This is a genomic window from Serratia sp. EC4 (assembly GCF_059652115.1).
On the sequence record NZ_JBNIDE010000006.1, the window covers coordinates 1 to 57,671 of the forward strand.

Genomic DNA, 57,671 nt, shown 5'->3' on the forward strand with positions numbered 1-57,671 from the left:
CAAGTAATGCCAAGGGCGCCGCAAGGCGCCCTTATTATTTAAAGGTTATTTCAGAGGAACATCTTGCGCAGGTAGTGCGGCACCGCGTTATCGACGTTGGAGCCGATCACTTCCAGCTCCGGCAGCATGTCCTTCAGGCGCTGATGCGCGTCGCGCATGATGCAGCCCTTGCCGGCCATCGACAACATCTCCAGATCGTTCATGCCGTCGCCAAAAGCGATGCACTCTTGCAGCGTATAGCCGATGATCTTGGCCACTTCTTCCAGCGCATGCCCTTTCGACACGCCGCCCGCCATCACTTCCAGGCAGGTCGGGAACGAGAAGCTGACGTTGACCCGATCGCCCCAGCGCGCGTTGATGGCGTCTTCCACCTGCAGCAACCGCTCGTGATCTTCACAGGTGAAGTAAACCTTGCAGACGCCGTCGGTTTCCAGCAGGCCCGGCTCAAACAGCTGATATTTGAACACCGACTCCTGGAAGAACTCTTCCTGCTCCGGGCTTTCGCGGTTGGTAAACCAATCGTCGTTACGGTAGACGTTGGTGGTGATATCCGGATCGTCGTGCAGCATGCCGTACAGATCGCGGGCGATATCTTCGTCCAGGTTGTGGCTGAAAATCAGTTCGCCGGCGGTGTTGTGCACCCGTGCGCCGTTGGAAGTGATCATAAAGGCGCTGATCTCCAGGCTGTCGCGGATCTGCGCCACGTCGATATGGTGGCGGCCGGTAGCGAACACGAAATGCACGCCGCGCTGAGTCAGCAACTTCAGCGTTTCTTTAGCGTACGGCGACAGGGTATGGTCGGGAGACAGCAGCGTGCCATCTAAATCGGAAGCGACGACGTGATACATAGCGTTATGTTCTAACCTCTGATGGAGTTGTCGGCGGCAGCGCGCCGCCTAAGTGTTGAGCAAAGAAGCGCAGAATTGCGTTCAGTGCTTCGGCGCGCAGCGCGTCCCGCTCGAACAGGATCTCATGGCGTGCGCCGTTGATAACCCACGGGAGCCCCCCTTCGCAAGGGCGCCCCGCGTCTGACAGAGCCTGACAAAAAGCCTGGTGCGAACGGTTGTCGACTACCCGTTCTTCACCGGCCTGCAAAAGCAACAGCGGCGTGGTGATCTCCCCGGCCTGCGCGATAATCTGCCGGCCGGCGCGGATGCTCTCCCGCACCCAATGGTAGGTCGGCCCGCCCACCTGCAGCTCGGGGTAATCGGCATAATAGCGCAGGCTGCGACGGTAACGCTCGCGGCTATGGGTCAACACGTTGACCACATAGGGCAACGGACGCCACTGGCCGGTGCCCACCGCGTAATAATCGCGGATCGCCGGGCGGGTCTCCGCCCAGTCGAGAATGCGATCGGCCAGCCAACCCGGCATCGGCAACCGGATGCCGAACATCGGCGCGCAAAACGCCGCCGCGTCGAACGCCTGCGGCCGGCGCTGCAGGAACTGCGCCAGGATCGCGCCGCCCATCGAATGCGCCAGCGCGAAGCGCTGCCGATAACCGCGCGATTCGACCTCGCGCAGCCACAGCTGCTCGAAATCGTCCACGTAGTCGGCGAAGTTTACCACATGACCGCGGTGCGTATCCGCCAGTAAACGCCCGGAACGCCCCTGGCCGCGATGATCGACGATCACCACGTCGTAGCCGCAGTGGAACAGATCGTAGGCCACCTCGGGGTATTTCACATAGCTTTCGATGCGGCCGGGGCTGACCACCACCACGCGCTGATGCCGCGCGGAACTGAAGCGCACAAAGCGGATCGGCACGCCGTCCACGCCGCTGAATTCGCCTTCTTCGCGCTGCCGCCAGAAATCCAGCAGCGGCCCGGTGGCGAAGGCAGCGAACTGCGTTTCACGCGTTAACCAGTCATCGGAGCTGAGAGTGAACGAGGTCATCGAGAGCGTTTTCCCTGTGGGGCCGGCGGAAAATGTGACCGCTGGCACAAGAAATCATACTAGCGTATTGTGATTCAATTCTTACAAAAACGGCGCCGCCTCGGCGCATTGTGGCACAAAACGACACTTTCAGGGAGCCGAAGCACCATGACCTTGGACTGGTGGTTAACCTATCTGCTGACCACGCTTATCCTGAGCCTCTCCCCCGGTTCAGGCGCCATCAATACCATGAGCACCGGCATCAGCCACGGCTATCGCGGCGCCGCCGCGTCGATCGCCGGGCTGCAGGTCGGGTTGAGCGCGCACATCGTGCTGGTGGGCATCGGCCTCGGCGCGCTGATATCGCAATCGCTGCTGGCGTTCGAGCTGCTGAAATGGCTGGGCGCCGCCTACCTGGTGTGGCTCGGCATCCAGCAATGGCGCGCCGCCGGGGCGCTGGATCTGCATGCGCTGGCGGGCAGCATGCCGCGCCGCCGTCTGTTCCGCCGCGCGGTGCTGGTCAACCTGACCAACCCGAAAAGCATCGTGTTCCTCGCCGCGCTGTTCCCGCAGTTCATCTTGCCCAATCAGCCCCAGGCCGAGCAGTATCTGGTGCTCGGCGTCACCACCGTGGTGGTGGATATTCTGGTGATGATCGGTTACGCCACCCTGGCGACGCGCATCGCCGGCTGGCTGAGAACGCCGCGCCAGATGCAGCTGCTCAACCGACTGTTCGGTTCGCTGTTCATTCTGGTGGCGGGGCTGCTGGCGACCGCCCGCAAAGCCTGACAAAAAAGGCCGGGCATCGCTGCTCGGCCTTGGGCATTTCACTGCGGTTAGCGGGTAAATATCAGATGTAACCCGAAGCCGGTAAACAGCACACCCGCCACCCCGTCTATCCACTTGGCCAACCGCTGATAGCCGCGGCGCATCGCCGGCAGCGCAAACACCACCGCCACCAGGCTGAACCAGACGAAGGTCTCGGCGACGATCAGCAAGAACAGCCCCCAGCGCGCTCCGGCGCCGACGCTGTCGCCGACGAACAGCGAGAACACGCTGCCGAAATAGATCACCGCTTTCGGGTTGGACAAATTGGTCAGGAAGCCGCGAATAAAGCTGCGCCCGGCCTTCGGCAACGCCACCTGGGCCTCCGCCGCCGACTGCGCTTGCTGCGCCCGCGCGGAACGCAGCAGTTGCCACCCCATCCAGCACAGGTAAATGCCGCCGCCAACCATGATGATCTGATGCAACCAGGCCATCTTCTGCAGGATCAGATGCAGCCCCATCAACGCCACGCCGGCCCATACCACGATGCCGAGCGAAATGCCGACCACGCCCATCATCGCCTCGCGGCGCGAGCGGCTGGCGGCGGTTTGCGACACGAAAAAGAAGTCCGGCCCCGGGCTCATCAGCGCAATCAGATGCACCAGCGCCACGGTGAGAAACAGCATCAGCATGATATATCGCCCTCAGTCTTCGTCATTATCGAGATGGTCGCGGATCATCGCCATAAAGGGCGCGCCGAAACGCTCCAGTTTGCGCTGGCCGACGCCGTTGACGCTCAGCAGATCGCCGGCCTTGATCGGCATCTGTTCGGCCATTTCCAGCAGCGTGGCGTCGTTGAACACCACGTAAGGCGGAATGTTTTCTTCGTCGGCGATCGATTTGCGCAGTTTGCGCAGCTTGGCGAACAGCTTGCGATCGTAATTGCCGCCGTAGGATTTCTGGTTGGCGCTGCTGCGCGACTTCAGGCTCTGAATACGCGGCACCGCCAGCTGCAGCGCCACCTCGCCGCGCAACACCGGACGCGCCGCCTCGGTCAATTGCAGCGCTGAGTGCATGGCGATGTTCTGGGTGATAAAGCCCAGGTGGATCAGCTGACGCAGCACGCTGGTCCAGTGTTCGGTGGTCTGATCGCGGCCGATGCCGTACACCGGCAGCTTGTCGTGACCGTATTCGCGAATGCGCTGGTTGTTGGAGCCGCGCAGCACTTCCACGATGTACCCGAGGCCAAAGCGCTGGCCGACGCGGTACACGCAGGACAGCGCCTTGCGTGCGTCCTCCAGCCCGTCATAGCGCTTGGGCGGATCGAGGCAGATATCGCAGTTGCCGCAGTTCTCGTGTTTGCCTTCGCCGAAGTAGTTGAGCAACACCAGGCGGCGGCAGGTTTGCGCCTCGGCGAACGCCCCCATGGCGTTCAGCTTGTGGCGCTCGATGTCCAGCTGTTGCCCGGCGGGTTTTTCCTCCAGACAGCGGCGCAGCCAGGCCATGTCGGCCGGATCGTACAGCAGGATGGCTTCGGCCGGCAGGCCGTCGCGCCCGGCGCGGCCGGTCTCCTGATAATAGGATTCGATATTGCGCGGGATGTCGAAATGCACCACGAAGCGCACGTTGGGTTTGTTGATGCCCATGCCGAAGGCGACGGTGGCCACCACCACCTGCAGATCGTCACGCTGGAACGCTTCCTGCACCTGGGCGCGGCGCTCGTTGTCCAGCCCGGCGTGGTAGGCGCCGACGCTCAGCCCGCGGCTTTGCAGGCGCGCGGCGGTGTCTTCCACCTTGGCGCGGCTGTTGCAATAGATAATGCCGCTCTTGCCGCGCTGATCCTGCACGAAGCGCCACAGCTGATCGAGCGGTTTGAATTTTTCCACCAGCGTGTAGCGGATGTTCGGCCGGTCGAAGCTGCTGACCTGCACCAGCGGATCCTGCAGCGACAGCAGGCGCACGATATCGCCGCGCGTGGCTTCGTCGGCGGTGGCGGTCAACGCGATCACCGGCATCGCCGGGAAGCGCTGTTTCAGCTGGCCCAGCGCGCGATATTCCGGCCGGAAGTCATGGCCCCACTGCGAGATGCAGTGCGCCTCATCCACCGCCAGCATCGCCGGCGGGCAGTGATCGAGCAGGTTGAGGAAGCTTTCCATCATCAGCCGTTCCGGCGCGATGTACAGCATCTTGATGGTGCCGTTGCGGCAGCCGGCCATGACGTCCAACTGCTCCTCGCGGGTTTGCGTCGAGTTGTAGCAGGCGGCGGAAACGCCGTAGGCCAACAGTTGGTCGACCTGGTCCTTCATCAGCGAGATAAGCGGGGAAACCACCAGGGTCAGGCCGTCCATCACCAGCGCCGGGATTTGATAGCACAACGACTTGCCGCCGCCGGTCGGCATCACCACCAGGCAATCCTGCCCGCCGATCGCGGCATTGATAATCGTTTGTTGGCCCGGACGGAATTGCTGGTAGCCAAAGGTATCGCGCAATACCTGCTCGGCCAGCAACTCTCTGTTAATCACTGCTGCGGTTGACACACACTTCCCCATTTTTTCATCGGTACACACCCACCGGGTATGATTACATAATATCGTTCAGCATGACACCAACGCCCACCCGTGTCTGCCGGAAGTTGTAGTCGATCAGCGATTCGCCGTAGCCGCTGAACACCTGGGTATAGAATCGCACGTTGCGGGTGATCGGGTAGCTCCAGCCCAGTTCCGCGCCGCCGTAGCCGCTGTTCCAGTTGTAGTGGCTGTCGACGCTGAACACGCTGTCGCCCCAGGCGTAACCGACCTTCAACCGGTAGTATCCCATGTATTTGGTGATGTCCGGGTTGTCGTCGTTGCTCGAGCTCTCCGAGAAACGGAACCAGGGCTTGAGATCCACCTGCCAATTGCCGTTTTGCGCCATCAGCCGCGCATAACCGCGATTCCAGCTGCGCGACGTCGGGTCCGAGCGGCCGTTAGACTGATGGTTAACGCCGATTTCAACATCGCGCAGCGTCCAACCGGCAAAGCGGTAATCGGTCGCCCACCCCACGAACAGTTGCGGCTCGTAGTTGGTCTCGCGGAACGGCGAAGACTCGCCGCGGTTGGACAATTGCCACCAGGAGCGCTGAGTATAAGACGCGCCGAGCACCGAATTGTCGCCGGCAATGCCCCGCCACAGCGGAAACGCCAGGCTAAGCTGGTATTTCACCTCGTCCTTGCGCGCCTTGTCGGCCCAGTTGTACGTCTTGATGGCTTCTTTGTTGATATCGCTGGTGTCGGTGTACAACAGGTAATTGGGATCGTAAGGATACAGCGTGAACGGATTATCGTGCTCCTGCAGCAGGTTGGCGATAATGCTGCCGCGCACCGCCGGCCTATCGTGAATCTGCTGCTCTTTGGCTTCCTCAGCCAATGCCAGCGCCGGCATCAGCAGCGTGGCGGAAACGATCCCTGACAAAATGCGCATAACCTCTCCTCACTCCAACGAAAAAGGGCAAGCCCGGAAAAAATCAGGCCATTTTACACACAAAGGAGGCTTTACCGCAGCGCAGTCCGGTTTTATTGGAATAGTCTGGAAAGCAACAAAGGTTAAGCATAAAATCAACATTTCATTAACCTGGACTGACCAGTTAGCTCCCTTAAAACGCAAAAGAAAAACGGAAACCCGCTATGTCGACCACACCACTGACCCTGGAAGCCGCCCGCCGCAAGATCGGCGAAATTTTTGTCTACCACATGCCGTTCAACCGCGAGCTTGGTCTGGAGCTGCGCCGCTTCGACGATGACTACGTCGAACTGAGCTTCACCAACCAGCGCAAGCTGGTGGGCAACGCCGCACAGGAAATTCTGCACGGCGGCGTGATCGCCGCGGTGCTGGACGTCGCCGCCGGGCTGGCTTGCGCCGGCGGCGTGCTGACGCGCCTGGAACCGCTGATCGAAGAAGAGATCGCCGCCAAACTGTCGCGCATGGGCACCATCGATCTGCGCGTCGACTATCTGCGCCCCGGCCGCGGCGAACACTTCGTCGCCTCCGCCAGCGTGCTGCGCAGCGGCAACAAGGTCGCCGTCGCGCGCGTAGAACTGCATAACCACGACGGCCTGCATATCGCGACCGCCACCGCCACCTATCTGGTCGGCTGATGATTGTGTGCGGTGAGCGACTTCAGTACACTCACCGCATCTTACGTTCCCCACCAGAGTGACGTCATGGACGCAAAGCAAACGCGTCAGGGCATTTTCTTCGCCCTGGCCGCCTATTTTATGTGGGGCATCGCCCCGGCCTATTTCAAACTGATCCAGCAAGTGTCCGCGGACGAGATCCTCACCCACCGGATCATCTGGTCGTTTTTCTTCATGCTGGCGCTGATCACGCTGGGCCGCAACTGGCCGAAAGTGCGCGCCGCCTGCCAAAACCGCAAACGGCTGCTGTTGCTGGCGGTCACCGCGCTGTTGATCGGCGGCAACTGGCTGCTGTTCATCTGGGCGGTGAACAATCACCATATGCTGGAAGCCAGCCTGGGCTACTTCATCAACCCGCTGGTTAACGTGCTGCTGGGGATGCTGTTTCTCGGCGAACGTTTCCGCCGCATGCAGTGGGTGGCGGTGGCGCTGGCGTTCACCGGGGTGCTGGTGCAGCTCTGGCAGTTCGGTTCGTTGCCGATCATCGGTCTGGGATTGGCGTTCAGCTTCGCCTTCTACGGCCTGCTGCGCAAAAAAATCGCCATCGACGCGCAGACCGGCATGCTGATTGAAACGCTGTGGCTGCTGCCAGTGGCGGCGGGCTACCTGTTCCTGTTCGCCGACAGCCCCACCAGCCACCTGAGCGCCAACCCGTGGTCGCTGAATCTGCTACTGGTCGCCGCCGGCATCGTCACCACCGTGCCGCTGCTGTGCTTCACCGCGGCGGCTACCCGGCTGCGCCTGTCGACGCTCGGTTTCTTCCAGTATCTCGGCCCGACGCTGATGTTCCTGCTGGCGGTCACCTTCTACGGCGAGACCATCGGCCAGGACAAACTGGTGACCTTCGGCTTTATCTGGGCGGCGCTGATCCTGTTCACCCTCGACGCGCTCTATACCCAGCGCAAGCTGCGCTGAGCCCGGCGCCGCCGGGTTACAGCCAGTTCTTGCGCTTGAAGTACAGGTAAGGGGCTAGGCCCGCCAGGATCATCAAGGTGATGGCGCCCGGGTAGCCGAACGACCATTTCAGTTCCGGCATGAATTCAAAGTTCATGCCGTAGCTGGAGGCCACCAGCGTAGGCGGCAGGAACACCACCGACACCACCGAGAAGATCTTGATGATGCGGTTCTGTTCGATATTGATGAAGCCCATCGCCGCCTGCATCAGGAAGTTCACCTTCTGGAACAGCGATTCGTTGTGCGGCAGCAGGGATTCGATGTCGCGCAGCACTTCACGCGCCTGCTCCAGTTGGCCGGTCGGCAAACGCGCCTTGCGCACCAGGAAGTTGAGCGCGCGCTGGGTATCCATCAGACACAAACGCACCTTCCAGCCGATATCTTCCAGCTCCGCCAGCGTCGACAGCGCGGCGTCGTATTCGTCGCCCTGATGCCCTTCCATGATCACCCGGCTGAGCTGTTCCAGATCGCTGTAGATGTTCTCTATCTCGTCCGCCAGCTGTTCAATCTTGGTTTCGAACAAATCCAGCAGCAGTTCGTAGGCGTTGCCTTCGAGCATGGTCTGGTTACGGGCGCGCATGCGGTACAGGCGAAACGCCGGCAATTCACGCTCACGCAGGGTATACAGGCGGCCGTCGCGGATGGTGAAGGCCACCGTGGAGTTGCCGGCGTGATCTTCCGCATCTTCGAAGTAGAAGAAGGAGTGGATATGCAGACCGTCTTCGTCTTCGAAGAAACGGGCGGAGGCTTCGATGTCGTCCAGTTCGGGACGCGTCGCCAGGCTTTGTCCCAGCTCATTCTGCACGCGCTCACGCTCGCCCTCTTCCGGCTCGACCAGATCAACCCACAGCGATGACGTGAGATCATCCGAGTCGTCCAGTTCCAGACGGGACAAGCGGCGGTTATCTAATTTAAAAGCGCTCAGCATGTGCCAAAACTCCGTGAAGGTAACGGGTGCGGACAACGCGTTGAAGCACAGAAACAGAGGGGATGCGTATCACCGATTGTTTCAGACCATGAAGAGATCTGACTCATAGCGACGCTTTGCGGGGTCGCCGACAACCACGAAGGCTATCAGCAAAAACGGAGAGCCTTAGAAGTTATACCTGCGGCGCAGGTCAGTGAGCCAGTATCTACTGGGTGTGTCCAAGGCGTCTGTCCTCAATGATAATAGTGCGCGCATGTTACGCCGAGAAGAAAAAGCCTGTCAACACGTTAGGCGGGATAATTGCGCAACAAATCATCACGATGATCAATGGCAGAAATGGCGCTTAAACCGTACTGAAAAAGTCGCGGCGATCGCTTACCGCCACCAAGAATGTTGCTAAGATGACATCACCCTAATGGTACGACAAGCATGCGGATTTAAACGATGAAACAGATTACCGCCCATGAACTGACCGCGATGAGCGAACAGGCCGCCAGCGTGCCCCGCCTGCGCGCGCACCGCACCTTACACGAAGAGCTGAGCGACCCGGTGCAACGCCTGGCGATCGCCATGGAACCCGGCACCTATATCCGCCCGCACCGCCACCCGCAAACCTGGGAGCTGCTGACGCCGCTGCGCGGCCGTTTTGTCGTGCTGCAGTTCAACGATGACGGCGTCGTGACGCAGCGCACCCTGCTCGGCGAAGAAACCAAAGTGCTGGAGATGCCGGCATTTACCTGGCATGCGGTGCTGTCGGTCGATGCCGGCGGCGTGGTGTTCGAAGTGAAGCGGGGTCCGTATCAGGCGCTGACCGAAGAAGACTGCATGCCGTGGGCGCCGCAGGAAGGCGGCGAAGGCACCGAAGCGGTGATGCGCTGGTATGCCACCGCGCAGGTCGGCGATCGCTACCCTCACTGATGATGAACGATTGCAGGGGCTGAAACTCCTGCAAATCGCCCCTCTCTTTATACCGTTTCCAGCCGAGCGTAGGCCGCCACCAGCCACTTGATGCCTTCGCCCGGGAAGGCGATCTGCAGCCGGCTGTGCTCGCCGCTGCCTTCCAGATTGACGATGGTGCCTTCGCCAAACTTGGGATGGCGCACGCGCTGACCCAGCTTGTATCCGGTGTCGTTCTCGCTGATCGGCGTACCCATGCGGCGGTGATTGACCGGGCGCGATACGCTGGCGCGCAGGCGCACTTCTTCCACGCACTCCTCCGGCAGTTCACCGATAAAGCGCGACGGCCGATGGTAAACCTCTTTGCCGTACAGACGGCGCGTTTCGGCGTAGGTCAGCGTCAGCTTCTGCATGGCGCGCGTTACGCCCACATAGGCCAGACGGCGCTCCTCCTCCAGACGGCCGCCTTCATCCAGCGACATCTGGCTCGGGAACATGCCTTCTTCCATGCCGACGATAAACACCAGCGGGAACTCCAACCCTTTGGCCGAGTGCAGGGTCATCAGCTGCACCGCATCCTGATAGGCGTCGGCCTGGCCTTCGCCCGCTTCCAGCGCCGCATGCGACAGGAACGCCTGCAGCGGCATCAGATCCTGATCTTCTTCCTGATAGCTGAACTGACGCGTCGCCGTCACCAGTTCCTCAAGGTTTTCGATACGCGCCTGCCCCTTTTCGCCCTTTTCCTGCTCATACATGATGAACAACCCGGAATCGCGGATCACCCGGTCGGTCTGCACGTGCAGCGGCATATCGGCGGTTTCATGAGCCAGCGACTCCACCAGCTCGATGAAGCGCTGCAGCGCCGACGCGGCGCGGCCGGCCAGAACCTTGTCCTGCATCAGTTCGCGCGTCGCCTGCCACAACGTCAGTTGGCGATCGCGCGCCGCCTGGCGCACCACGTCGAGGGTGCGATCGCCGATGCCGCGCGTCGGGGTGTTGACCACGCGCTCGAAGGCCGCGTCGTCGTTGCGGTTGGAGATCAGGCGCAGGTAAGCCAGCGCATCCTTGATTTCCTGACGTTCGAAGAAGCGTTGGCCGCCGTAGATGCGGTACGGCATCGCCGTCTGCAGCAGCGCCTCTTCCAGCACGCGCGACTGGGCGTTGCTGCGGTACAAGATGGCGCAGTCGTTCAGCGCGCCGCCGTTGTCTTGCCAGGTCTTGATGCGGTTGACCACGAAGCGCGCTTCGTCGAGTTCGTTGAAGGCGCAGTAGAGGGAAATCGGCTCGCCTTCGCCGCCTTCGGTCCACAGGTTTTTGCCCATGCGCCCGTCGTTGTTGGCGATCAGGGTGTTGGCCGCTTTCAGGATGTTGCTGGTGGAACGGTAGTTCTGCTCCAGGCGGATGGTTTCCGCGCCGGGGAAATCCTTCAGGAAGCGCTGGATGTTTTCCACCTGCGCGCCGCGCCAGCCGTAGATCGACTGGTCATCGTCGCCGACGATCATCACGTTGCTGTTGCCGCCCGCCAGCAGACGGATCCAGGCGTACTGGATGCTGTTGGTATCCTGGAATTCGTCCACCAGCACGTTGGTGAAACGCTCGCGGTAGTGGTTGAGGATATGCGGCTTGTTCAGCCACAGCTCGTGCGCGCGCAGCAGCAGCTCGGCGAAATCCACCAGCCCCGCGCGATCGCAGGCTTCCTGATAGGCCTGGTAGATGCGCAGCCAAGTGGCCTCCACCGGGTTGTTGTAGGTTTCGACGTGCTGCGGGCGCAGGCCCTCATCTTTCTTGCCGTTGATGTACCACATCGCCTGACGCGGCGGCCACTGCTTCTCGTCGACGTTCAGCGCCTTGATGATGCGCTTGAGCAGCCGCAGTTGGTCGTCGCTGTCGAGGATCTGGAAATCCTGCGGCAGGTTGGCCTCCAGGTGGTGGGCGCGCAACAGACGATGCGCCAGGCCATGGAAGGTGCCGATCCACATGCCGCCCTGGCTGGTGCCGATCAGATGTTCGATACGGTGACGCATTTCCGCCGCCGCCTTGTTGGTGAAGGTCACCGCCATGATCGAATACGGCGAGCAGTTCTCCACCGACAGCAGCCAGGCGATGCGATGCACCAGCACCCGCGTCTTGCCGCTGCCCGCTCCGGCCAGAACCAACAGGTTGCTGCGCGGCGCCGCCACGGCTTCACGTTGTTTTTCATTCAGGCTGTCGAGCAGATCGGAGACGTCCATAGGCACCACTAATGGTTAAGGGAAAACCCGCCGGTGACGGGTTTTTCACTGGAAATTTATACAGAGTTCTGGCAGGGATTATAACAATGCTGTCAGCGATGCCAACTGCGAAATCTCAATATGCGGCAGCAGGCGGCTGTCGGCAGCCTGCATCAGGCAGCGTTGCCGATCGTTGATCCAACACGCCTGCAGCCCCGCGCGCAGCGCGCCGGCGACGTCGGTAGTCAGATCGTCGCCCACGTGCAGGATCTGCTCGGGCGCCACGCCCAGCCGTTCGACGGCCAGGTGATACATGTCTTGGTATGGCTTGGCGCGCCCGTCCGGCCCGGAACGCAACACGAACTGGAAGTAACCGTCCAGGCCGCACTGCGCCGGATCGGCGTTGCCGTTGGTGATCGCCACCAGCGGGTAGCGCGCGGCCAGCGCCTTCAGCGTGGCGTGGGTCGCTTCCGGCACCTCGATGCGGCTGCGCCACAGCGCGAAGTTTTGCATCGCCGCATCGGCCCCGATCGCCGCTTCGGCGTCGCGCAGCCCCTGCCGGCTCAGCGCCAGATGAATGGCGCGCCAGCGCCACTGGGTGACGTCATGGTAAATCTCCGGCTCCTGCTCGCGCAGTTCCTGGCGCAGGCGGTGGAAATCCGCCGACTGGAAGCTGTTCAGGCCGGGATGGTAGCTCTGCAGGAAGGCCACCGACTGCTGCTCGGTTTGCCGGATCACCGGACGGTTGTCATACAGCGTGTCGTCCAGATCGAAAGTCAGCGCCGCCAGCGGGCGCAGCGGGCGATAAAAATGCATCAGGATTTCCCCCGTTTGGCGCGCGGATGCGCAGCATCGTACACGTTCGCCAGATGTTGAAAGTCGAGGTGGGTATAAATTTGCGTGGTGGTCAGGTTGGCATGGCCGAGCAGCTCCTGCACCGCACGCAGATCGCCGCTCGACTCCAGCATGTGGGTGGCGAAGGAGTGACGCAGTTTGTGCGGGTGAATATGGCTGTTGACGCCCTGCTTCACGCCCCATTCGGCGAAGCGCTTTTGCACGTTGCGCGTCGAGATGCGCCGCCCCTGATTGGACAGGAACATCGCGTCATCTTCCGGCCCGAACAGATCGCGCATCGCCAGCCAGTGTTCCAGCCAGGTGACGGCGGTGCGCCCGATCGGCAGTTTACGCTCTTTGCTGCCTTTCCCCATCACCCACACCTCGCCGGCCGCCACATCGACATGGCGGCAATCCAGCCCCACCAGCTCGGAGAGACGCAGGCCGGCGCCGTACATCACCTCCAGCATGGCGCGATCCCGCACCGCCAGCGGATCGTTGAGATCGATCTCCAGCAGCTGGTTCATTTCATCGACGTCGATATTTTTCGGCAGATGGCGACCGCTGCGCGGCGTGCGGATGCCTTTGGCCGGGTTGGCGTGCAGCACGCCCTGGCTGACCAGCCAGTCGAGGAAACTGCGCAACGAAGAGAGCCGCAGCGCCAGGCTGGCGGACTGCAGGCCGGCGCGTTTGCTGCGCGCCGCCAGCATGCGCACCCGGGCGGCGTCCAGCGCCGCCCAGTCGGTGACGCCGATCTCCTGCGCCAGGCGCATCAGCGCCGCCAGCTGGCGTGAATAGCTGAGCTGCGTCAGCGGGCTAAGTTGCCGTTCTACCTTGAGATAACGCAGAAAAGCGTCCACCGGCTGCTGCAGGCTGGGCGCAATCGGCGTCATGCGCGTTCGATCCAGCGTTCCAGCAGTTCCGGCAGCATGCGCGCCAGTTGATTGAGCATCACCGTGCCCATGCCCTGCTGATAGTGTTGCGTATCGCGGCTGCTGAAGATCACCATGCCCAGCTCGCCGTCGTCGCCCAGCATCGACAGCGCCACCGAACCAATCTGGCCGATCTGTTTGGCCTGCGGCAACAGCAGCAGCAGTTCGGGGCCGTTCAGGCCGCCGAGGTAGTGTTGTTCGCTGCCCAGCCGCTGGATGCGGAACGGCTCGAACGCCGAACGCGTCAGCGCCAGATGGGTGAAATCGGAAGGCGCGCCGATATTCCAGCGCTCAGCGAACAGGCGCACCGTGGCGCCGGCCAAACCGAAGCCGCGCGCCCAGCGCTGCAGCCGGTTGAGCATGTCCTGCAAGCTGTCCGCGGTGGCCAGATCGGCCTGCAGGTGCAGCAACCGGGCGAACAGTCCTTCGTTGGCGCTGGCCTGCTCCATCAGCAGCGTGATCTCTTCTTCCAGCCGTTCGATGTGATTGCGCTGGCGGGCCAGATGCCATTCCACCAGCGAAACGGTGCCGCGCACCGGGTGCGGCACGCGCATCTGCTCAACCTGGCGCGCGTTGCGAATAAAGAAATCCGGGTTCTGCAGCAGGTACTGCATCACGGTGTCGTCATCCAGCGCCAGGCCGGCGACGCTCTGTTCTTCTACGCTTTTCATAGATGAATAAATCCGTCATAGACATGGGTTGCCGGACCGGTCATAAACAGCGGGTTGCCCGGCCCTTTCCAGCGAATATGCAGGCTGCCGCCCGGCAGTTCTACATGCACTTCTTCTGACAGCAATTCCTGTTGGATCCCCACCGCCACCGCCGCACAGGCGCCGCTGCCGCAGGCCTGCGTTTCACCGGCGCCGCGCTCATAAACGCGCAGCTTGATGTGATCGCGGCTGACCACCTGCATAAAGCCGATGTTGGCCCGTTCCGGGAAGCGTTCATGCCCTTCCAGCACCGGCCCGAGCAGCTCCACCTTGGCGGTTTTTACGTCGTCCACCTGCAAAACACAATGCGGGTTGCCCATCGACACCACGCCGCACAACACGGTATGTTCCGCCGCGCGCATGATGTAGGTCTTTTCAGCCTTGGCGGCGCGGAACGGCACCGCCTGCGGGTCGAAATTCGGCTCACCCATGTTGACGCACACCAGATCGTCGTCGGTGACGCTGAGCACCATGCGCCCGGTTTGGGTGCTGACGCGGATGTCACGTTTGTTGGTCAGCCCTTTCAGCCGCACGAAACGCGCGAAGCAACGCGCGCCGTTGCCGCACTGCGCCACTTCGCTGCCGTCGGCGTTAAAAATTCGGTAGTGAAAATCCAGTTCGGGATCGTAAGGCGGTTCTACCACCAGCATCTGGTCAAAGCCGACGCCCAGGTGCCGATCGGCCAGCCGGCGGATCAGCTCAGGTGAAAAATAGACATTCTGTGTAACGGCATCGACCACCATAAAGTCGTTGCCCAGACCGTGCATTTTGGAGAACTGCATATCATACTCCGCTATCTGGACGCGCTATCCGTCTTGATTTTACGGCGGCGCTCGCCACCGCAAACAGGGTGTTACTGGTCAACCATCGACGGTTTTTGCTGAGAGCCAGACTGCTCCTGCTGGTTCTTTTGCACCTGATCGCCCGTTTGCACCGGCGGCTTGGCCGGTTTCTGGCTGGCGGGATCGGCAGGCGGGAAGTAAAGCGGGCCTTTCAGACCACAGCCGGCGAGGCCGGTAACCAGAACTGCCATCAGCGCATAGCGTAGTTGTTTTTTCATTTGCATTAATGCCTGTAATTCATGCGTCCAAGGTCTCTATAATCGCAGGTGGATCATGAAAAGCAATAGGAATTGAATATGAACGACAGCGAGTTTCACCAGTTGGCCGACCAGCTGATGCTGAATATTGAAGAGACACTGGACGATTTTGACGGCGATGCGGACATCGATTACGAAACCAATGGCGGCGTGATGACGCTGAGCTTCGAAAACGGCACCAAAATCGTCATCAACCGCCAGGAGCCGCTGCACCAGGTGTGGCTCGCCACCAAGGCCGGCGGTTACCACTTCAACTACCGCGACGGCGTTTGGCTATGCGATCGCAGCGGGCAGCCGTTTTATCAGCTGCTCAGCGAAGCGGCCAGCGCGCAGGCCGGCGAGGAACTGCATTTTTCCTGAAGCTAAGCGGGGCTCGGCAACCGGGCCCTTGCGGCGTCAATGCAGCTGGAACTGCTGCTTCAGCGGCTGAGCGGCGCCGTCGGCCACCGTCACGCACAGGCTGGACAGCACGTTGCTGCGGAACGGGATCACCTGCGTGCGCCCGTCGAGCTGCACGATCTGATAGAACTGCGGCAGATTGAAGTTGATGAAGCTGGAGCCGTAGGTGAAGCGATCGTGCGACGAGGAGTAGAAGCGGCTGACGTCGCGCACCAGCTCCTCTTTACTGCCCTCGCAGTGGTGATACACCTCGACCCGATTCGACTCATCCAGAATATAGATGTTGAAGCCCTTATCGTCTGAGGTGTCTTCGAAGAAGAACTGGATGATCCCCTCGCTGGCGAAGCCATCCACCACCGGCGGCAGATGCACCTGATCGGTTTCCACCTTGATAGACAGGCCGTGCAGCTTGTTGTTGGAGATGGCGCCGTAAAACTCCACCGCATTCTCCAGCTTTTGCACCGATACGCTCAAGCGCTCGAAGAACAGCCCCCAGGTCTGCCCGGCGACGCGCACCGCCTTGAAGCGGCCGGGTTCCAAACGGGTACTGGACAGGCGCAGCTCGATGCACTCCGACACCAGCTGCTGGATACGGGTGCGGATCAGGCCGCGCAGGTGCTGGCTGTAGCAGAACACTTCCACCGATTCCGGCGGCGCGGCGTCCTGATGCATTTTGCCGAGAATGGTTTTCAGCGCTTCCAGCACCGACTGCTCACCGCTGAAATGCAGGGTGCGCACCTCGTTCCAGGAGTTGCGGTACAGCAGATCGATGCTGCCCACCAGACACTGCTGCTGCTGGCCGAAGCTGAACACGTCCAGCTTGCGGAAATCGAAGTGCACCACCTGATTGCGGAAGGCGGCGGTCGGATCGTTTTCCAGATTGACGATAATCGCCAGATGGCGAATCTCGCACGGGCTGTACAGCGCTTTCGGCGTCGGCGCCGGCAGGCGCAGCGGGAAGTGATGGGAAACGTCGGCCACCAGCTCCTGCAGCTTGGCGGTATCGCACAGGTTGCCGCTCTTGATGTGCAGGCGGGTCTGCGGCGTCAGCAGGCCGTTGAAATAGGCCCAGGCCACCAGCTTGTTCAGGTAGCGGTTATATTCCAGCGGCTGATGGCTGACGATCGAATCCATGGCCGGTGCCTGATTGTACAGGTACCAGCCGGTGCGGTTGGCGCGGCCAACCGGCACGTGAATAAAGGTTAAATCGTTTTCCGACAGGTCCGGTGAAATCTGCGGGTTCACCAGCGTCACCTTGCCGGGCAGCGCTTCGAACGCCGCATACAGTTTGCGGGTCAGCACGCCGATATCCTGCGGGCTGGCGCTGACGCTGAGGTTGTTGCGGCGAGCGAAACGGATCAGGTTGCGGTAGCTCTGCATCATCGCGTCGAGCAGTTCGTTATGCGCTTCGCGCACCCGCTCGATTTTCCAGTTGGCGCGGTTGTCCAGCATCGCCAGACGCTCTTCGCTCCAGCCCCACTCGCTGACCAGCTGGCTGAGGATCTCGCGCCGCCAGCCGACGCAGGCCTTGGCCAGCGACAGCTTTTCACATACTTTCAGGTAAAAACAGCGGCGGGCCAGATCGAGGCGGGTGGTGTCGTTGATGTCGGTCAGGTAGCGGGTCACGCGCTCAAGCATCATGCAATAGGCGTCGAGCCCGAAGCTGACGATCTCGCCCTGATGCAGCCGGTGTTTGATGTCCGTCGCCAGCAGTTGGGTACTGGGGTATTCCCAGGAATAGGCTTCCAGCAGCAGGGTCTTCAGCACCGCCTTGTAAGGCGAATCGATGCTCTTGTACAGCTGCCACAGGCTGGCGCCAAAGTACTCTTCCGCCGACAGCGAACTCAGGCCGCCGAGATCCAGCCACTCGTTCGGCGTCAGCGCGCCCTGCGCGTACAGCGACAGCACGTATTCATCGTAGTGCGCTTCTTCTTCGCCCGGCACCATGTTCCACAGGATGCGTTTGCCGGCCAGGCGCACCGCGGTGCGATAGAATTCGTCGAGCAACAGGATGTGCTGCGTCGAGCCGCAATCTTCGCCGCCCAGGCTGCCGCTTTCATTATGGCGGAAACGGTTTTCATCGATCAGGAAGAAGCTGACTTCCACCCCCATCGAGGCGGCCCACTTCTCAAGCAGGCTGCATTTTTGCTGCAGGCGGGTGCGTTCTTCGTTGTCCAGCCAGGACTGGTGGCAGACCCAGATGTCGAGATCCGAGCTGCAGCTTTGGCCGATAGACGAGGTGCTGCCCATCGAGTAGACGCCGGTGATCGGCAGCTCGCCGCTGGCCGGTTTGTCAAACGGGCTGCCCCATTTGTCTTCTAAATCGTTCAGGTATTCTTGTTGAGTTTCATCAGGCGTGTAGAGGCAAATGCCGTGGGGAACGTTACCGTTCAGGTAACCCGGCATCAGCGGGTGGTGGTGGTGCAGTAAGGTGGGCAGCAGACTGTATACCCGTTGAAACGCGGGCTTCATAGCCGCCAGGGCGCGATCGACGCGTAGCTGATTGATCGCATCCAGTCTCTGCTTCAATGTCTCGATGTAGAGGTACAAGACGTCTCGCCTGATTATCCCGGTGTTTAGAAAAAAACCCGTATTCCATAAGCGCCGTTAGTGTAAGAAGAATATTTGGCGACTTATTGCTGGAAACGTGATCAATTTAACACCTTGCTGATTGACCGTAAAGGAGGTAACGCTTCACAATTATTGTAGCGCTTCCCTAAACGATTTACCCGCAGTGTTAACTGCCCCAAAGCACATCACACGTCCCTTTGATTCCGTTGTCCTTTTTCCGCCTCCGGCTTCTTGCACTGACAGTATTGGCTCTCAGTGGTAGGATGGATGGCGAAATATAAAAACGGTAACAAGCATGTTAGACAAAATTATTCGAATTGCCACCCGACAAAGCCCGCTTGCACTTTGGCAAGCACATTATGTGCAGCAACGTCTGATGGCCTGCCATCCCGGCCTGCAGGTCGAGTTGGTGCCGATGGTGACGCGCGGCGACGTTATTCTGGATACGCCGCTGGCGAAAGTCGGCGGTAAGGGCCTGTTTGTTAAAGAACTCGAGCTGGCGCTGCTGGAAGGCCGCGCCGACATCGCCGTGCACTCGATGAAAGACGTGCCGGTCGATTTCCCTGCCGGGCTCGGTTTGACCACCATTTGCGAACGCGAAGATCCGCGCGACGCTTTTGTTTCCAATCGTTTCGCCTCGCTCGATCAACTGCCGCAGGGCAGCGTGGTCGGCACCTCCAGCCTGCGCCGCCAGTGCCAGCTGCGCGAACGCCGCCCGGATCTGATCGTGCGCGACCTGCGCGGCAACGTCGGCACTCGCCTGGCCAAGCTGGACAACGGCGACTACGACGCAATTATTCTGGCGGTGGCCGGCCTGAAGCGCCTGGGGCTGGAGCAACGCATCCGCAGCCCGCTGAGCGCCGAAGAGTGCCTGCCGGCGGTCGGCCAGGGTGCGGTCGGCATTGAATGCCGTCTCGACGACAGCGTCACCCGCGCGCTGCTGGCGCCGCTGAACCATGCGGCCACCGAAACCCGCGTGCGCGCCGAGCGGGCGATGAACACCCGCCTGGAAGGCGGCTGCCAGGTGCCGATCGGCAGCTATGCCGAACTGGATGGCGACAGCCTGTGGCTGCGCGCCCTGGTCGGCGCGCCGGACGGCAGCCAGATGGTGCGCGGCGAACGCCGCGGCCCGGCCGCCGAAGCCGAACGGATGGGCGTTGAGCTGGCGGAAGAGCTGCTGGCGCGCGGCGCGCGCGAGATCCTGCGCGAAGTTTATCAGGGAAATCCGCCGGCATGACAATCCTGGTAACCCGCCCATCGCCCTCGGGAGAGCAGTTAGTGAGCCGGCTGCGCGCACTCGGCCGGGTTGCCTATCATGCGCCGCTGATCGACTTCGCCCCCGGCGGCGATCTGCCGCAGCTGCCGCAGGCGTTGCAACAGTTGAACGCCGGCGATCTGGTGTTCGTGCTGTCGCAGCATTCGGTGAACTATGCCGATTCGGTCATTGGCCGCGCCGGGCTGAGCTGGCCCGCGCACCTGACTTATTACGCCATCGGCCGCACCACCGGGCTGGCGTTGCACCGCATCAGCAGTTTGCCGGTGGAATACCCGCGCGAACGCGAGATCAGCGAAACGCTGCTGCTGCTGCCGGCGCTGCAAAAGCTGGCGGGTAAACGCGCGTTGATTTTGCGCGGCAACGGCGGCCGCGAACTGTTAGGGTCGACGCTGAGCGAGCGCGGCGCCGACGTCAGCTATTATGAATGCTATCAACGCAGCCCGGTGCACTATGACGGCAGCGAGCAAAGCGCCCACTGGCAGCGCGCCGGTGTGGATACGCTGGTGGTGACCAGCGGTGAAATGTTACAACAGCTCTATACTTTAGTTCCTGATTACTATCGTTCTTCATGGCTGCTGCGTTGCCGCCTGGTAGTAGTGAGCGAACGCCTGGCTACCCTCGCCCGGGATTTGGGCTGGCGTACGATTCGGGTAGCTGACAACGCCGATAATGACGCGCTGATCCGCGCGCTACAATAATCTGACTATGGGATGTGCCACTATGACGGAACAAAATACCCCATCCGCCCCGGTTGAAGAGCCAACCACCGCGGTTGAGAGCTCCCAGCAGCCAGCCGCTGCCAGCCGCAAAGGCAAGAATACCGGCCCGGTGCTCGGCGCGATCGCTATCGTGCTGGTCATCGCCCTCGGCGCGGGCGGTTATTACCATACGCACAAGCAGGCGCAACAGCTGATCGCCGCCAATCAGGCGCTGCAGCAGCAGCTTGAAGGCGTGAAGCAGAGCCAACAGCAGGAAAGAAATGCGCTGGAAGGCCTGCTGCAGCAGCAGGGTAAAACCCTGGACGCCGCCGATCGCGAGCAGGCGAACCTGGCGCGCCAACTGAGCGAGCTGCAGGAAAAAGTGGCGACCATCTCCGGCAGCGACGCCAAAACCTGGCTGCTGGCGCAGGCCGATTTTCTGGTGAAAATGGCCGGCCGCAAGCTGTGGAGCGATCAGGACGTGACCAGCGCCGCCGCGCTGCTGAAAAGCGCCGACGCCAGCCTGGCGGATATGAACGATCCGAGCCTGCTCGATGTGCGCCGCGCCATTACCGAAGACATCAGCACGCTTTCCACGCTGACCCAGGTCGATTACGACGGCATCATCCTCAAGGTCAATCAGCTGTCCAATCAGGTGGATAACCTGCGCCTGGCGGACAACGACACCGACGAAGCGCCGATGGATCAAAACAGCAGCGAGCTCTCCGGCTCGATCGGCGAATGGCGGCAGAACCTGGCCAAGAGCTGGCGCAATTTCATGGCCGACTTCATCACCATCCGCCGCCGCGACACCAGCGCCGAACCGCTGCTGGCGCCGAACCAGGACATCTACCTGCGCGAAAATATCCGTTCGCGCCTGCTGGTGGCCGCACAGGCCATCCCGCGCCATCAGAACGAGACCTACAAGCAATCGCTGGAAACCGTCTCCACCTGGGTGCGCGCCTATTTCGACACCACCGATCCGGCGACCAAGGCCTTCCTGGAAGAGCTGGACAACCTGAGCCAACAGTCGATCTCGATGGACGTGCCGGATCAGCTGAAAAGCCAGCCGCTGCTCGAAAAAGTGATGCAGACCCGGGTGCGCAACCTGATGACCCAGTCCCCTGCCGCTCACCAGGAGGGTTAAGCCATGTTACGCGTGCTATTTCTGTTCCTGGTGGTGATCGCCAGCGTAGTGCTCGGGCCGATGTTGGCCGGGCATCAGGGCTATGTGCTGATCCAGACCGATAACTACAATGTCGAAACCAGCGTCACCGGCCTGGTGATCATGTTGGTGCTGCTGTTCGTGGTGCTGCTGGCGATCGAATGGATCCTGCGCCGTATCTTCCGTACCGGCGCCCGCACGCGCGGTTGGTTTATCGGCCGCAAGCGCACCCGCGCGCGCCAGCAAACCAAAGCCGCGCTGATCAAACTGGCGGAAGGCGACTACAAGCAGGTTGAAAAGCTGATGACGCGCAACGCCGACCACGCCGAACAGCCGGTGGTGAACTACCTGCTGGCCGCCGAGGCCGCACAACAACGCGGCGATGACTTCCGCACCAACCAATATCTGGAGCGCGCCGCTGAAGCCGCCGACACCGATCAGCTGCCGGTGGATATCACCCGGGTTCGCATCCAGCTGGCGCAGGGCGAGAACCACGCCGCGCGCCACGGCGTCGATCGCCTGCTGAACCAGGCGCCGCGCCATCCGGAAGTGCTGCGCCTGGCGGAACAAGCCTATCTGCGCACCGGCGCCTACGCGTCGCTGCTGGAAGTGCTGCCGTCGATGCGTAAAATCGAACTCCACAGTGAAGAGCAGTTGCAGGCATTGCAGCAACAGGCTTATATCGGGCTGATGAATCAGGCGATGGCGGACGAAGGCAGCGAAGGCCTGAAGCGCTGGTGGAAAGATCAGAGCCGCAAGACGCGTCACGAGGTGCCGCTGCAAATCGCGATGGTGGAACACCTGATCGAATGCAACGACCACGAACTGGCGCAGGAGATTGTGCTCGACAGCCTGAAGCGCCAATACGACGAGCGCCTGGTGCTATTGCTGCCGCGGCTGAAGTCCGGCAACCCCGAGCAGCTTGAGAAAGCGCTGCGTCAGCAGATGAAACAACACGGCGCGACGCCGCTGTTAAACAGCACGCTGGGGCAACTGCTGATGAAGCACGGCGAGTGGCAGCAAGCGGCCGACGCCTTCCGCGAAGCGTTGAAACAGCGCCAGGATGCTTACGACTACGCCTGGTTGGCCGATACGCTGGAAAAACTGCATCGTTCGGATGAAGCGGCGCAGATGCGACGTGAGGGACTGATGTTGACGCTGAAACAGAACGGCGGCGAATAACGCCCTGCCCAAGTGAGAAAAGCGCGGCTCCGATGCCGCGCTTTTTTTTGCCCAGGGTTTTCTGCGGCGCAAAAAAAAAACACTTGCCGTATGGCAAGTGTATAAAGAAGCAATCAGGTCTAGGACAACAGGGGCGGTGCCTCACTCAACGTTTTGCCCTGAGCGTGATGACGGGTTAGTCATCGTTCTCGTGGGCGATAGGCACCCTAAATCGGCTCTGCGTCATTCCCAGGGTTTATGAAGCCTAAGGCGAACATAAGAGGTGGAATGAGCATCTACGCTATAGATATTGCATTTGACGTGCCAACTTTTAGATTGAGCCCATCTCCAATAGGAGATTTAATTCAATACATTGAAATATAAATAATTTATACTTCCTCCCCACCCTTCCGGCCTGATACCTCTCCTGGCATTCCATGCCAGCGGCCGTTATAAGAATGTCGCTTCAAAACGACGGCTTAAGCTAAATCCGGTTTTATCTTTTAAAATCAATAAATTATTTGTCTCAACCTGACGACAGCGCTGGATGGTCATGTCGCTGAAAACCAACACGCTCACAGGCAGGCACAAGATGCCAGCCCTCATGGATGCAAAAAGCCCGCACATTGCTGCGCGGGCCTGCCTTCTCGTCTCGCTTCGCGAGGCTCCTCCTGCGGAGGTGCTCATCTTCATAAACGACAGACGAAAAAAAACCTGCTTTAAAAGCAGGTTTTTCGAATGTGGTCGGCGAGAGAGGATTCGAACCTCCGACCCACTGGTCCCAAACCAGTTGCGCTACCAAGCTGCGCTACTCGCCGATTTGTGTTGCTCATACTACCCGATTTATCAGACCGCTGTCCATATAAATCTTATATTTATCAGATATTTTGCGTGGTGCGAAGAGAGGGACTTGAACCCTCACGTCCGTAAGAACACTAACACCTGAAGCTAGCGCGTCTACCAATTCCGCCACCTTCGCACTGTCACAAAATACTGCTAAATCTTCACTTCATCAGGAAGTGGGGTGGCTAATGGGACTCGAACCCACGACAACTGGAATCACAATCCAGGGCTCTACCAACTGAGCTATAGCCACCATTACTACTTCTTCTTACTCACGCGGTAATATTACCACCGCAGCTCCTGCGCACAAACTTAATGGCGCGCCCGACAGGATTCGAACCTGAGACCTCTGCCTCCGGAGGGCAGCGCTCTATCCAGCTGAGCTACGGGCGCGTAGCGCCGTTGCGGGAGGGGATACTACGGATTTACGCCAATCCTGTCTAGTGCTTTTTCGCAGAAATGTTGCGTTTGATTACGCTTTGCTCACTCCTGCGCAGGAAAGCGCACTCCGCAGCCCCTTTTCACCGTTTATTGCCGTGTTTCTACCCGATTTTCAGCCGGATGATGTTTCTTATGCATGCCGAAAGCGAAGTAGCACAGGCTGACGCCCGCTAAGAAAATCGCTCCGACCAGCAGGGAAATTCGCGTATCCGGGTTAATTCCCATGCCGACCAGCACGCAAACCAGAAAAGCGATGGTCAGATAGTTCACATACGGGAACATGATCGACTTAAAACTGTGGTTTTTGATCGCTTCCTTGTGCGCGCGGCGGAAATAGAGCTGGCTGATCAGCACCACGAACCACGGCACCATGCCCGGCAACACGCTGGCGCTGTAGACATAGACGAACACCTGCTCCGGATTAGGGATGATGTAGTTCAGCGCGGAGCCCACCAACAGGCAGCCAATGGTGACGGCGATGCAGTTGACCGGCACGCCGCTGGCGGAAAGCTTGGTCAGCGCCGCCGGCAGTTGGCGATTCTTGGCCAGGGCGTACAGCATGCGGCCGCCGCTGTACATGCCGCTGTTGCAGCCGGAAAGCGCGGCGGTCAGCACCACAAAGTTGATGATGCCGGCGGCGGCGACGATGCCGATCTTGGCGAAGGTCAGCACGAACGGGCTGCCGGTGGTGCCGATGCCGTTCCACGGGAAGATGGTCACGATGACGAAGATCGCGCCGACATAGAAGATCAGGATGCGCCACAGGATATTGTTGATCGCGCGTTTCAACGTCACTTGCGGGTTTTTGGCTTCCCCGGCGGTGATGCCCACCAGCTCAACCCCCTGATAGGACGCCACCACGATGCACAGCGCAAACAGGAAGCCCTTCCAGCCGCCGGCAAAGAAGCCGCCGTGCGCCGTCAGATTGGCGAAACCGATAGGTTCACCGCCGTTGCCGAAACCGAAGAAGATCACCCCCAGCCCCACCAGAATCATCACGATGATGGTGGTGACCTTGATCATGGCGAACCAGAACTCCAGCTCACCGTACAGACGCACCGCCGCCAGGTTGGCCAGCGCCACCATCGCCACGGCGATCAGCGCGGGAACCCACTGCGGTATTTCCGGGAACCAGAACTGCACATACACCCCGATGGCGGTGATCTCCGAAATGCCGACGGCGATCCACATAAACCAGTAGCCCCAGGCGGTCAGGTAGCCGAAATAGGGATTCATGTACTTGTGCGCGTAAACGGCGAACGACCCGGCGACCGGCTCAAGGAACAGCATCTCCCCCATCGAACGCATAATGAAGAATACGAACAGCCCGGCGATGATGTAAGCCAGCAGTACCGACGGCCCCGCCCATTTCAGCGTACTGGCCGATCCCATAAACAGGCCGACACCGATGGTGCCCCCGAGAGCGATAAGCTCGATGTGCCGGGCCTCAAGGCCTCGGTGTAGCCCTTGCGGTTTCTCTTTGTGTGCCATAAATCCTCAATAGTTTTTCTCGGGTTGTGTTTGCCTGCCGGCCGCTGCCGGTCGTTATTGTCATTATTAAAAGAATAAATCATCCCCTGCCGTTCGAGTTGGCATCAACGGGTAGTCGGAGCGAAGTTACCGTGAGAAGAACATCGTTCAGCGCTGTCGTATCAGGCTTCAGCGGCCAGGGATAATTTCCGGGCGGTATCGTTTCGCATTTCGCCGCTATAAGCAAACCGCAATTTAAAACTTTATGGAATAAATGCGGCGGCGTTTAGGGCCGAGGGTTATAGATATGCGGGAGAAACGCGCAAAAGCAGATTATTGGTACAGCAGTCCGGAGCGGAACAGCACTTTCCACCCCGGATGAGGGGTTACATCTTGCCGCTGTAGTAGTAGCCGACAAACTTCAACAGCTTCAACTGTCGGCCGATGCGGCTGGGTTGGCTGAGCAGGCGGTAGAGCCATTCCAGACCGAGGTTCTGCCACACCTTGGGCGCACGCTTCACATGCCCGGTAAAGACGTCATAGGTGCCGCCCACGCCCATATACAGCGCCTGCGGATACACCTTGCGGCAGTCGCGCATCAGGAGCTCCTGCTTCGGCGATCCCATCGCCACCGTCACGATAGCGGCGCCGCTGGCGCGAATACGCTCGAACAGCGCCTCTCGTTGATCCGGTTTGAAATAGCCGTCCTGGCTGCCCACCAGGTTGACATTCCACTGGCTGCGCAGCTTTTGCTCGGTTTCCGCCAAGACTTCCGGCTTGCCGCCGACCAGGAAGACCGGCGTGCCTTCGCGGCCGGCGCGCTGCATCAAGGCTTCCCACAGATCGGCGCCCGCGACGCGCGACACATCCGCCGCCGGGTATTTGCGGCGGATTGAGCGCACCATGCTGATGCCGTCGGCGTACTTGTACTCCGCTTCATCCAGCAACGCATGCAGCGCCTGGTCCTCTTCCGCCTTCAGGATCTTTTCCGCGTTCATCGCCACCAGCGTGCCCTGTTTGACCCGGCCGCCGTCGAACAGAAAGTCCATGCAATGCGCAATATCGCGAAAGCCCCACAGGCTGAAACCGCGCAGCTCATACTGCGGCACCGAAATCTTTGTTTCCATCGTTCTCATTACCCTTACAAAAGACCGTTTGCCCGAGGCGGAGACGCCAGCGCGCGGGCTCGCGTCACTCTGGCCTTGATCAGCCCGGCGGTATCGAACAGCCAATACAGCAACTTCGCCAGCACCAGACAGGCGCCGAAAATAATGCAGAAGAACACCACGCGCGACACGAATGAGTCCACCCCTTCGCGCGCCAACACGATCATGTTGAACACCGCGCCGAAGCAGAACCCCTGCAGAATGGCCGCCTTATAGCGGTTCGGCTCGGTTTTGCCCAGCTCATACAGCCAGTCAAACCACTTGATGATCATGCCCACCAGAATCGCGCCGATCGGGATAAACAGCGCGCCGCCCATCACCACCAGCGAACCGATCAGCGTCGGCGAAATCGCCAGCCCGGAGTGGTTGTTCAGCACTTCCCAGGTGAAATAGTTGGCGGAGTTCAGCACCACATCCGGCCGGCCCGGCCATAGCCAGGTGGGGATAAAGACGTAGAAATCACGCAAGATCGGCGCCAGGCCCTGGAAATCGATCTTGTCGTAATTTTGCAGCAGCAGCGCCAGGTTTTCCCACGGCGAGAAGGTATCGCGGGTCAGATAGAGGAAGGTATAAAACGCTTCCGCGCCGCTGACGTCCAGGCTATAGCGCTTCAACGCCAGCCAGAACATGCCGACCACGCCGAATATGCCCGCCGCCGCCAGCATCCACAGCGTGATCCAGCCGCGCACGATGCCGATAAACAGGAACAACGCGAAAGCGATGATAATGTTGGCGCGGGTGCCGCCGACGATCACGTAAGTCAGAATGCCGAACGCCACCGTCGCCACCAGGAACAAGAACCAGGCGCGCAGATCCTGCCGCAGGAAATAGACCACCAGCATCGCCGGAATGAAGAAGTAGAAGAACCGCTTGAGCGCCACGCCGGACACGTCGCTGGAGAAGATCTGGCTGTAGGAATTGAGCTTGAACAGCAGGAAGCCGTTCTGCATGAAGAAGATGCCCACGGTACCGATCGCCACCAGCGCCAGCAGCACCCAGGTCATATGAGTCTCTACCCGGTTCATGGTAAACAGCGCCGCGCGCGGCTGAGTACGGCGCTTGCGCAGCCGGGTCTTGTAGGTGACGTAATAGATGGCGTAAAACGCCGTCGCCGACAGCAGGGCGTACAGCAGAAACTCCACCGGCACCACCTCGACGTCAAACTGAAACACCAGCAGGCAGGTTAACGGGAAGCCGAAATAGAACGTCAGCAAATACAGCAGCGAGAAGAAGACGTTGAAGTTAAAGCGCACGCGCCGAAACTCCTGGTAGGTCAGCGTCAGGATAAACGTCAGGCTGACCAGATAGACGACAAACAGGCCGCCGAATTGCGCCAACGTCATGAATGCTCTCCCGCTGCCAACGCCAGGGCTTGCTGCCAGCCGTCAACATAGTTCGGATTGAAGAAGGCGATCGCCTGTTTATCCACCGCCGCCAGCTGACGCTGCGCTTCGCGCACCACCGCCTCGTCGAGCGAGTCGCCGTAGAACAGCACCGGCAGGTGCTGTTCCGCCAAATCCTGCCAGAACGGGTTCTGCCGGCTGAGCACGAAAGGCACGCCGAACTGAATCAGCAGGCACAGGGTGCCAATCCCCTGCTGGCGATTGAAAATGAAATAGCCGAGATCGCAGGCGCGCAGAATATTGAGGTAGTCCTCAAACGCCACCTGCTGCGTGAGCAGCTGCAGGTTTTTCTCGCCGAACAGCGGCAATCCGGCGGCGCGCACCTGCTCGATGTAAGCATCGTTGTTGGCCGGATAACCCATCGGCAGGATCACGCGCACGTCGGTGCCGAACTGCTGATGAATCGCCTGCAGCGCTTCGATATGCCGATTGCTGCGATCGCCGGAGTTGCCCACCAGAATCGTCATCGGCCCGGCCAGGTTTTTCTCGACGTGAACGTCGGTCAGTGCCGGATCCATGCGGGTCGGGAAGTACAGCAGCGAGGCCGGCACCCGCGCATGGCGCTGCTGGTAGTGAATCACGTCGCCACGGGTAGCAAACACATTCCCTACCCGCCCCTGCGCAATGCGGCGCAGCAGATAGAACAGCCGGAATTTCCAGCTGGCGGCGTCTTCATACAGATCGGCGCCCCAAATATGCCAACTGACCTGGCGCGCCTTGATCTTGCCGCTCAGCAGCGCCAGCCACAGCCCCGGGTTGAACTGGCCGTGCAGGAAGAAACGCGTATCGCGATCGGCTTGGGCGCGCGCGATGACCGCCGCCGCCAGGCTTTTCTTATCCGCGTAGGGCTCAATGTTCAGGGCGGGGAAATCTCCCAGTGCCGCCACATCCTTGGCCGCCACCATAAAATGCCGCGTCTGCTCAGCCGGCAGACGCGGCGCCAGCACGTCATTGAAGAAGCGCAGCACCGTCTGGTTATGATGCGGGATATCGGATCCCAGAACGTGAATCAGTGTGGTCATACTCGTCTACGATAAATAAGAAACACGCAGCTACAGAGCGCGAAATACACGATGTAGGTTGCCATATAGGCCTGAGCCGCCCCCAGCGCGCCATGCAGCGGGATCAGCCAGTGCGAGAACAGCGTCAGCAGCAGAAACTGGCTGACTTCCGTCAGGATATAAAAGCGCAGCGACGCTTTGGCGATCACCAAATAGCCGAACACATAGGCCCCGACTTTCAGCACGTCGCCCACCAGCTGCCAGGCAAACAGATCGCGCATGGCGACGAATTTGTCCGAGAACAACAGCCAGATGGCGAAATCACGCAGCAGCCACACCGTAAAGCTCGCCGCCGCTACCGCCGGCAGCACGAATTTCAACGAGCGCACGATCTCCCGCGAGATGGCGCCCTTGTCCGTCAGCCGCGACAGCGTCGGCAGCAGATAGACGGTAAACGAGGCGGTGATGAACTGCAGATAGGCATCGGAAATGCTGCTGACGCCCTGCCAAATCCCCACCTCATCCCAACCGTAATGCGCGGCCAGCAGGTTACGCATCATCACGTAAGCCACCGGCAGCGTCACCGAGGTGATCAACGCCATGAGGGTGAATTTGCCGAGGTTGCCGGCCACGGGTTTGTCCCAACGCGGCGCCAGATAGCGCAGCGGCAACGTTTTGCGCCGCCACAGCATCAGCCCGGCAGGCAACACCACCAACGCCGGCACCAGCGCCAGCCCCGCCAGCGCGCCTTCATAGCCCCCCAGCTTGAAGCACAGGTAATAAGCCACCACGCCAATCAGGCTGCCACCGATCACCGCCAGCGCATTGCCCATCGCGTCGCGATAGCCTTTCAGCACCGCCATGAACAGGTTGGCGTAGGCGATGCCCATCTGAATGAAAGCGACGGCGCGCACCACGCCGACGTAATCGGCATGCCCGAACAGCCCGATGCTGATCGGTTCGGCGGCGAACAGAAACACCAGCGCCAGCAAGGTCGAAAAGCCCAGCACGATGCTCGACGCGGTGCCGACCGCCAGGCGCAAACGCTGCGGATCCTGATGGTACTCCGCCACGTATTTGGTGATGCCGTTAAAAATGCCCGCGCCGGACAGCACGCCCAGCACGGTAATCAACTGGCGGAAGTTACCCGCCTGCCCCACCCCGCTGGGGCCAAACGCCACCGCCAGCAGTTTCACCACCAACAGCCCCACGCCGATTTTGATCAGCGTGGAGCCGGCAGTCCATATCGATGCTTTTGCCAACGACATATCAGGCAAAGAAGCTCAGGATGGTATTGATTACCGTACGCTGATTGACATCAGACATATTGTAGAACAGCGGCAAGCGCACCAGACGCGCGCTTTCCTGCGTGGTGTAACGATCTTCGCCGGCAAAGCGGCCAAAGCGTTCACCGGCCGGGCAGTCATGCAGCGGAATATAGTGGAACACGGCCATGATTTCGGCTTCCTTCAGGTAGTCGATAAAGGCCGTGCGCTCTTCGATATCACGCAACTTGATATAGAACATGTGCGCGTTATGCACGCAGTCGGCTGGGATGCTCGGCAGTTCGATGCGGCCGGCCTTCGCCAACGACAGGAAGCTGTCGTAGTACTTCTGCCACAGTGCCAAACGGCGCTGGTTGATGCGTTCCGCCACTTCCAGCTGGCCCCACAGGTAAGCGGCCTGCAGGTCAGACATCAGATAGCTGGAACCGATATCGCGCCAGGTATATTTATCGACCTGGCCACGGAAGAACTGGCTGCGGTTGGTGCCCTTCTCGCGGATGACTTCCGCCCGATCGATCAGGGCCGGATCGTTCACCAGCGTCGCGCCGCCTTCGCCGCCGGCGGTGTAGTTTTTGGTTTCATGGAAGCTGAAGCAGCCGATATGGCCGATGGTGCCCAATGCCTTGCCTTTGTAGGTCGACATCACGCCCTGCGCGGCGTCTTCCACTACGAACAGGTTATATTTCTTCGCCAGCGCCATGATGGTATCCATCTCGCAGGCGACGCCGGCGTAGTGCACCGGTACGATCGCGCGGGTTTTATCGGTGATCGCCGCTTCGATTTTGGTTTCGTCGATGTTCATGGTGTCCGGACGCAGGTCGACGAACACCACTTTGGCACCGCGCAGCACAAAGGCGTTGGCGGTTGAAACGAAGGTAAAGCTCGGCATGATCACTTCGTCACCCGGCTGAATATCCAGCAGGATGGCGGCCATTTCCAACGACGCGGTGCAGGAAGGCGTCAACAACACTTTCGCGCTGCCGAAACGCTGTTCCATCCACTGCTGGCAGCGACGGGTGAAACCGCCGTCGCCGCACAATTTGCCGCTGCCCATGGCAGCCTGCATATATTCCAGTTCAGTGCCAACAACCGGTGGAGCGTTAAATGGAATCATGTCTACCTCTGTATAACCAGTACGCGGTGCTTTCAATCACGGCACCCTGTCGTTGATAGAGTCGTAATGCGGCGATATTGCCTACCTGGGTCGCGACCCGCAGGCGCTGCATTCCTTGCCGCCGACATTCGGCGATCGCCGCCGTCATCAGCCTGGCGCCCACGCCCCGGCCGAATGCGCCGGGGAAAGCCGCCAACAGGCCGATGCGCGTTTCCTGGCCGCCAATGTCACGCAGGCTGACAAAGCCTTCGGGTTGCCCCCGTTCGTCCAGCGCCAACAGGCACTGATGATCGAAAGTGCCCAGAACGGCCTTTTCGATCCATAAAGCATAAAACCGTCCGCTGTCATCAGGTTGATACCAGGGAGTACGAAAGCGGCTGACGGTGAACGCCTGAGCCGCCGCGGCACGCAATGCCGGGATATCGGCCTCTGTCGCCAGGCGGGAAGTCTGGGCGACGGAACCCGGTTTAACCGCGTGATCGTGCTCAAGAGCCAGAACCAGATCGACTTCGCCCTCAACCAGGCGAAACCCCAAGTCAGCCAGGCCGTCCGCCAACGCAAGGTGCTGAGCGGGGACTTTGGCCTGCACCAGGGTATAAGCCGCCAGATCGGCTTCGGCAAGCGCCGGAGCCGAGGAGGAGAAGCTGAGTTTCGCGCTGTCTAGCGCGAAAAACTCGCTTTCCCATGACAAAGGCTCAATAGTGGCGTGGACGTGCATGCAGCAGATCCAGCAAATACTTGCCGTAGCCTGTTTTGGACAATGCGGTAGCGGCGCGTTTCAACCCCTTGTCATCCAACCAACCGTTGCGCCAGGCAATCTCTTCCAGACAGGCGATTTTAAAGCCCTGACGCTTTTCTACCGTCTGCACAAAGCTGCTGGCTTCCAGCAGACTGTCGTGAGTCCCGGTGTCCAACCAGGCAAAACCGCGCCCCAACAGCTCGACGGTCAGTTCACCGCGCTCCAGATACATCTGGTTGATGCTGGTGATTTCCAGCTCGCCGCGTTCGGAAGGCTTCACCTGCTTGGCAAACTCCACCACCTGGCTATCGTAGAAATACAGGCCGGTCACCGCCCAATCGGATTTCGGTTTCTTCGGCTTTTCTTCGATCGACAGCGCGCGGAAGTTGTCGTCAAACTCCACGACGCCAAAGCGTTCAGGATCCATGACCTGATAACCGAACACGGTGGCGCCTTCGGTGCGAGCCGCGACCGTTTTTAATTTCGGGCTGAAAGATTGGCCGAAGAAGATGTTATCGCCCAGCACCAGGCAGCAAGAATCGCCGTTGATAAACTCCTCGCCGATCAGAAACGCCTGCGCCAGACCTTCCGGCTTGGGCTGCACCGCATAGCTGAGATTGACGCCGAACTGCTCGCCGTTACCCAACAAACGCTCGAAGGACGGCAGATCTTCCGGGGTCGAGATGATCAAAACATCGCGGATCCCCGCCAGCATCAGCACCGACAACGGATAATAGATCATCGGTTTGTCGTAGATCGGCAGCAGTTGCTTGGACACACCACGAGTAATCGGATGCAGACGCGTGCCGGAACCGCCGGCCAGAATAATACCTTTCATACTTACTCCAAAACCCGCCGCATCGCCGCAGAGCGACGCGGCGTTAAATTAATCTGACAACCCCAAACGCTCGCCGGCATAAGAACCGTCTTGCACCCGGCGCCACCAGGTTTCGTTAGCCAAATACCAGGCTACCGTCTTGCGAATGCCGCTTTCGAAGGTTTCCTGCGGCCGCCAGCCCAACTCACGATCGATTTTGCCGGCGTCGATGGCGTAACGCATATCGTGGCCCGGGCGATCCTTCACGTAAATGATGAGATCGCGGTAGTTCGCCACGCCCTGCGGTTTGTTGGGCGCCAGTTCTTCCAGCAGATCGCAAATGGTCTGCACCACTTCGATATTCTTGCGCTCGTTATGGCCACCAATATTGTAAGTTTCGCCTACTACGCCTTCGGTCACGACCTGATAAAGCGCGCGCGCGTGGTCCTCGACATATAACCAGTCACGCACCTGCGCGCCGTTGCCATATACCGGCAGCGGTTTTCCGGCTACCGCATTCAGGATCACCAACGGAATCAACTTCTCTGGGAAGTGATAAGGGCCGTAGTTGTTCGAACAGTTGGTCACGAGGGTCGGCAAACCGTAGGTGCGCAACCAGGCACGCACCAGATGATCGCTCGACGCCTTGGAGGCGGAATACGGACTGCTCGGCGCATATGGCGTGGTTTCGGTGAACAGATCGTCGGTGCCGTGCAGGTCGCCGTACACTTCGTCGGTGGAGATATGATGGAAACGGAAAGCCAGCTTCTTCTCCGCCGCCAACGGCTGCCAGTAATGGCGCGCCGCCTCCAGCATCGTGTAAGTGCCAACCACGTTGGTCTCGATAAAGGCCGCCGGGCCGTCGATAGAACGATCGACGTGGCTTTCCGCCGCCAGGTGCATCACCACGTCCGGCTGATACTGGGCAAATACCCGATCCAGCTCGGCACGATCGCAGATGTCGACCTGTTCGAAAGCATAGCGCTCGCTCTCAGCCACCACCGCCAGCGACTCGAGGTTACCGGCATAGGTCAGCTTATCCACCACCACCACGCTGTCGCCGGTGGCCTCAATGATGTGCCGCACAACTGCGGAGCCAATAAAACCGGCACCACCGGTAACTAAAATACGTTTCAACGCCATACTCCTTTGGTATCAACAACCCATGTTTGTTTTACATCTTCCGGCCGGATGGCCTTGAACTGTTGGTGATCGACCAACATCACGATCACATCGGCCTGCTGCAACGCCTCAGCGATTGGCGTCAACGTCACATGGCCCGCCAGCGACTTCGGCAACTGTTCGACGTTCGGTTCCACCGCCAGCGTTTCGCCGACGTGCCATTCGGCGATCAGGTGCGCCACTTCTACCGCCGGGCTTTCACGCAAATCGTCGATATTCGGCTTGAAGGCCAGGCCGAAGCAGGCAATTTTTACCTCGGACGCGCGCTTGTCGGTGGCGGCCAGGCAATCGGCCACCGCCGCTTTCACCCGGTCGACCACCCACAGTGGTTTGCCGTCGTTCACCAGCCGTGCGGTGTGGATCAGGCGCGCCTGCTGCGGATTTTGCGCCACGATAAACCACGGATCGACGGCGATGCAGTGGCCGCCAACGCCCGGCCCTGGCTGCAAAATATTCACCCGCGGATGGCGGTTCGCCAGGCGGATCAGTTCCCAGACGTTGATCCCCTGTTCGGCGCAGATCAACGACAATTCGTTGGCAAAGGCGATATTCACGTCGCGGAAGCTGTTTTCCGTCAGCTTGCACATCTCGGCAGTGCGCGAGTTGGTGATCACGCATTCGCCCTCGAGGAAAATCTTGTACAGCGCGCTGGCACGTTCCGAGCACTTCGGCGTCATGCCGCCGATCACGCGGTCGTTTTGAATCAGCTCTACCATCACCTGCCCCGGCAGCACGCGCTCCGGGCAGTAGGCGATATTCACGTCCGCCGCTTCGCCCGCTTGCTGCGGGAAGCTGAGATCGCTGCGCGCCTGCGCCAGCCATTCCGCCATCTGTTCGGTGGCGCCCACCGGCGAGGTGGATTCGAGGATCACCAGATCGCCTTTTTTCAGCACCGGCGCCAGCGATTTCGCCGCCGCTTCGACATAGGCCAGATCCGGCTCGTGATCGCCCTTGAACGGCGTAGGCACCGCGATCAGGAATGCATCGGCCGCCAGCGGCTTGGTCACCGCCTGCAGGAAACCGCCGTCGACGGCGGCCTTGACCACTTTGTCCAGATCCGGCTCGACGATATGGATCGCGCCGCGGTTAATGGTATCTACCGCATGTTGGTTAACATCTACACCCACCACTTTTTTCTTGCGAGAAGCAAACGCCGCCGCCGTTGGCAAGCCGATATAACCCAGGCCGATAACCGAAATAGTGTCAAAACTCATAGTGTCACCTGATGATTCTTTAAAGCTTCGAGGATACGCTGACAGGCATGCCCGTCGCCGTATGGGTTGTGCGCCCGGCTCATCGCGTGATATTCGCTTTCGTCCGTCAACAGCCGGGTCACCGCTTCAACAATTTTGGCCACATCGGTGCCGACCAGACGCACCGTGCCCGCATCTACCGCCTCAGGGCGCTCGGTGGTGTCGCGCATCACCAGCACCGGCTTGCCTAACGAGGGCGCCTCTTCCTGAATGCCGCCGGAGTCGGTCAGGATCATGTAAGCGTGAGTCATCAGATAGACAAACGGCAAATAATCCTGCGGTTCGATCAGCATGACGTTGTCGATACCTTTCAAAATGCGATTCACCGGCTCACTGACGTTTGGATTGAGATGCACCGGATACACCACCTGCACTTCCGGGTGATTGCTGGCGATCTCCGCCAGCGCGCTGCAAATTCGCTCAAAGCCGCCGCCAAAGCTTTCGCGGCGATGGCCGGTGACCAGGATCAGTTTCTTGTCGGCGTCGAGGAATGGGTAACGCTGCGCCAGACCAGCGCGCAGCGCAGCATCACTCATCACGCGGTCGCGCACCCAGAACAACGCGTCGATCACCGTATTGCCGGTCACGAAAATACGGTTGTCCGGCAGCAGCTCGCGCAACAGGTTTTGGCGCGAGTTCTCGGTTGGCGCGAAATGGTACATCGCCAGATGGCCGGTCAGTTTGCGGTTGGCCTCTTCCGGCCAGGGAGAATACAGATTGCCGGTGCGCAGCCCGGCCTCGACATGCCCAACGGGGATGCGTTGATAGAACGCCGCCAGGCTGGTCGCCAGCGTGGTAGTGGTATCGCCGTGCACCAGCACCACATCCGGTTTGAAGTCTTCCAGCACCCCTTTCAACCCTTCCAGGATGCGACAGGTGATTTCCGTTAGCCCCTGGCCGGGTTTCATGATGTTCAGATCGTAATCCGGCGTGATCTCAAACAACCGCAATACCTGATCCAACATCTCACGATGCTGTGCCGTTACGCAGACTCTTGCTTCAAAAGCCTCATCCTGGGCCAGTGCATGTACCAGCGGTGCCATTTTAATGGCTTCAGGTCTGGTGCCGAAAACAGTCAACACTTTCACAGCGAATCTCTTTTGGTCGGTTAATCGCAGGCCCCGCCTGCGAATGGGGCGCTCACGCGCCCTGCATCAGATTATTATATTATTTTTTAACTACGCGGCCGACGCGCCAAGGCAACACCCGCGCCAACCAAAGCGCCCATCGCGCCCCACAGAATCAGCCAGAATACCCGGCGCGGGCTGTCGCGTTTTACCGGCTCTTCCGGCGTGCGCAAATAACGATAGGTCTGGAACTTCTCATCCAACGTCGGGCCAACGTTCAGCGTCGCCAACATTGCGCGGTTCTGATCGTAATCCAGGTCATAGGTCGGGCCGGAGGCCTGCAGGCCTTCCAGACGCGCCTGCAGCATTGGCCGGCCCAGCAAGAACAGATCCGAATCCGGCAACTGCTCAGCCGGGGTGTCGGTTTGCGTACGGCTGATCCCCTGGCTCTCGGCGATTTTCAACGCCTGCTGCGTGGTGTTCAGCTCGCGCTTGTAAACCGACTCCGCGACCGCTTCCTGGCGCTTGACCTGTGCCTTCATCGAGGTGGTACGAGCGGCCCACGCCCCCTGGATCTCTTCGTTCAGGTGCAGGGCAGCGCGGTGGCTGGCGAAGGCCACGTATTGGCGCAGCAGGCGGTTGGCGTCCGCCGCGGTTTCCGCCGTCAGCTTCACGCCGTCGTTCGGGACTTTTTTGTCGTCGCGCGGCGTGAACAGGATGTTGTTGATCAGCTCATCGAGCAGCGCCGCATCGGCGCGGGCATCCCCTTCCTGACGTTGCTTGTAGTATTCGCTCTGCAGCCAGAAATCGCGACGCGTATCGTAAGCCGCCAGTTGCATGATGAACTCATTGTACGCTTCATCCGCGATGCTCGGCTGATCGCCGGCCGTCGCCGGCAGCGTGCGCACATCCAGATTACGCAGGAACTGCTGCTGGGAGTAGTAACCGCCCAACGCATTCACCGTGGGTTTGTCTGTGATTGCGGTCGCGCTCCACTCTTGCTTAACCAGATAAGAGACGATCAACGCGACCGCCGCAAACAGCACCGCAATGCCGATAATCCACGATTTGCCGCGCCACAGGGTGCAGCACAGGCCGCGGATATCGAGTTCGTTATCCACCGCCGGGGTATGCTTGTCAGACGTTGTTTCTGGATTCATCACAGCCAAAAAGCCTCTGGTTAAGATACTTGCTTGTTATCGCTCGAACGCCGCAGGCGACGCTTGATACGCTTAATGTACCGCGCAACCCGCCAGGCGCGCTTGATGCAGTAACCGTACAGGAAGAAAGCAAGCAAGAATAATGCCAACATAACCCACTCTGGGATAAAAGTCAGGCGCTCACCGATCACGCCTACCGCCGCCAGCAATGCGGCCGCCAGGGTGATCAATACGAAAGCCTGCCGCGGCGTAAAGCCGGCGCGCATGATCAGGTGGTGAATATGTTGACGATCGGGAGAGAAGGGGCTCATCCCCTTGCGTAAACGACGATACATGATTGCTATCATGTCCATCAGCGGAATAGCGATGATCCACAGCGCGGTCACCGGGTTAATCGAGTGTGCCTTGCCCTGCGAGCTTTGCAACAGTAGCCATATGGCGGTAAAGCCGATCAGGGTACTGCCGGCGTCCCCCATGAACACCTTATAACGGCGGCCGAGGATGCCGAGGTTGAGCAAAATATAGGGAACGATGGTGGCGATCATCGCAAAGCACCAGAACGCCATCTCATGGTGACCGCTCAGGTACAGCAACAGACCCAGCGCGCCGAAGGAAACGCATGACAGCCCCCCCAGCAGACCATCAATGCCATCGACCATGTTGAAGGCGTTGATCGCCGCCCATACCGCGAACAGCGTGACCAAATAGCCGAATGGCCCCAGCAACATCTCCCAGTCGCCCAGCACATGGCCGAAGCTGCGCAGATACAAACCGGCGAATACCATCATGGCGATGCCGACCAACGCCTGCACCAGGGCGCGGATCTTAACGCTGATGTCAAAACGATCGTCGAGCGCGCCCACAAACACCAGAATGCCGGCGCAGGTGAGGTAAAGCTTGGCGTGCGCGATAGGCTGTTCGGAAATCCAAAATGCGAAACACAATCCGGCATAAACGGAAATACCGCCGACCAGAGGAATCAGCCCCTGATGGCGTTTGCGATAATTGGGTTTATCTACCAGACCAATACGTTTTGCCGCCTTGCGGGCAACAAAGAGAAAAGCCAAAGAAAACAGGAAAACAAATAGAATTTCAGTACTCATAGTGAGTAAGTTCACAGTTAACAGATCTCTGTAGAAGATAAGGCAGCTTACCACGGGCTAAGGCTTGTGCCATCGGCCCCCGCCACCTTTCGGTCATTTCCTATGACAACGGTGATTCATGCCTATTTTCTTCGCATCGGCTGACAAAACGACAGCAGCAAAGCCGACCGGCGCAGCGCCGACCGACAAACAAGATGAATTCTCAATAAGTCGCGGAAACAACTTACTTTTCCATTACTGCTACTTATCGTATCCGCCAAAAGCAAAAAACGCCACGACTAGGCGTGGCGTTCAGCGAATTTTTTAACGAATTATGAGCGTTTCATCATATCGAAGAATTCATCGTTGGTTTTGGTCATCGCCAACTTATTAATGAGGAACTCCATCGCGTCAATCTCACCCATCGGGTGAATGATTTTGCGCAGGATCCACATTTTTTGCAGCTCTTCGGAGGTGGTGAGCAGCTCTTCTTTACGGGTACCGGAACGGTTGTAATCGATCGCAGGGAATACGCGTTTCTCGGCGATTTTACGCGCCAGGTGCAATTCCATGTTGCCGGTGCCTTTAAATTCTTCGTAGATCACTTCGTCCATCTTCGAACCGGTATCAACCAGCGCAGTCGCGATGATGGTCAGGCTGCCGCCCTCTTCCACGTTACGCGCCGCACCGAAGAAACGCTTCGGACGGTGCAGGGCGTTGGCGTCCACACCACCGGTCAGCACCTTGCCAGAGGCCGGTACCACGGTGTTGTAGGCGCGCGCCAGACGGGTGATGGAGTCGAGCAGAATGATCACGTCTTTCTTGTGCTCAACCAGGCGCTTGGCCTTCTCGATCACCATTTCGGCCACTTGCACGTGACGCGAAGCCGGCTCGTCGAAGGTCGAGGCGATCACTTCGCCCTTCACCAGACGCTGCATCTCGGTCACTTCTTCCGGACGTTCGTCGATCAGCAGCACCATCAGCACGCAGTCTGGGTGGTTGTAGGCGATACTCTGCGCGATGTTCTGCAGCAGCATGGTTTTACCGGCTTTCGGCGGTGCCACGATCAGGCCACGTTGGCCGCGGCCAATCGGCGCCGCCAGATCCAGTACGCGCGCCGTCAAATCTTCGGTCGAGCCGTTGCCGCGCTCCATCCGCAGACGGGAATTGGCGTGCAGCGGCGTCAAGTTCTCGAACAGGATCTTGCTGCGGGCGTTTTCCGGCTTGTCGTAGTTGACTTCGTTGACTTTCAACAGGGCAAAATAGCGCTCGCCTTCTTTTGGCGGACGAATCTTACCGGAAATGGTGTCACCAGTGCGGAGGTTGAAGCGGCGGATTTGGCTAGGGGATACGTAGATGTCGTCGGGACCGGCGAGGTAGGAACTGTCTCCAGAGCGGAGGAAACCGAATCCATCCTGCAATATCTCGAGCACGCCGTCGCCGAAGATATCTTCTCCGCTTTTCGCATGTTGCTTCAGAATGGAGAAGATAATGTCCTGCTTGCGCATGCGGGCAAGGTTTTCCAGCCCCATATTTTCGCCGAGAGTAATCAGCTCAGAAACCGGCGTATTCTTTAATTCGGTAAGATTCATAGTGGTGGGTTCTTAAACTCGGGGTATGTCTCGAACTTGTATCGTGAATGGTATGGCAGCGAAATGCGTGCCTGTTTACTGGACGTTCGATCACCGGGCGCAGAGCCGTCGCGGTAAGAAATGGCTTACATCGGGCGCACGCATTGACGGTTGAAGATCGAAGGTACCTTAAAAATGATTTTTGCAAAACCGTTTGATTGCCAAAACACGGGCTGAGTTCAGTTTACTTTCAACGCCAGTGGTTCGACACAGAGTATAGCTTTAGATTCAAACTCTTTAGATTTAAAACTTCGGGCAAGTTCTATATGCAGTGTGGTTAAACTTAACACGCTTCTTGGCAGGCGTCTAGCGGTGAATTGAACATCACCGCCAGGCGCCTGATACTGGGCTTCCCGCCCGATTACAGATTCGCGTTCAGGAAATCTTTGAGCTGACCTTTGGACAACGCGCCAACCTTGGTCGCGGCCACTTCACCGTTCTTGAACAGCAACAGCGTAGGGATGCCACGGATACCGTACTTAGGCGCGGTAGCCGGGTTCTGATCGATATTCAGCTTGGTGATGGTCAGTTTGCCTTCGAACTCTTCGGCAATCTCATCCAGAATCGGAGCAATCATCTTGCACGGCCCACACCATTCAGCCCAGAAATCGACCAGGATCGGCCCTTCCGCTTTCAGCACGTCAGCTTCGAAGCTGCTGTCAGTCAGGTGAATAATTTTATCGCTCATGTTCTACTCCACAGGATTATGTCTACCTTGTTGGTGTAGCATTAACCAACTCAAGGTGATTTTATTGCACCGCGTTTATTTCAACGGATGTGCTTTCGTAAAGCAATAGTTAGCTGATATTCTACCACACTATGAGCAAAACACACTTGACCGAACAGAAGTTTTCCGACTTCGCCCTGCACCCGTTAGTCCTTGAAGCCCTTGAGAAAAAAGGGTTTCACAATTGCACGCCCATCCAGGCGTTAGCATTGCCGCTCACGCTCTCCGGGCGTGACGTTGCAGGTCAGGCGCAAACCGGTACCGGAAAGACGCTGGCGTTTTTGGCGTCTACTTTTCACTATTTGCTGACTCACCCGGCGAAACAGGATCGCCAGACCAATCAGCCGCGCGCCTTGATCATGGCGCCTACGCGTGAACTGGCGGTGCAAATCCACTCTGATGCGGAAGCGCTCTCCCAGAGCACCGGCCTGAAACTGGGCCTGGCCTACGGCGGCGACGGCTACGACAAGCAGCTGAAAGTGCTGGAAAGCGGCGTGGACATTCTGATTGGCACCACCGGCCGTTTAATCGATTACACCAAACAGAACTATGTCGATCTCGGCGCGATGCAGGTCGTCGTGCTGGATGAAGCCGATCGCATGTACGATCTTGGCTTTATCAAAGACATCCGTTGGCTGTTCCGCCGCATGCCAGCGGCCGATCAACGCCTGAACATGCTGTTCTCCGCTACCCTGTCCTATCGCGTACGCGAACTGGCCTTCGAGCAGATGAACAACGCCGAATATGTTGAAGTGGAACCGGAACAGAAAACCGGCCACCGCATTAAAGAAGAGCTGTTCTACCCGTCCAACGAAGAAAAAATGCGCCTGCTGCAGACGCTGATCGAAGAAGAGTGGCCGGATCGCGCCATCATCTTCGCCAACACCAAGCACCGCTGCGAAGACATCTGGGGCCATCTGGCCGCCGACGGTCACCGCGTGGGCCTGCTGACCGGCGACGTGGCGCAGAAAAAACGCCTGCGCATCCTCGACGACTTCACCAAAGGCAACCTCGATATTCTGGTCGCCACCGACGTCGCCGCGCGCGGTCTGCACATCCCTTCCGTCACGCACGTCTTCAACTACGATCTGCCTGACGACTGCGAAGACTACGTGCACCGCATCGGCCGTACCGGCCGCGCAGGCGCCAGCGGCCACTCCATCAGCCTGGCGTGCGAAGAGTATGCGCTCAACCTGCCGGCGATCGAGACCTATATCGACCACAGCATTCCGGTGAGCAAGTACAACAGCGATGCGCTGCTGACCGATTTGCCGGCGCCGAAGCGCCTGTCGCGCCCGCGCGGCGGCAACGGCCCACGTCGCAACTCCGCGCCTCGTCGCGGCGGCGCGCCGCGCAACAACCGTAAACGTTCGAGCTGATCGCCATGCTCAGTTCCAGCACGCTTTATGCTGCCATCGATCTCGGCTCCAACAGCTTCCACATGTTGGTAGTGCGCGAGGTGGCCGGCAGCATTCAGACTCTGGCGCGGATCAAGCGCAAAGTGCGCCTGGCGGCCGGGCTGGATCAGAACAATCACCTGTCGCATGAGGCCATGCAGCGCGGCTGGCAGTGCCTGCGGCTGTTCTCCGAACGCCTGCAGGACATACCGCGCGAGCAGATCCGCGTCGTCGCCACCGCCACGCTGCGTCTGGCGTCCAACGCCGATGAGTTCCTGCAGGCCGCCGAGCAAATCCTCGGCTGCCCGGTACAGGTGATCAGCGGCGAAGAAGAGGCACGGCTGATCTATCACGGCGTCGCGCACACCACCGGCGGGCCGGATCGCCGGCTGGTCGTCGACATCGGCGGCGGCAGCACCGAACTGGTCACCGGCACCGGCGCACAGGCAACGCAGCTGTATAGCCTGTCGATGGGCTGCGTCACCTGGCTGGAACGCTACTTCAGCGATCGCAACCTCGGGCAAGAAAACTTCGAGCGCGCCGAACAGGCCGCCCGCGACATGGTGCGGCCGATCGCACCGCAATTGCGCCAGCAAGGTTGGCAGATCTGCGTCGGCGCTTCCGGCACCGTGCAAGCGCTGCAGGAGATCATGGTGGCGCAGGGCATGGATGAGCGCATCACCCTGCCCAAACTGCGCCAGCTGAAACAGCGCGCCATTCAGTGCGGCAAGCTGGAAGAACTGGAGATCGAAGGGTTGACGCTGGAGCGCGCGCTGGTGTTCCCGAGCGGTCTGTCCATTCTGTTGGCCATTTTCCAGGAGCTGGGCATCGAGAGCATGATGCTGGCCGGCGGGGCGCTGCGTGAAGGCCTGGTTTACGGCATGCTGCATCTGCCGGTGGAGCAGGATATTCGCATCCGCACCATCCGCAACCTGCAGCGCCGTTACCTGATCGACACCGAGCAGGCCGAACGCGTCAGCCAGCTCGCCGCCAACTTCTCGCAGCAAGTCGCCAACGAGTGGCAGTTGGATGCGCGATGTCGCGAGCTGTTGCACAGCGCCAGTCTGATTCACGAACTCGGCCTCAGCGTCGATTTCAAACAGGCGCCGCAACACGCCGCTTACCTGATCCGCCACCTGGACTTACCCGGCTTTACCCCGGCGCAGAAAAAACTGCTGGCCACCCTGCTGCAAAACCAGAGCAACACCCTCGACCTGTCGCTGTTGAACCAGCAAAACGCCCTGCCGCCGCGCACTGCGCAGCGCCTGTGCCGCATTTTGCGCCTGGCGATCATCTTCGCCAGCCGCCGTCGCGACGACACGCTGCCGGCGGTGCGGTTACGCGCCAATCAGGACGATGAACTGACGGTGATCTTGCCGCCGGGTTGGCTGGAACAGCATCCGCTGCGCGCCGAGGCGCTGGAGCAGGAAAGCCACTGGCAGAGCTACGTCCACTGGACGCTGCGGTTGGAAGAACAACGTTGACATGACAAGGGCGCGATGAGCGCCCTTTCTTTTTAATTCCCGCCTTTGGCCTTGGCCAGCTGGGCGCGAATATTGGCCAGATGGCTCTGCCCCTTCTGCATCCGCTCCTGCGGGCTCACCACTTTGCGCTCGGTTTCCCACGCCAAATCGTCCTGCGGCAGCTCCAGCAGGAACCGGCTCGGCTCCGGCCGCACCAGCTCGCCGTACTGACGGCGCTCGCGGCACAGGGTGAAAATCAGCTCTTTTTGCGCGCGGGTGATCCCCACATAGGCCAGACGCCGCTCTTCATCGACATTGTCTTCGTCGATGCTGCTCTGGTGCGGCAGCAGGCCCTCTTCCATGCCCACCAGGAACACGTAAGGGAACTCCAGCCCCTTTGAGGCGTGCAGCGTCATCAGCTGTACCTGATCCAGCTCCTCTTCACTTTCGCCGCGTTCCATCATGTCGCGCAGGGTGAAGCGCGTCACGACCTGGGTCAGCGTCATCGGCTCGTCCAGATCGTTGCCTTCCAGCATTTCCGTCATCCAACCGAACAGCGTGTTGACGTTTTTCATCCGCATTTCGGCGGCCTTCGGGCTGGTCGAGGTTTCAAACAGCCAGCTCTCATAATCCACGCCGCGGATCAGATCGCGCACCGCTGCCACCGGCTCACGCTCCGCCTGCTGGGCGATGCCGCCCAGCCAGTGGGTGAAACGCTGCAGCGATTCCAGCCCGCGCCCGGTCAGATGCTGGCTCAGCCCCAGATCGAAGCTGGCATGGAACAAACTCTTGTTACGCTGGTTGGCCCACTCGCCAAGCTTCTGCAGCGTCGCCGGGCCGATCTCGCGCTTGGGGGTATTGACGATGCGCAGGAAGGCGCTGTCGTCTTCCGGGTTGGTCAGCACGCGCAGGTAAGCCAGCAGATCCTTGATCTCGGGGCGAGAGAAGAACGACGTGCCGCCGGAAATCTTGTACGGGATGCGGTTCTGCATCAGCATCTTTTCAAACACCCGCGACTGGTGGTTGCCGCGGTACAGGATCGCATAGTCGCCGTAATTGGTCTTTTTCACGAAGTGGTGGGCGATCAGCTCCCCCACCACCCGCTCGGCTTCGTGATCCTCATTGTTGGCGGTCACCACCTTCAGCTCTTCGCCATACCCCAGCTCGGAAAACAGCCGCTTTTCAAACACGTGCGGGTTATTGGCGATCAGAATGTTGGCCGCCTTCAGAATGCGTTCGCTGGAACGGTAGTTTTGTTCCAGCTTGATCACCTGCAGCGCCGGGAAATCTTCCTTCAGCAGCACCAGGTTCTGCGGCCGCGCGCCGCGCCAGGAGTAGATCGACTGGTCGTCGTCGCCCACCACGGTAAAGCGCGCGCGGTTGCCCACCAGCAGCTTCACCAGCTCGTACTGACTGGTGTTGGTATCCTGGTACTCATCCACCAGCAGATAGCGGATGCGCTGCTGCCAGCGTTCGCGCACCTCTTCGTTGCGTTGCAACAGCAGCGTCGGCAACAGGATCAGGTCATCGAAGTCCAGCACGTTGCACGCCCGCATATGGGCGTGGTACAGGCCGTAGCAGTGGGCGAACAGCTTGTCGCGCTCCGAGCGCGCCAGCTCCGCCGCGCGCTGGGGATCGATCAGGTCGTTTTTCCAGTTGGAGATGGTCGAAATCAGCTGCGCCACCAGCGTTTTATCGCTTTCCAGCCACTTTTCGGTCAGCTCTTTCAACAGCGCCAGCTGATCCTGGTCGTCGAACAGCGAGAAGTTGGACTTCATGCCCAGCGCCACATATTCCCGCTTGATGATTTCCAGCCCCAGGGTGTGGAAGGTGGAAATCATCAGCCCGCGCGCCTCTTTGCGCCCCAGGGTTTGCGACACGCGCTCTTTCATCTCGCGCGCGGCTTTGTTGGTAAAGGTCACGGCGGCGATGTGCCGCGCCTGATAGCCGCAATGATGGATAAGGTGGGCTATCTTGTTGGTGATAACGCGCGTCTTGCCGGAACCGGCACCGGCCAACACCAGGCAGGGCCCGGTAACGAATTCGACGGCTTGTTGTTGGCTGGGGTTTAATCGCATGGTGCTGGCTTGCTCGACTGTAAAACGTGGAAGGGAATTGTAGCAGAAAGCGCCGATGAGATTTAGCGGGTATAATCAGCGCAATTTTCGCATCGACAAAGGCAATACCATGGCAAAAACGGCGTGCGCCCTGCACATTCTGGTAGACAATGAAAAGCTGGCCAACGAGCTGCTGGCCAAGCTGAAGCGCGGCGTCAGCTTCGACACGCTGGCGCGCAAATATTCGAGCTGCCCGTCAAAACGCAACGGCGGCTCGCTGGGCGAATTCAACAAGGGCGCGATGGTGCCTGCGTTCGATAAAGCGGTGTTCAGCATCCCGCTGCTCAAACCTTACGGCCCGGTCAAAACCCAGTTCGGTTACCACATCATCAAGGTGCTGTATCGCAACTGAGGGGGCCTGAGCCCCCTGTCGCGATATTACTGCGCGCCGGCGTCCGTCGCCGGCGCAGCCACCGCGGCGTCGGCCGGTTTGGCTTCTTCCGTCACCACCGCCGGCGCCGGCATCATGATACCGTCATAAGTTTCCTGCAGCTGCTTCATGCTCATTTCCGGCTCGCCTTTCGGCTGCATCAGCACCAGCGTCGCCTCCTGAGACAGCTGCAGCTTCAGCGCCTGATTCAACGTCTCCAGCGTCAGGCTGGACAGGAATTCCTGGCGCAGTTTCTGATACAGCTCCGGCGCAATATCCACCACCCCGCTCTGCTGCGAGCGTAGGCGCTGGCTCATCAGCACATCGGTGTCGGTGCGGGCGTAGGTCGCGAACAGCTTGCTCAGCTGATCGTTTTTCTGCGCCAGCAGCGCATCGAATTCCTCTTTCGACAGGCCGTTGTCACGCACGTTGGCCAGCTCGCGAGCGATAAAGCCCAGGCTGCCGTTCAGGTTGTTGTTCGGCGTATCCAGATGGATGGCGCACTGCCCGCGCTGGTACTGCACGCGGCAGTCAAAGCCCAGATGCAGGCTCTTCTGGTCGCTTTTTTCCAGCGTCTGCTGAAGATGCCAGAACAGCGCCTCGCGGGCGAGATCGCCACGCCAGTAACGGAGCAAGCTCTGCGAATCGCGGATCGGATGCCACGGCGAATCCCACATGATCGACAGCGTATCCTGTTTCACCTGCTCGCTGATCAGGCTCACAGGCTGCTGTGGCAGCGGCGTCAGGGTCGGCATCGGGGCCGGTGTTTCACGTTTGCCCTGCAACGGCGAGAACGCCTTGTTGATCTGCTCGCCCAGGCTGCGGCTGTCAACCTTGCCGACCACGAACAGCGTCATGGCGTCCGGGGTATACCACTGCTGATAGAATTTCTTCAACTGCTCGAGGTTGACCGGCCGTTTTGCCGGCTGCGCCGGATCGTGCGCCAGCAGCGTCGAGCCTTTCAGGCGGTAACGCCACCAGACATCTTGGGTATTGGGCGGGAAAGTGCCGACCGGATTGATGCTTGAATTCATCACCGCGTGCACCGTATGCTCGTCTATCGCCAGTTTGCCGGTGGTATCCGCCAGCCAGGCCAGCGCTTCTTTCAGCAGGTCGGGCCGGTTGTTCGGCAGGCTGAGGTTATACATGGTGAAATCATACGAGATGATAGCCGGCGGCAGCGGCCGCTCGTTATCCACGCTCTGCTGCCACAGGGCGCGCAGCTGCGGGGCCGTGAAGCTTTCGCTACGCGCCAACGCCAGCCGCGGCAGCAGATGGGCAAAGCCGGTCTGCTGCGAAGACTCCACCAAAGAGCCGGTATTGACGATCAACCGCAGTTCAACGCGGTCACTCGGCCGCTGCGGCGTATCGAGAATCTGCCATGAAAACCCGTTGGCCAGCGCCCCCTGCTGCCAGGCAGGGTCGGGTTGTAGTGCTTCAGCCTGCACGCTGCTACTGGCTGCAGCCAATAGCAACCCACCAACTATAAGATGAATTCTGGTGCCCTGCATGTGAACCCCTACTTAATGACTATCCAATTTCTTATGCAAATGCGTGTATTCCATTCAATGGAATCATAAAAATACGCCCTGAGTTTCACGGTGGGGCGGAAAGCAGAAAGTGTACCACCGTGTTAGACCGCGCGCCTTTGCGGATGTCACTCATTAGAGTGAAAAATAATGGATTGCGGGGTTTTTAATGCAAAAAATCGTTACGAGGCAGGGGAAGAACCTCACCGGCCGCGGATGCGGCCGGTGATTTACCGCCGATATCAGGCGGAAGGCAGCGTTTTGTCCGCGCCGGTGTTTTTGTTGTTCAGCGTGTCTTTCAGCTGTTTTTCATCCAGCTGGTTACACCATTTTGCCACCACCACGGTCGCCACCCCGTTGCCCACCAGGTTGGTCAACGCACGGGCTTCCGACATGAAGCGGTCGATGCCGAGGATCAGCGCCAGGCCGGCCAGCGGCAGGTGGCCGACGGCGGAGATGGTGGCGGCCAACACGATAAAGCCGCTGCCGGTCACGCCCGCCGCCCCTTTGGAGGAGAGCAGCAGCACCACCAGCAGGGTAATCTGATGCATGATGTCCATGTGGGTATTGGTCGCCTGCGCGATAAACACCGCGGCCATGGTCAGGTAGATAGAGGTGCCGTCCAGGTTGAAGGAGTACCCGGTCGGAATAACCAGACCCACCACCGATTTCTTGCAGCCCAGCTTCTCCATTTTATCCAGCATGCGCGGCAGCGCGGATTCGGACGACGAGGTCCCCAGCACGATCAGCAGCTCTTCTTTGATGTAGTTGACGAATTTGAAGATGCTGAAGCCGTTGGCGCGGGCGATGCTGCCCAACACCACCACCACGAACAGGATGCAGGTGATATAGAAACACACGATCAGTTGGCCGAGTTGCACCAGGGTGCCGACACCGTATTTACCGATGGTAAACGCCATGGCGCCGAAGGCCCCCAGCGGCGCCAGGCGCATGATCATGTTGATGATGCCGAAAATCACCCGCGAGAAGCTGTCGATCACGTTGTAGATCAGCTGCCCTTTGTCGCCCAGACGATGCAGGGCGAAGCCGAACAGTACCGCGAACAGCAGCACCTGAAGAATGTTGCCGCTGGCGAACGCGCCGATCACGCTGCCGGGGATGATGTCCAGCAGGAACGGGATGATGCCCTGCTGCTGCGCCTGCTCGGCGTAGACCGCTACCGCTTTGGCGTCCAGCGTGCCGGGATCGACGTTCATGCCGGCGCCCGGTTGCACCAGGTTGACGATCACCAGGCCGATAATCAGCGCGATGGTGCTGACGATTTCAAAATACAGCAGCGCGATGGCGCCGGTGCGCCCTACCGCCTTCATGCTTTCCATGCCGGCGATGCCGGTCACCACGGTGCAGAAGATCACCGGCGCGATGATCATCTTGATCAGTTTGACGAAGCCATCGCCCAGAGGTTTCATCTCGGCGCCGAGGTCAGGGTAGAAATGGCCAAGCAGGATACCCAGCGTGATCGCCGTCAGCACCTGAAAATAGAGGCTCTTAAAGATCGTTGTTTTCATATGAACATCCTATGGGGGGAAGACACGCATCAGGCAGCAGTCTAAAAATCCAGCCTGTTCATCGCTTGCGCGGAAAATAACACCCACTTAACAACATGGAAATAATTTGTTGCACCCACCGTGTGGGGTTGATGTGAATTTAAGAGCTGAAACGCGTCAGTCGGGGTGCAAAGCTGAAAATTGCGTAAGCCTTTGTTTGCACTAACGCAAAAGAGGTAGATAAAGAATGGCGATTTTCGGACGAGGAAAAGTACCGGAAAGGTATCGCGACGCTCACCGCGCCGCGCGGCAAAACTCGGCTTCGAACGCTTCGCGCGGCAGCGGCCGGGCGAACAGGAATCCCTGCCCACTGCGAATGCCGTGCTGCAGCAGCCAGTCGCGCTGTTCGGCGTTTTCCACGCCTTCGGCCATTACCGGCAACGCCAGCACTTCGGAGATCGAACTGACGATGCGCACCATCGCATCGTCGGCCGGCAGCCCCTGAATGAAACTGCGGTCGATCTTAATCAAATCGATCGGCAGGGATTTCAAGCGGTTGAGGTACTCCAGGCTGGAGTAGCCCATGCCGAAGTCGTCCAGCGCGATCGACAGCCCCAGGTCGTGCAGCTCGCGCAGCAGCGCCAGGGCGCGATCGAGATCGTCGATGCGTACCGTCTCGGTGATCTCCAGCAGCAGCTTGCGCGGATCGATCCGATACTGCGCCAGCAGGTTTTTCAGATGCGGGACGAACGCTTCATCCTGCATCTGAATACCGGAAACGTTAACCGCCAGCGGCAGCGCAATGCCGCGTTGTTGCCAGTCCGCCAGGATGCGGCAAGACTCTTCCAGCACCCAGTTGCCGAGAGGCACGATCACGCCCAGCTCTTCCGCGAGCGGGATAACGTCGGCCGGCAGGGTATAGCTGCCGTCATACTGCTGCCAACGCAGCAGCGCTTCGGCGCCGATCACCTCGTTGGACTGCATGTCGATCTGCGGCTGCAGGAACAGCGTGAAATGCCGCTGCTCGATGCCGTGCAGGATCTCGCTCTCCTGCGTCAGCCGCTTCTGCGTGCGTTCCGTCAGGCTGGGTTCGAAGAACAGGATCTGATTTTTTCCTTCGCGGTGCGCGGACATCATCGCCGAGGTGGCGCTGCGCAGCAGCTGTTCCGCACTCTCCCCCTGATTGAGGTAGTGCGCGATGCCGATGCTGGCGTTGGGCCGCAGCGCCAGACCTTCCAGCGTCAACGGCGCATTGATCTCCGCCATGATGCGCCGCGCCAGCTGCATGGCGTGGAACGGCCGCTCGATGCCCTTGGCCAGAATGGCGAATTCGGTATTGCTCAGCTGCGCCAACACGCCGTTTTCGTCGATGCAGCCGCGCAGCTTCTTCGCCAGCGCCAGCAGCAGCGCTTCGCGCATCGCCGGGCTCATCACGCCAGACGCTTCATGCAGCGTCTCGATGCCGATCACCAGCAGGTTAAAACGCTCAGGGCGCAGACTGGAGGCGATATGCTGTTCCAGCAACGCGTTCAGCAATGCAGGATTCGGCAGTTCGGTCACCGGGTGGCGGGTGCTCAGGCGGCTCATGTCGGCATGCGCCTTGGCCAGCGTCTGTTGATTGCGGTTGTAATTGCGCACCAGCAGGCCGAGCTCATCATCCTGGTGCAGCGCCGGCAGCATCAGTTGATGATAGGGCGCTTCGTCCTGCGAGATGTTCTCCAGCTCTTTGGCCATCGCGCGCAGCGGATGCACCATCAACCGGTTCATGCACCAGGTGATGGCCACCGACAGGATCAGCGCCAGCAGCAGGTAGGTCGACAGCATGGTCGACAATATGCTGAGGATAAACTGGTACATGCGGAACGAATCGGCCTGCAGCACCAGGTAGGCCAGCGGCTGCTGGTTGGCCGGCACCCGTTCCAGCGAATAGAGCGGCACGGATATTTGGATAGGCAGTTCAAACAGCCGGGCGATCAGCGTCGGCACCGGCCGCTCTGGCGGGAAATTGGCGTGCAGCGCCTGAAACTCGTTCGGCAAGACGATATCCGCCCGGCTGAGAATGCCGACCGGCAACAGCGTGTTCAGCACCCTTTTGGCTTCCGGCACGTCCATGCGCAGCACCGCCTCCGCCAGCGGCTGGCGCACGGAGTGGGCGATATTCTCCAGTTGCTGGGCGTAGTCATCCCTGCGCTGCTGCACAAAGTGGAATAACTGGATCACGATAAAGATGCAGATCGTAACCAGCGCCACGCCGGACACTGTCGCCATCTGCTTAATCGTTAACGAACGCCTGACCCGCAAACCTGCTCTCCGTGAAATCGGGCTGAAACAAAAAAGGGGGCTGACTCTCACCCGCCCCCTCGAACCGGGCTGAGTATACTCGATCATCGGCTGTTTTTATCTGGCTATGCCGCAGGCAAAACCAAGAAAATCGCGGGTTTCAGTCTTTTCCTAAAGCGAACAAACGCGACCCGCACACAGGGTAACAAAACTCCCCGGCGTCCGACACTCCGAATCTTTCCCCCTTCCGGCTACTTGAAGTCGGCGTAAGGCGTCAGCGGCTGCGGCGGCAAATCGAGATCCCCTTGCCAGCCGGCCAGGGAATAACGCAGATAAATCAACGCGTGGCTCGGCGTATAGTCCTTCGCCTGTTGAATGTCGATGCCGGCGCCGAGCGTCCAGTGCGAACTGAGACGGCGTTCGACGATCGCCCGCAGGGTATAACCGACGCCGCTCGAGGAGCTGCCGTCCTCGACGGCGAACTTATCGGGCAACGAATCCGGGATCAGTCCCTGCAGCGGATAGCGGCGCTGGCTGTCGGTTTTGGAATGGGACAGCGAAACCGAACCGCCCAGCTCCCACGACCAGTTCTCGGTGCGCTGACGGTAGTTGACCGGCAGCGACAGCGACAGATATTGCTGCGGGCTGTAATAGCCGCCCTGCCCCAGCGAATAGCCGCTCAAATCCTTCTGGTAGTGCCACAGCATGGTATTGAGCCCGACGCTCAGGCGGCGATTGTCTTCGTTGATCAGCTTGTAGTAGTAACCGGCCATCAACCGCTGCCGCTGGTTGTCCGCCACGTTCTTGCCGGTAATCTGATGCGCGCTGAGATCGGCCCACACGCCGTTCGCCTCGCCGCGATCGTAGCTGGCGCTCAGGCTGACGCCGGTGGCGCGCACGCCGCCCCAGGTGATGCCGGTATTCGGGTCTTTGGCGCCGCCGAACGCCAGCAGCGAGCTGGAAATCGGCCGCCGCGAGGCCGCCAGCGTCCAGCCAATGTGGTTCCAGTCGCCGCTGTAGGCCAGGCCGCCGGTCCAGTCGACCACCTCAAAGCCCATCGGCGTCGTGCCGATGTCGGCGGCCCAGCGATCGTTTTTCCAGCCGGCCGCCACGCTGGTGCCGGTGGTTTTCTGGTGTTCATCGCCGCGGCACCCTTGCGTGTTGCAGGTGCCGAAGGTTTCGTAGTACTTGCCGCTGCCGTCGGTCGAGAAGCGGCCGGCATCCAGCTGCACGGTGTCGGTACGCAAAAAGGCGCGCCCGTCATACAGCGGCATGTCCACCTGCAGCATGGTGTCGTGCGCGTTGAAGTCGGAAATGCCGCCGGTGCCGCTCGAGCGCCAGTAATCGTGATCGAGCGTGACGTTCACGTCTTGCTGTCGATACAGATCCGCGGCGTCGGAGCGGATGCCGCGTTTCAGCCAGTCGTCGCTCGGATTATTGCGCGTCAAATAGGTGTAGCCGTCATTATCCTGCGGCAGCGTCGGCGTGATGCCGCCGGCCACCATCGCCTGGCGGTAATCCTGCTGCGCCCGCTCAGGCTGTTGCTGAGCCCGTTCCAGCCGGGCGGCGTCACGATAAACAAGCGCCTTGGTCTGCCCGGAGGGCTCCGAAGCCGCCGCCGTTTTCAGCCGGCTGAAGAGCGCGTCGGCCTGCTGCGGATCGCCGACCGCGCCCCAGGCGTTGGCGACCCGCCGTTGGCTGTTGAGCGAAGCGTCTTGCGGCTGCGGTTCGGTTTTCAGCCGCTGACGCGCCGCGTCCAGATCCCCCTGCGCCACATAGGCTTCGATCTCGCCCAGCTGCGCATCCGGGTTGTTCGGTTCACGCCGTTTCACCCGCTGATAGTCGTCCAGCGCCGCCGCATACTCCCCGCGCGCCAGCGCCCAGTCGGCGAGCAGCAAATCGATGCGGGTGTCCGCCGGCTGCCGACGCAGATAGGCTTCCGCCGCCGCTTCGTCACCGGCGGCCCGCAGCCGTTCGGCATGCTCGATTACCGCCTGCATTTTCAGCCGCTGCGCCAGTTCGCGCATGTTGTCGTTCCATTGCGCCGCAGGCAGCGTATTGAGCTGCGCCAGCGCCTGCCTGTCGCGATCGCTGCCGGAAAGATAGAGCGCATAGGCGTAGGTCAGCTGCGGATTGGCATGTTGGCGCAGCGCCAGCTGCCGGAACAGAGCGTCCGCCTGCTGCGGCTGCCCGGCCTGACGCAGCGCCTGCGCATAGCGATAGGTCAGCCAGACGTCGTCGGGATCCATCGGCTGGGCGCGGCGATAGATTTCCGCCGCCTGCTGCCACTGCTGCTGTGCCGCCAGCGTCTCCGCCTGCTGCTTCAACATATCGAGCCGCAGTCCGTCGAGGGTGCTGCGCAGCTTGGCCTGTTGGCTGCGCGGCAGGCCGTTGAGGTAGGCCAGCGCTTTTTCCGGCGACTGGCGTTGATAGATATTCACCAGGCCGCGCAGCGCGCTGCCGTTGCCGGGATCGCGCCGCAACGCCTGCTGATAAAACCCTTCCGCCGCGGCGTCATCCTTGCTCGCCACCGCCACATCGCCCAGGCCGATAAACGCATCGCCGTCGCTGTCGTCGAGCTGGCGCGCCTGTTGATATTTCTGCCGAGCCAGCGCGAGATTGCCGGCCTTGAGCGCTTTGTCGCCCTCGTCGATCGCCAGCCAGTAGCCGGTGCTCTTGATCAGACTCTGCCATTTGCCGCTGCCGTAGCCGCTCTTGTCGGCGGCCAGCGCCTGGCGAAACAGCTTCAGCGCCTGCGGGCGGTTGCCGGCGCGCGAGTAGGCCTGGCCGAGCGCGCCCAGCACCTCGGCGTCGTTCGGCGCCGCCGCCAGCGCCTTTTGCAACTCTGGAATGGCTGCCCGGCTGCCGCCTTTATCCACCTGCGCCAGACCGCGCACCCTCGCCTGATAAGCCGGATCGGCCAACAGCTTCTGCTGTCTGGCCAGTTCTTCGCGGGCGCGGGTCGCCTGATCGCCGGTGTCGAATACGCCGAGGAAACGGTTGAGCGCCGCTACGCTCTGCGCGCTGACCGGCATCGCTTTGACCTTGTCCAGCCACAGATCGGCGGCGTCGCCGCGCCCAGCCGGATCGGCGGCGATCTTCTGCAGCAGTTCATAGGCCTGCGCGTCCTGGTTCTGACTGAACAGCATACGCGCCAGCGACATGCGCAGCGCCACATTGCCTGAATATTGCTGATCCAGCGCCTGCAGCTGCTTTAACGCCTTCGCCTCCTGCCCCGGCAAACGCGCCACCAGCCGCCAGTATTCTACCGCCAGATCGAGCGTCGGCGGCTCGCCGTGAAACAGCGCATCGTACTGCGCCTTGGCTTCCGGCAACCGGCCGGCGGTCGCCATCAGGCGCGCCTGCTGCAGCTTTTGCCGGGTTTCCGGCTGGGTCAGCAGCATGTTCATTTGCGCCTGGCGATAGGCGCTGGACTGCGGCGCGAGGGTTTTCAGCTTGTCCAACTGCTGCTGCGCCAGCGCCATGTTGCCCTGCCGCAGCGCCAAACGCATGCGCGCGGCGATCACGTCCGGGTTGTTCGGATCCATCAGCTCGAGCCGGTACAGCGACTGGCGCACCAGATCGTCCTTGTTGCCGGCCTCGCCAATGCGCACCTGTTCCAGCAGCCACTGTTCCGGGGCCACGGCCTCCGCAGCGCGCGCCTGCGGCAGCATCGCCAGGCTCAGCGGAATCAAATTCAGCCAGTTTATTTTGAAGTTGTGCATTGGCCGTCCCACGAGGGTTGCAATTCACCCTGACGATTAAAGCGATAACGTTGTTGATCCCATCCCTGACCGAACAGGGTCAGCGAGGCGCTGAAATAGGCGTCATCACCCGGCGGATGCTCGCTGATGCGCTGCCGCTGCACCGCCAGCGCTTCAGCCTGCGTCGCCAGCATCGGCAGCATAGAAGCGGAAAAACCGACCGGGCCGTCGCCGGTAGTTTTGCCGCTGGCGGTATCGGTTTTCTCCGGCGGAACGCCCTGTTTGGCGGCGAGCTGCGCCATCGGCTGGAAGCGTTCAACCAGCGCCGCCTTGTGTTCATCGTCGTCCGCCAGCATGCCGGCCCACAGATAAACCCGAATGGCGTCGTAGCTGCCGACGTTCGGCTTGACGGTGTCCGGCTGCCAACCGGCACCGACCCGCCACACCACCCAATCCGGCGAGAAGCCGTGCGGCGCGGTGTCCAGCCACAGTCGCTGATTGATCTCGCGCATCGCGCGCCATGGGCCGTTCAGCGCCGCAAAACGCGCCAACAGCTGCGGCGGCAGGTAGCTGGGATTCAGCCGCCAGCGATCTTCCGCCACGAACCCGACTTTGCCCGGCAGCAGCATCAGGCCCAGGCCGGGAATGTCGGCCACTTCCTCGCGGCCGATGCGTTGCAGCAGCAGCGTTCCCAAGGTTTGATAACGCCGGCTTTTCCACAGGCGGCCGGCTTCGAGCAGGTTGTAAGCGATCCACAGGTCGGCGTCCGACGCCGAGTTGGCGTCCAGCACCTTCCACTGCTTATCGTCGCTCTCTCCCCACAGCCAGGCGGGCAAGCGGGCGCTGAGATCGCCCGCCGCCAGATTGTTCTCCGTCCAGGTCAACAACAGGTCGAAGGTCGGCCGGTCGTTGGCCACCAGGGCGAAAAACAGGCCGTAACTCTGTCCCTCGGAGGTGGTGATTTTGTTCGGGCTGCTTGGGTCGATCACCCGCCCCTGCGGGCTGATGTAGAATTGCTTGTACTGTTGCCAGCCCGGCCACTCGCAGGCCGCGGCGGCGCTGAAGGCGCACAGCAGCAGCATGCCGAGCGACAGGCGTTGCAGCATCGCGTTCACCGCCGTCAATCCCGATCTTCAGGCGCCAGACGACGCCGGCTGAAGGCCTTCAGGCCGCGCCACAGCATCAGCCCCAGGATCACCACCAGCACCACCGCGATCACCGCCAGCAGTACCGGATGGGTGGAAAGGGCATACCACAGCCGCTCCCACCACGGCAGGTGGCCGACATAGTAAACATCGCCGACGCGCAAGCTGTTGACCCCCGATTCGCGGATCACCGCCACCGAGCCGAACACCGCGGCGCGCTTGCCGCTGTCCAGCAGGGCATTGTTCAGCAACTCATAGCCGCGCGGGCTGTCCGCCAGCAGCGCCACGATGCTGCGCTGATCGTTGAACGGCGATTGCACGCCGATGATCGCCGACATCGCGCCCTCGGAACTGACGGTGGTCTTGCTGTCCGGCTTGGCGTCCTCCGCCAGCAATTCCGCGCTCGGCAGCGGCGGCTGTCGCGTCGGCTGCTTCACCCAGCTTTGAGTGGCGTCCACCAGCAGGCTGATTTTCTTGTCGTCGCGCAGCGCCGGCGGAATGGTGCCGATCATCAGGATATCGTCGTCACGATCCTTGGCCTGCGACCAGTCGTCGCTCAGCGTAAAGGCCAGCGCCGGGTAGCCGGTTTGCGCGCCGATCACGCCAAGCGCGTTCAGCAGCGCGCTGACCTGCGCCGGCTGCGGTTTCTGGTTCACCAACACCAGCGTTTGCGACAGATCCGCCAGGCGGCTGAACGGGAAGCCGGCGTTGGCGAAGGCGCGCAAGTCCGGCATCGCCATAAAGTGGCGATAACCGGAGAAATCGATGGTAGATGCGCCGTCGATCACCGCGTGGTTTTGCGTGAAGGAGTAGGTTTCGCAGCGCCCTTCCGCGCCGCTGGCCAGCAGCGTGGTGTAGTCAAAGTCAAAGCGCAGCTGGTTGGTGGCGCCCAGCCGCAGCGCCGGGATACTGACGTTCTTGTCGGAGTCGAGCAGCCCCTGCGTCAACGGCAGGCGCAGCAGCTGCGCGCCCTGCTCGTGTTCCGGCACCAGCGAGTAAGCCTGCACGAACTGGTTGTTCAGGCTGACGCTCAGCCGCGAACCATCCTGAATTCGCGGCGCGGTATAGCGGTACTTCAGGTGCATATCGATACCGGTGCTGCGGATCAGGAACAGGTCCGGCGGCAGGTT

The 57,671-nt window shown here is 60.2% G+C and carries 47 protein-coding genes and 4 tRNA genes (1 of these 51 running past the window's edge); 12 read left to right on the forward strand and 39 right to left on the reverse strand.

Annotated features, from left to right (window positions below):
- Window positions 1-50: 50 nt before the first annotated feature.
- Window positions 51-848, reverse strand: coding sequence for a sugar/pyridoxal phosphate phosphatase YigL (gene yigL / locus ACP39K_RS17130; RefSeq protein WP_047025953.1), 798 nt, complete (start codon window positions 846-848; stop codon window positions 51-53).
- 4 nt (window positions 849-852) lie between these two features.
- Window positions 853-1,896 (reverse strand): lysophospholipase L2, encoded by a 1,044-nt coding sequence (pldB, locus tag ACP39K_RS17135; RefSeq protein ID WP_033639011.1) that lies wholly within the window; start codon window positions 1,894-1,896, stop codon window positions 853-855.
- Between the two features lie 147 nt (window positions 1,897-2,043).
- Here pldB and rhtB point away from each other — a divergent pair, with 147 nt between their 5' ends.
- Window positions 2,044-2,664 carry a homoserine/homoserine lactone efflux protein gene (gene rhtB, locus ACP39K_RS17140; protein WP_004934282.1) on the forward strand — a complete coding sequence of 207 codons (621 nt, stop codon included), beginning with the start codon at window positions 2,044-2,046 and terminating at the stop codon, window positions 2,662-2,664.
- A 47-nt stretch (window positions 2,665-2,711) separates the two neighbouring features.
- Here the strand turns inward: rhtB and rhtC are convergent, their stop codons facing one another.
- From rhtC to pldA, 3 genes are read right to left on the reverse strand one after another with little or no spacing between them, the layout of a single operon-like run.
- On the reverse strand, window positions 2,712-3,332 hold the full coding sequence (gene rhtC / locus ACP39K_RS17145; protein WP_147881546.1) for a threonine export protein RhtC: 621 nt from the start codon (window positions 3,330-3,332) through the stop codon (window positions 2,712-2,714).
- 12 nt (window positions 3,333-3,344) lie between these two features.
- The gene (gene recQ / locus ACP39K_RS17150; RefSeq protein ID WP_028127631.1) at window positions 3,345-5,177 is read right to left on the reverse strand and encodes an ATP-dependent DNA helicase RecQ; all 1,833 of its coding nucleotides are present in this window, start codon (window positions 5,175-5,177) and stop codon (window positions 3,345-3,347) included.
- A 43-nt stretch (window positions 5,178-5,220) separates the two neighbouring features.
- A complete protein-coding gene (pldA, locus tag ACP39K_RS17155; protein ID WP_016929488.1) occupies window positions 5,221-6,099 on the reverse strand; it encodes a phospholipase A in 879 nt (292 codons plus the stop codon).
- Between the two features lie 203 nt (window positions 6,100-6,302).
- On the opposite strand from pldA, the gene ACP39K_RS17160 reads away from it, so the two are divergent.
- Together ACP39K_RS17160 and rarD are read left to right on the forward strand one after the other, a co-directional pair.
- The gene (locus ACP39K_RS17160) at window positions 6,303-6,773 is read left to right on the forward strand and encodes a thioesterase family protein (protein WP_016929489.1); all 471 of its coding nucleotides are present in this window, start codon (window positions 6,303-6,305) and stop codon (window positions 6,771-6,773) included.
- A gap of 66 nt (window positions 6,774-6,839) precedes the next feature.
- On the forward strand, window positions 6,840-7,727 hold the full coding sequence (gene rarD, locus ACP39K_RS17165) for an EamA family transporter RarD (protein WP_048326579.1): 888 nt from the start codon (window positions 6,840-6,842) through the stop codon (window positions 7,725-7,727).
- A 16-nt stretch (window positions 7,728-7,743) separates the two neighbouring features.
- Here rarD and corA read toward each other — a convergent pair whose 3' ends face one another.
- Window positions 7,744-8,694 carry a magnesium/cobalt transporter CorA gene (gene corA / locus ACP39K_RS17170; protein ID WP_004934262.1) on the reverse strand — a complete coding sequence of 317 codons (951 nt, stop codon included), beginning with the start codon at window positions 8,692-8,694 and terminating at the stop codon, window positions 7,744-7,746.
- Window positions 8,695-9,138: 444 nt separating this feature from the next.
- Between corA and ACP39K_RS17175 the strand changes: the two genes are divergently transcribed.
- A complete protein-coding gene (locus ACP39K_RS17175; RefSeq protein ID WP_016929492.1) occupies window positions 9,139-9,612 on the forward strand; it encodes a WbuC family cupin fold metalloprotein in 474 nt (157 codons plus the stop codon).
- Window positions 9,613-9,659: 47 nt separating this feature from the next.
- Here the strand turns inward: ACP39K_RS17175 and uvrD are convergent, their stop codons facing one another.
- From uvrD to lptM, 6 genes are all read right to left on the reverse strand, one after another.
- Window positions 9,660-11,822, reverse strand: a complete 2,163-nt coding sequence (gene uvrD / locus ACP39K_RS17180) for a DNA helicase II (protein ID WP_025304874.1) — start codon at window positions 11,820-11,822, stop codon at window positions 9,660-9,662.
- Between the two features lie 78 nt (window positions 11,823-11,900).
- Window positions 11,901-12,617, reverse strand: a complete 717-nt coding sequence (gene yigB / locus ACP39K_RS17185) for a 5-amino-6-(5-phospho-D-ribitylamino)uracil phosphatase YigB (RefSeq protein ID WP_497008715.1) — start codon at window positions 12,615-12,617, stop codon at window positions 11,901-11,903.
- Window positions 12,617-13,528: a tyrosine recombinase XerC gene (xerC, locus tag ACP39K_RS17190; RefSeq protein WP_497008716.1), complete on the reverse strand. Its 912-nt coding sequence runs from the start codon at window positions 13,526-13,528 to the stop codon at window positions 12,617-12,619. Before xerC ends, yigB begins: the two co-directional genes overlap by 1 nt.
- Window positions 13,525-14,238 carry a DUF484 domain-containing protein gene (locus ACP39K_RS17195; protein ID WP_004934247.1) on the reverse strand — a complete coding sequence of 238 codons (714 nt, stop codon included), beginning with the start codon at window positions 14,236-14,238 and terminating at the stop codon, window positions 13,525-13,527. The genes xerC and ACP39K_RS17195 overlap by 4 nt, the downstream gene beginning before the upstream one ends.
- Window positions 14,235-15,059 (reverse strand): diaminopimelate epimerase, encoded by an 825-nt coding sequence (gene dapF / locus ACP39K_RS17200; RefSeq protein WP_004934244.1) that lies wholly within the window; start codon window positions 15,057-15,059, stop codon window positions 14,235-14,237. The genes ACP39K_RS17195 and dapF overlap by 4 nt, the downstream gene beginning before the upstream one ends.
- 71 nt (window positions 15,060-15,130) lie before the next feature.
- Window positions 15,131-15,337: an LPS translocon maturation chaperone LptM gene (gene lptM, locus ACP39K_RS17205; protein WP_004934241.1), complete on the reverse strand. Its 207-nt coding sequence runs from the start codon at window positions 15,335-15,337 to the stop codon at window positions 15,131-15,133.
- Window positions 15,338-15,415: 78 nt separating this feature from the next.
- Here lptM and cyaY point away from each other — a divergent pair, with 78 nt between their 5' ends.
- Entirely contained in the window at window positions 15,416-15,736 is a 321-nt protein-coding gene (gene cyaY / locus ACP39K_RS17210) for an iron donor protein CyaY (protein ID WP_004934237.1), read from the forward strand.
- Window positions 15,737-15,772: 36 nt separating this feature from the next.
- On the opposite strand, the gene ACP39K_RS17215 is transcribed toward cyaY, so the two are convergent.
- Entirely contained in the window at window positions 15,773-18,325 is a 2,553-nt protein-coding gene (locus ACP39K_RS17215; RefSeq protein ID WP_147827669.1) for a class I adenylate cyclase, read from the reverse strand.
- A gap of 316 nt (window positions 18,326-18,641) precedes the next feature.
- Here ACP39K_RS17215 and hemC point away from each other — a divergent pair, with 316 nt between their 5' ends.
- From hemC to hemY, 4 genes are read left to right on the forward strand one after another with little or no spacing between them, the layout of a single operon-like run.
- Window positions 18,642-19,583: a hydroxymethylbilane synthase gene (gene hemC / locus ACP39K_RS17220; RefSeq protein ID WP_004934233.1), complete on the forward strand. Its 942-nt coding sequence runs from the start codon at window positions 18,642-18,644 to the stop codon at window positions 19,581-19,583.
- A complete protein-coding gene (gene hemD / locus ACP39K_RS17225) occupies window positions 19,580-20,320 on the forward strand; it encodes a uroporphyrinogen-III synthase (RefSeq protein ID WP_033639013.1) in 741 nt (246 codons plus the stop codon). The genes hemC and hemD overlap by 4 nt, the downstream gene beginning before the upstream one ends.
- Before the next feature lie 22 nt (window positions 20,321-20,342).
- On the forward strand, window positions 20,343-21,467 hold the full coding sequence (gene hemX / locus ACP39K_RS17230) for a uroporphyrinogen-III C-methyltransferase (protein ID WP_015376260.1): 1,125 nt from the start codon (window positions 20,343-20,345) through the stop codon (window positions 21,465-21,467).
- A gap of 3 nt (window positions 21,468-21,470) precedes the next feature.
- Window positions 21,471-22,667: a protoheme IX biogenesis protein HemY gene (gene hemY / locus ACP39K_RS17235; RefSeq protein ID WP_497008717.1), complete on the forward strand. Its 1,197-nt coding sequence runs from the start codon at window positions 21,471-21,473 to the stop codon at window positions 22,665-22,667.
- Between the two features lie 720 nt (window positions 22,668-23,387).
- On the opposite strand, the gene ACP39K_RS17240 is transcribed toward hemY, so the two are convergent.
- The 19 genes from ACP39K_RS17240 to trxA form a co-directional block, all read right to left on the reverse strand.
- Window positions 23,388-23,464, reverse strand: a tRNA-Pro gene (locus ACP39K_RS17240).
- Window positions 23,465-23,538: 74 nt separating this feature from the next.
- Window positions 23,539-23,625, reverse strand: a tRNA-Leu gene (locus ACP39K_RS17245).
- A 41-nt stretch (window positions 23,626-23,666) separates the two neighbouring features.
- Window positions 23,667-23,742: transfer RNA gene (locus ACP39K_RS17250), tRNA-His, on the reverse strand.
- A gap of 63 nt (window positions 23,743-23,805) precedes the next feature.
- Window positions 23,806-23,882 (reverse strand) — tRNA-Arg (locus tag ACP39K_RS17255).
- A gap of 135 nt (window positions 23,883-24,017) precedes the next feature.
- The gene (thrP, locus tag ACP39K_RS17260; protein WP_004934226.1) at window positions 24,018-25,421 is read right to left on the reverse strand and encodes a bifunctional threonine/serine APC transporter ThrP; all 1,404 of its coding nucleotides are present in this window, start codon (window positions 25,419-25,421) and stop codon (window positions 24,018-24,020) included.
- A 365-nt stretch (window positions 25,422-25,786) separates the two neighbouring features.
- Window positions 25,787-26,527 (reverse strand): lipopolysaccharide N-acetylmannosaminouronosyltransferase, encoded by a 741-nt coding sequence (wecG, locus tag ACP39K_RS17265; RefSeq protein WP_497008718.1) that lies wholly within the window; start codon window positions 26,525-26,527, stop codon window positions 25,787-25,789.
- Window positions 26,528-26,541: 14 nt separating this feature from the next.
- Window positions 26,542-27,909, reverse strand: a complete 1,368-nt coding sequence (wzyE, locus tag ACP39K_RS17270; protein WP_016929500.1) for an ECA oligosaccharide polymerase — start codon at window positions 27,907-27,909, stop codon at window positions 26,542-26,544.
- On the reverse strand, window positions 27,906-28,991 hold the full coding sequence (locus tag ACP39K_RS17275; RefSeq protein WP_115116330.1) for a TDP-N-acetylfucosamine:lipid II N-acetylfucosaminyltransferase: 1,086 nt from the start codon (window positions 28,989-28,991) through the stop codon (window positions 27,906-27,908). Before ACP39K_RS17275 ends, wzyE begins: the two co-directional genes overlap by 4 nt.
- Window positions 28,988-30,238 (reverse strand): lipid III flippase WzxE, encoded by a 1,251-nt coding sequence (wzxE, locus tag ACP39K_RS17280; RefSeq protein ID WP_074055645.1) that lies wholly within the window; start codon window positions 30,236-30,238, stop codon window positions 28,988-28,990. Before wzxE ends, ACP39K_RS17275 begins: the two co-directional genes overlap by 4 nt.
- A 1-nt stretch (window position 30,239) precedes the next feature.
- A complete protein-coding gene (rffA, locus tag ACP39K_RS17285) occupies window positions 30,240-31,370 on the reverse strand; it encodes a dTDP-4-amino-4,6-dideoxygalactose transaminase (protein ID WP_033639019.1) in 1,131 nt (376 codons plus the stop codon).
- A complete protein-coding gene (rffC, locus tag ACP39K_RS17290) occupies window positions 31,357-32,088 on the reverse strand; it encodes a dTDP-4-amino-4,6-dideoxy-D-galactose acyltransferase (protein WP_048796349.1) in 732 nt (243 codons plus the stop codon). The genes rffA and rffC overlap by 14 nt, the downstream gene beginning before the upstream one ends.
- Window positions 32,066-32,947: a glucose-1-phosphate thymidylyltransferase RfbA gene (rfbA, locus tag ACP39K_RS17295; protein WP_048796350.1), complete on the reverse strand. Its 882-nt coding sequence runs from the start codon at window positions 32,945-32,947 to the stop codon at window positions 32,066-32,068. The genes rffC and rfbA overlap by 23 nt, the downstream gene beginning before the upstream one ends.
- A gap of 48 nt (window positions 32,948-32,995) precedes the next feature.
- On the reverse strand, window positions 32,996-34,069 hold the full coding sequence (rffG, locus tag ACP39K_RS17300; protein WP_181817238.1) for a dTDP-glucose 4,6-dehydratase: 1,074 nt from the start codon (window positions 34,067-34,069) through the stop codon (window positions 32,996-32,998).
- Window positions 34,060-35,322: a UDP-N-acetyl-D-mannosamine dehydrogenase gene (gene wecC, locus ACP39K_RS17305; RefSeq protein WP_048796351.1), complete on the reverse strand. Its 1,263-nt coding sequence runs from the start codon at window positions 35,320-35,322 to the stop codon at window positions 34,060-34,062. Before wecC ends, rffG begins: the two co-directional genes overlap by 10 nt.
- Complete coding sequence (wecB, locus tag ACP39K_RS17310) at window positions 35,319-36,449, reverse strand: non-hydrolyzing UDP-N-acetylglucosamine 2-epimerase (protein ID WP_048796352.1); 1,131 nt, start codon at window positions 36,447-36,449, stop codon at window positions 35,319-35,321. Before wecB ends, wecC begins: the two co-directional genes overlap by 4 nt.
- Before the next feature lie 86 nt (window positions 36,450-36,535).
- Window positions 36,536-37,588 carry an ECA polysaccharide chain length modulation protein gene (gene wzzE, locus ACP39K_RS17315; protein ID WP_497008740.1) on the reverse strand — a complete coding sequence of 351 codons (1,053 nt, stop codon included), beginning with the start codon at window positions 37,586-37,588 and terminating at the stop codon, window positions 36,536-36,538.
- Window positions 37,589-37,608: 20 nt separating this feature from the next.
- Window positions 37,609-38,706: a UDP-N-acetylglucosamine--undecaprenyl-phosphate N-acetylglucosaminephosphotransferase gene (gene wecA / locus ACP39K_RS17320; RefSeq protein WP_049233749.1), complete on the reverse strand. Its 1,098-nt coding sequence runs from the start codon at window positions 38,704-38,706 to the stop codon at window positions 37,609-37,611.
- 296 nt (window positions 38,707-39,002) lie between these two features.
- The gene (gene rho, locus ACP39K_RS17325; RefSeq protein WP_004934188.1) at window positions 39,003-40,262 is read right to left on the reverse strand and encodes a transcription termination factor Rho; all 1,260 of its coding nucleotides are present in this window, start codon (window positions 40,260-40,262) and stop codon (window positions 39,003-39,005) included.
- 400 nt (window positions 40,263-40,662) lie between these two features.
- Window positions 40,663-40,989: a thioredoxin TrxA gene (gene trxA / locus ACP39K_RS17330; RefSeq protein WP_004934187.1), complete on the reverse strand. Its 327-nt coding sequence runs from the start codon at window positions 40,987-40,989 to the stop codon at window positions 40,663-40,665.
- Between the two features lie 131 nt (window positions 40,990-41,120).
- On the opposite strand from trxA, the gene rhlB reads away from it, so the two are divergent.
- A complete protein-coding gene (gene rhlB, locus ACP39K_RS17335; RefSeq protein ID WP_015376249.1) occupies window positions 41,121-42,407 on the forward strand; it encodes an ATP-dependent RNA helicase RhlB in 1,287 nt (428 codons plus the stop codon).
- A gap of 5 nt (window positions 42,408-42,412) precedes the next feature.
- On the forward strand, window positions 42,413-43,909 hold the full coding sequence (ppx, locus tag ACP39K_RS17340) for an exopolyphosphatase (protein WP_016929512.1): 1,497 nt from the start codon (window positions 42,413-42,415) through the stop codon (window positions 43,907-43,909).
- Between the two features lie 32 nt (window positions 43,910-43,941).
- On the opposite strand, the gene rep is transcribed toward ppx, so the two are convergent.
- Window positions 43,942-45,966 (reverse strand): DNA helicase Rep, encoded by a 2,025-nt coding sequence (rep, locus tag ACP39K_RS17345; protein WP_004934177.1) that lies wholly within the window; start codon window positions 45,964-45,966, stop codon window positions 43,942-43,944.
- A 109-nt stretch (window positions 45,967-46,075) separates the two neighbouring features.
- Between rep and ppiC the strand changes: the two genes are divergently transcribed.
- A complete protein-coding gene (gene ppiC, locus ACP39K_RS17350) occupies window positions 46,076-46,357 on the forward strand; it encodes a peptidylprolyl isomerase PpiC (RefSeq protein ID WP_004934175.1) in 282 nt (93 codons plus the stop codon).
- Window positions 46,358-46,383: 26 nt separating this feature from the next.
- Here ppiC and ACP39K_RS17355 read toward each other — a convergent pair whose 3' ends face one another.
- From ACP39K_RS17355 to bcsB, 6 genes are all read right to left on the reverse strand, one after another.
- The gene (locus ACP39K_RS17355) at window positions 46,384-47,886 is read right to left on the reverse strand and encodes a M16 family metallopeptidase (RefSeq protein WP_033639025.1); all 1,503 of its coding nucleotides are present in this window, start codon (window positions 47,884-47,886) and stop codon (window positions 46,384-46,386) included.
- Window positions 47,887-48,146: 260 nt separating this feature from the next.
- Window positions 48,147-49,433: a dicarboxylate/amino acid:cation symporter gene (locus tag ACP39K_RS17360; protein WP_016929514.1), complete on the reverse strand. Its 1,287-nt coding sequence runs from the start codon at window positions 49,431-49,433 to the stop codon at window positions 48,147-48,149.
- Window positions 49,434-49,706: 273 nt separating this feature from the next.
- Entirely contained in the window at window positions 49,707-51,713 is a 2,007-nt protein-coding gene (gene hmsP / locus ACP39K_RS17365) for a biofilm formation regulator HmsP (protein WP_028127370.1), read from the reverse strand.
- Window positions 51,714-51,943: 230 nt separating this feature from the next.
- Window positions 51,944-55,417 (reverse strand): cellulose synthase complex outer membrane protein BcsC, encoded by a 3,474-nt coding sequence (gene bcsC, locus ACP39K_RS17370; RefSeq protein ID WP_497008720.1) that lies wholly within the window; start codon window positions 55,415-55,417, stop codon window positions 51,944-51,946.
- Window positions 55,399-56,511 (reverse strand): cellulose synthase complex periplasmic endoglucanase BcsZ, encoded by a 1,113-nt coding sequence (gene bcsZ / locus ACP39K_RS17375; RefSeq protein WP_497008721.1) that lies wholly within the window; start codon window positions 56,509-56,511, stop codon window positions 55,399-55,401. Before bcsZ ends, bcsC begins: the two co-directional genes overlap by 19 nt.
- 5 nt (window positions 56,512-56,516) lie before the next feature.
- A protein-coding gene (gene bcsB / locus ACP39K_RS17380; protein ID WP_033639027.1) for a cellulose biosynthesis cyclic di-GMP-binding regulatory protein BcsB crosses the window boundary here: on the reverse strand, window positions 56,517-57,671 show its 3' portion. Its footprint extends 1,152 nt past the window's final position; 1,155 of the gene's 2,307 nt are visible here — the last part of the coding sequence; its start codon lies off the right edge, out of view — the gene reads right to left on this strand; its stop codon occupies window positions 56,517-56,519.

What these genes read in the sequence shown, in the direction of transcription:
- wzzE (WP_497008740.1), bottom strand. Translation starts at nt 37,588, where the DNA reads ATGAATCCAGAAACAACGTCTGACAAGCATACCCCGGCGGTGGATAAC.
- rhtC (WP_147881546.1), bottom strand. Translation starts at nt 3,332, where the DNA reads ATGCTGATGCTGTTTCTCACCGTGGCGCTGGTGCATCTGATTGCGCTG.
- ACP39K_RS17275 (WP_115116330.1), bottom strand. Translation starts at nt 28,991, where the DNA reads ATGACCACACTGATTCACGTTCTGGGATCCGATATCCCGCATCATAAC.
- rho (WP_004934188.1), bottom strand. Translation starts at nt 40,262, where the DNA reads ATGAATCTTACCGAATTAAAGAATACGCCGGTTTCTGAGCTGATTACT.
- lptM (WP_004934241.1), bottom strand. Translation starts at nt 15,337, where the DNA reads ATGAAAAAACAACTACGCTATGCGCTGATGGCAGTTCTGGTTACCGGC.
- rfbA (WP_048796350.1), bottom strand. Translation starts at nt 32,947, where the DNA reads ATGAAAGGTATTATTCTGGCCGGCGGTTCCGGCACGCGTCTGCATCCG.
- dapF (WP_004934244.1), bottom strand. Translation starts at nt 15,059, where the DNA reads ATGCAGTTCTCCAAAATGCACGGTCTGGGCAACGACTTTATGGTGGTC.
- hemX (WP_015376260.1), top strand. Translation starts at nt 20,343, where the DNA reads ATGACGGAACAAAATACCCCATCCGCCCCGGTTGAAGAGCCAACCACC.
- cyaY (WP_004934237.1), top strand. Translation starts at nt 15,416, where the DNA reads ATGAACGACAGCGAGTTTCACCAGTTGGCCGACCAGCTGATGCTGAAT.
- xerC (WP_497008716.1), bottom strand. Translation starts at nt 13,528, where the DNA reads ATGACGCCGATTGCGCCCAGCCTGCAGCAGCCGGTGGACGCTTTTCTG.
- ACP39K_RS17195 (WP_004934247.1), bottom strand. Translation starts at nt 14,238, where the DNA reads ATGAAAAGCGTAGAAGAACAGAGCGTCGCCGGCCTGGCGCTGGATGAC.
- ACP39K_RS17360 (WP_016929514.1), bottom strand. Translation starts at nt 49,433, where the DNA reads ATGAAAACAACGATCTTTAAGAGCCTCTATTTTCAGGTGCTGACGGCG.
- ppx (WP_016929512.1), top strand. Translation starts at nt 42,413, where the DNA reads ATGCTCAGTTCCAGCACGCTTTATGCTGCCATCGATCTCGGCTCCAAC.
- thrP (WP_004934226.1), bottom strand. Translation starts at nt 25,421, where the DNA reads ATGGCACACAAAGAGAAACCGCAAGGGCTACACCGAGGCCTTGAGGCC.
- rffC (WP_048796349.1), bottom strand. Translation starts at nt 32,088, where the DNA reads ATGCACGTCCACGCCACTATTGAGCCTTTGTCATGGGAAAGCGAGTTT.
- rhtB (WP_004934282.1), top strand. Translation starts at nt 2,044, where the DNA reads ATGACCTTGGACTGGTGGTTAACCTATCTGCTGACCACGCTTATCCTG.
- yigL (WP_047025953.1), bottom strand. Translation starts at nt 848, where the DNA reads ATGTATCACGTCGTCGCTTCCGATTTAGATGGCACGCTGCTGTCTCCC.
- yigB (WP_497008715.1), bottom strand. Translation starts at nt 12,617, where the DNA reads ATGCATTTTTATCGCCCGCTGCGCCCGCTGGCGGCGCTGACTTTCGAT.
- rffA (WP_033639019.1), bottom strand. Translation starts at nt 31,370, where the DNA reads ATGATTCCATTTAACGCTCCACCGGTTGTTGGCACTGAACTGGAATAT.
- rffG (WP_181817238.1), bottom strand. Translation starts at nt 34,069, where the DNA reads ATGGCGTTGAAACGTATTTTAGTTACCGGTGGTGCCGGTTTTATTGGC.
- rarD (WP_048326579.1), top strand. Translation starts at nt 6,840, where the DNA reads ATGGACGCAAAGCAAACGCGTCAGGGCATTTTCTTCGCCCTGGCCGCC.
- wzyE (WP_016929500.1), bottom strand. Translation starts at nt 27,909, where the DNA reads ATGACGTTGGCGCAATTCGGCGGCCTGTTTGTCGTCTATCTGGTCAGC.
- wecG (WP_497008718.1), bottom strand. Translation starts at nt 26,527, where the DNA reads ATGGAAACAAAGATTTCGGTGCCGCAGTATGAGCTGCGCGGTTTCAGC.
- pldB (WP_033639011.1), bottom strand. Translation starts at nt 1,896, where the DNA reads ATGACCTCGTTCACTCTCAGCTCCGATGACTGGTTAACGCGTGAAACG.
- pldA (WP_016929488.1), bottom strand. Translation starts at nt 6,099, where the DNA reads ATGCGCATTTTGTCAGGGATCGTTTCCGCCACGCTGCTGATGCCGGCG.
- bcsC (WP_497008720.1), bottom strand. Translation starts at nt 55,417, where the DNA reads ATGCACAACTTCAAAATAAACTGGCTGAATTTGATTCCGCTGAGCCTG.
- wzxE (WP_074055645.1), bottom strand. Translation starts at nt 30,238, where the DNA reads ATGTCGTTGGCAAAAGCATCGATATGGACTGCCGGCTCCACGCTGATC.
- hemY (WP_497008717.1), top strand. Translation starts at nt 21,471, where the DNA reads ATGTTACGCGTGCTATTTCTGTTCCTGGTGGTGATCGCCAGCGTAGTG.
- ACP39K_RS17175 (WP_016929492.1), top strand. Translation starts at nt 9,139, where the DNA reads ATGAAACAGATTACCGCCCATGAACTGACCGCGATGAGCGAACAGGCC.
- trxA (WP_004934187.1), bottom strand. Translation starts at nt 40,989, where the DNA reads ATGAGCGATAAAATTATTCACCTGACTGACAGCAGCTTCGAAGCTGAC.
- uvrD (WP_025304874.1), bottom strand. Translation starts at nt 11,822, where the DNA reads ATGGACGTCTCCGATCTGCTCGACAGCCTGAATGAAAAACAACGTGAA.
- ppiC (WP_004934175.1), top strand. Translation starts at nt 46,076, where the DNA reads ATGGCAAAAACGGCGTGCGCCCTGCACATTCTGGTAGACAATGAAAAG.
- ACP39K_RS17160 (WP_016929489.1), top strand. Translation starts at nt 6,303, where the DNA reads ATGTCGACCACACCACTGACCCTGGAAGCCGCCCGCCGCAAGATCGGC.
- corA (WP_004934262.1), bottom strand. Translation starts at nt 8,694, where the DNA reads ATGCTGAGCGCTTTTAAATTAGATAACCGCCGCTTGTCCCGTCTGGAA.
- rhlB (WP_015376249.1), top strand. Translation starts at nt 41,121, where the DNA reads ATGAGCAAAACACACTTGACCGAACAGAAGTTTTCCGACTTCGCCCTG.
- hemC (WP_004934233.1), top strand. Translation starts at nt 18,642, where the DNA reads ATGTTAGACAAAATTATTCGAATTGCCACCCGACAAAGCCCGCTTGCA.
- rep (WP_004934177.1), bottom strand. Translation starts at nt 45,966, where the DNA reads ATGCGATTAAACCCCAGCCAACAACAAGCCGTCGAATTCGTTACCGGG.
- hemD (WP_033639013.1), top strand. Translation starts at nt 19,580, where the DNA reads ATGACAATCCTGGTAACCCGCCCATCGCCCTCGGGAGAGCAGTTAGTG.
- ACP39K_RS17355 (WP_033639025.1), bottom strand. Translation starts at nt 47,886, where the DNA reads ATGCAGGGCACCAGAATTCATCTTATAGTTGGTGGGTTGCTATTGGCT.
- wecC (WP_048796351.1), bottom strand. Translation starts at nt 35,322, where the DNA reads ATGAGTTTTGACACTATTTCGGTTATCGGCCTGGGTTATATCGGCTTG.